This is a genomic window from Bradyrhizobium sp. USDA 3315 (genome assembly GCF_054056795.1).
This window is the reverse complement of the sequence record NZ_JBSRYP010000001.1, coordinates 1,692,188-1,749,858: the sequence shown is the minus strand read 5'-3', so window position 1 is coordinate 1,749,858 and position 57,671 is coordinate 1,692,188. Positions and strand designations below refer to the sequence as shown.

At 61.6% G+C, this 57,671-nt stretch carries 39 protein-coding genes and 2 pseudogenes (1 of these 41 cut by a window edge); 32 read left to right on the top strand and 9 right to left on the bottom strand.

The features are described from left to right. Window positions 1-114: the start of a hypothetical protein gene (locus tag ACVIYL_RS08035; RefSeq protein ID WP_092080911.1), read on the bottom strand. Its footprint begins 192 nt before the window's first position; the window shows 114 of its 306 coding nt (coding positions 1-114); its start codon is at window positions 112-114; its stop codon lies beyond the left edge, outside the window. Window positions 115-268: 154 nt separating this feature from the next. Beyond that, window positions 269-1,381, bottom strand: coding sequence for a helix-turn-helix transcriptional regulator (locus ACVIYL_RS08030; protein WP_456778220.1), 1,113 nt, complete (start codon window positions 1,379-1,381; stop codon window positions 269-271). Window positions 1,382-2,050: 669 nt separating this feature from the next. Here ACVIYL_RS08030 and ACVIYL_RS08025 point away from each other — a divergent pair. The 4 genes from ACVIYL_RS08025 to greA all read left to right on the top strand — a co-directional run bounded on the left by ACVIYL_RS08025 (window position 2,051) and on the right by greA (window position 8,459). Then, entirely contained in the window at window positions 2,051-3,187 is a 1,137-nt protein-coding gene (locus ACVIYL_RS08025; RefSeq protein ID WP_456778219.1) for a hypothetical protein, read from the top strand. 311 nt (window positions 3,188-3,498) lie between these two features. Continuing rightward, complete coding sequence (locus ACVIYL_RS08020; protein WP_456778218.1) at window positions 3,499-4,734, top strand: efflux RND transporter periplasmic adaptor subunit; 1,236 nt, start codon at window positions 3,499-3,501, stop codon at window positions 4,732-4,734. After that, on the top strand, window positions 4,731-7,877 hold the full coding sequence (locus tag ACVIYL_RS08015) for an efflux RND transporter permease subunit (protein ID WP_225162090.1): 3,147 nt from the start codon (window positions 4,731-4,733) through the stop codon (window positions 7,875-7,877). Before ACVIYL_RS08020 ends, ACVIYL_RS08015 begins: the two co-directional genes overlap by 4 nt. Window positions 7,878-7,976: 99 nt before the next feature. Beyond that, window positions 7,977-8,459 carry a transcription elongation factor GreA gene (gene greA, locus ACVIYL_RS08010; RefSeq protein WP_076824576.1) on the top strand — a complete coding sequence of 161 codons (483 nt, stop codon included), beginning with the start codon at window positions 7,977-7,979 and terminating at the stop codon, window positions 8,457-8,459. A gap of 229 nt (window positions 8,460-8,688) precedes the next feature. Here greA and ACVIYL_RS08005 read toward each other — a convergent pair whose 3' ends face one another. After that, entirely contained in the window at window positions 8,689-9,327 is a 639-nt protein-coding gene (locus tag ACVIYL_RS08005; protein WP_168856607.1) for a GntR family transcriptional regulator, read from the bottom strand. 124 nt (window positions 9,328-9,451) lie between these two features. Here ACVIYL_RS08005 and bioB point away from each other — a divergent pair, with 124 nt between their 5' ends. The 4 genes from bioB to ACVIYL_RS07985 all read left to right on the top strand — a co-directional run bounded on the left by bioB (window position 9,452) and on the right by ACVIYL_RS07985 (window position 13,555). After that, on the top strand, window positions 9,452-10,447 hold the full coding sequence (bioB, locus tag ACVIYL_RS08000; RefSeq protein WP_456778217.1) for a biotin synthase BioB: 996 nt from the start codon (window positions 9,452-9,454) through the stop codon (window positions 10,445-10,447). A gap of 65 nt (window positions 10,448-10,512) precedes the next feature. Further along, the gene (locus ACVIYL_RS07995; RefSeq protein WP_456778216.1) at window positions 10,513-11,667 is read left to right on the top strand and encodes an 8-amino-7-oxononanoate synthase; all 1,155 of its coding nucleotides are present in this window, start codon (window positions 10,513-10,515) and stop codon (window positions 11,665-11,667) included. After that, on the top strand, window positions 11,664-12,296 hold the full coding sequence (gene bioD / locus ACVIYL_RS07990; protein ID WP_456778215.1) for a dethiobiotin synthase: 633 nt from the start codon (window positions 11,664-11,666) through the stop codon (window positions 12,294-12,296). Before ACVIYL_RS07995 ends, bioD begins: the two co-directional genes overlap by 4 nt. Next, window positions 12,293-13,555 carry an adenosylmethionine--8-amino-7-oxononanoate transaminase gene (locus ACVIYL_RS07985; protein ID WP_456778214.1) on the top strand — a complete coding sequence of 421 codons (1,263 nt, stop codon included), beginning with the start codon at window positions 12,293-12,295 and terminating at the stop codon, window positions 13,553-13,555. Before bioD ends, ACVIYL_RS07985 begins: the two co-directional genes overlap by 4 nt. 114 nt (window positions 13,556-13,669) lie before the next feature. On the opposite strand, the gene ACVIYL_RS07980 is transcribed toward ACVIYL_RS07985, so the two are convergent. Further along, the gene (locus ACVIYL_RS07980; protein ID WP_456778213.1) at window positions 13,670-14,749 is read right to left on the bottom strand and encodes a hypothetical protein; all 1,080 of its coding nucleotides are present in this window, start codon (window positions 14,747-14,749) and stop codon (window positions 13,670-13,672) included. 298 nt (window positions 14,750-15,047) lie between these two features. On the opposite strand from ACVIYL_RS07980, the gene ACVIYL_RS07975 reads away from it, so the two are divergent. Continuing rightward, window positions 15,048-16,457 (top strand): MFS transporter, encoded by a 1,410-nt coding sequence (locus tag ACVIYL_RS07975; protein WP_456778212.1) that lies wholly within the window; start codon window positions 15,048-15,050, stop codon window positions 16,455-16,457. On the opposite strand, the gene ACVIYL_RS07970 is transcribed toward ACVIYL_RS07975, so the two are convergent. Further along, complete coding sequence (locus ACVIYL_RS07970) at window positions 16,454-17,356, bottom strand: LysR family transcriptional regulator (protein ID WP_456778211.1); 903 nt, start codon at window positions 17,354-17,356, stop codon at window positions 16,454-16,456. The two genes, ACVIYL_RS07975 and ACVIYL_RS07970, sit on opposite strands and share 4 nt — an antisense overlap. A 94-nt stretch (window positions 17,357-17,450) precedes the next feature. Between ACVIYL_RS07970 and ACVIYL_RS07965 the strand changes: the two genes are divergently transcribed. From ACVIYL_RS07965 to ACVIYL_RS07945, 5 genes are all read left to right on the top strand, one after another. After that, window positions 17,451-18,152 carry a haloacid dehalogenase type II gene (locus tag ACVIYL_RS07965; RefSeq protein ID WP_076824592.1) on the top strand — a complete coding sequence of 234 codons (702 nt, stop codon included), beginning with the start codon at window positions 17,451-17,453 and terminating at the stop codon, window positions 18,150-18,152. Next, a complete protein-coding gene (locus tag ACVIYL_RS07960) occupies window positions 18,139-19,377 on the top strand; it encodes a CaiB/BaiF CoA transferase family protein (protein WP_456778210.1) in 1,239 nt (412 codons plus the stop codon). Before ACVIYL_RS07965 ends, ACVIYL_RS07960 begins: the two co-directional genes overlap by 14 nt. A 137-nt stretch (window positions 19,378-19,514) precedes the next feature. Beyond that, window positions 19,515-20,327, top strand: a complete 813-nt coding sequence (locus ACVIYL_RS07955) for a pentapeptide repeat-containing protein (RefSeq protein WP_456778209.1) — start codon at window positions 19,515-19,517, stop codon at window positions 20,325-20,327. Between the two features lie 120 nt (window positions 20,328-20,447). Further along, complete coding sequence (locus ACVIYL_RS07950) at window positions 20,448-20,918, top strand: aminoacyl-tRNA deacylase (RefSeq protein WP_176937234.1); 471 nt, start codon at window positions 20,448-20,450, stop codon at window positions 20,916-20,918. A gap of 251 nt (window positions 20,919-21,169) precedes the next feature. Continuing rightward, window positions 21,170-21,589, top strand: a complete 420-nt coding sequence (locus ACVIYL_RS07945; RefSeq protein ID WP_057015376.1) for a CBS domain-containing protein — start codon at window positions 21,170-21,172, stop codon at window positions 21,587-21,589. Between the two features lie 191 nt (window positions 21,590-21,780). Here the strand turns inward: ACVIYL_RS07945 and ACVIYL_RS07940 are convergent, their stop codons facing one another. Further along, complete coding sequence (locus ACVIYL_RS07940; protein ID WP_456778208.1) at window positions 21,781-23,589, bottom strand: NAD(P)/FAD-dependent oxidoreductase; 1,809 nt, start codon at window positions 23,587-23,589, stop codon at window positions 21,781-21,783. Between the two features lie 284 nt (window positions 23,590-23,873). On the opposite strand from ACVIYL_RS07940, the gene ACVIYL_RS07935 reads away from it, so the two are divergent. From ACVIYL_RS07935 to ACVIYL_RS07920, 4 genes are all read left to right on the top strand, one after another. Then, window positions 23,874-25,817 (top strand): sigma-54-dependent Fis family transcriptional regulator, encoded by a 1,944-nt coding sequence (locus tag ACVIYL_RS07935; protein ID WP_456778207.1) that lies wholly within the window; start codon window positions 23,874-23,876, stop codon window positions 25,815-25,817. 327 nt (window positions 25,818-26,144) lie between these two features. Then, window positions 26,145-30,968 carry an NAD-glutamate dehydrogenase gene (locus tag ACVIYL_RS07930; RefSeq protein WP_456778206.1) on the top strand — a complete coding sequence of 1,608 codons (4,824 nt, stop codon included), beginning with the start codon at window positions 26,145-26,147 and terminating at the stop codon, window positions 30,966-30,968. 71 nt (window positions 30,969-31,039) lie between these two features. Continuing rightward, window positions 31,040-31,360: a hypothetical protein gene (locus ACVIYL_RS07925; protein WP_168856591.1), complete on the top strand. Its 321-nt coding sequence runs from the start codon at window positions 31,040-31,042 to the stop codon at window positions 31,358-31,360. Window positions 31,361-31,641: 281 nt separating this feature from the next. Continuing rightward, window positions 31,642-33,054, top strand: a complete 1,413-nt coding sequence (locus tag ACVIYL_RS07920; RefSeq protein WP_456778205.1) for a tyrosine-type recombinase/integrase — start codon at window positions 31,642-31,644, stop codon at window positions 33,052-33,054. A gap of 689 nt (window positions 33,055-33,743) precedes the next feature. Here ACVIYL_RS07920 and ACVIYL_RS07915 read toward each other — a convergent pair. Further along, window positions 33,744-35,111, bottom strand: coding sequence for an IS1182 family transposase (locus tag ACVIYL_RS07915; RefSeq protein ID WP_456778204.1), 1,368 nt, complete (start codon window positions 35,109-35,111; stop codon window positions 33,744-33,746). A gap of 260 nt (window positions 35,112-35,371) precedes the next feature. Here ACVIYL_RS07915 and ACVIYL_RS07910 point away from each other — a divergent pair, with 260 nt between their 5' ends. From ACVIYL_RS07910 to ACVIYL_RS07900, 3 genes and pseudogenes are all read left to right on the top strand, one after another. Beyond that, window positions 35,372-36,727 (top strand): adenylate/guanylate cyclase domain-containing protein, encoded by a 1,356-nt coding sequence (locus ACVIYL_RS07910; protein WP_456778203.1) that lies wholly within the window; start codon window positions 35,372-35,374, stop codon window positions 36,725-36,727. A 117-nt stretch (window positions 36,728-36,844) separates the two neighbouring features. Continuing rightward, window positions 36,845-36,982 (top strand): annotated as a pseudogene (locus ACVIYL_RS07905) (IS5/IS1182 family transposase); the annotation flags it as partial. A 283-nt stretch (window positions 36,983-37,265) separates the two neighbouring features. Further along, window positions 37,266-37,520, top strand: coding sequence for a hypothetical protein (locus tag ACVIYL_RS07900; RefSeq protein WP_456778202.1), 255 nt, complete (start codon window positions 37,266-37,268; stop codon window positions 37,518-37,520). A gap of 846 nt (window positions 37,521-38,366) precedes the next feature. On the opposite strand, the gene ACVIYL_RS07895 is transcribed toward ACVIYL_RS07900, so the two are convergent. Further along, window positions 38,367-41,717 (bottom strand): AAA family ATPase, encoded by a 3,351-nt coding sequence (locus ACVIYL_RS07895; protein ID WP_456778201.1) that lies wholly within the window; start codon window positions 41,715-41,717, stop codon window positions 38,367-38,369. A 204-nt stretch (window positions 41,718-41,921) separates the two neighbouring features. On the opposite strand from ACVIYL_RS07895, the gene ACVIYL_RS07890 reads away from it, so the two are divergent. From ACVIYL_RS07890 to ACVIYL_RS07875, 4 genes are all read left to right on the top strand, one after another. Further along, window positions 41,922-43,271, top strand: a complete 1,350-nt coding sequence (locus tag ACVIYL_RS07890; protein WP_456778200.1) for an IS701 family transposase — start codon at window positions 41,922-41,924, stop codon at window positions 43,269-43,271. A gap of 101 nt (window positions 43,272-43,372) precedes the next feature. Further along, the gene (locus ACVIYL_RS07885; protein ID WP_456778199.1) at window positions 43,373-44,722 is read left to right on the top strand and encodes an IS701 family transposase; all 1,350 of its coding nucleotides are present in this window, start codon (window positions 43,373-43,375) and stop codon (window positions 44,720-44,722) included. A 428-nt stretch (window positions 44,723-45,150) separates the two neighbouring features. Next, complete coding sequence (locus ACVIYL_RS07880; RefSeq protein ID WP_456778198.1) at window positions 45,151-47,181, top strand: adenylate/guanylate cyclase domain-containing protein; 2,031 nt, start codon at window positions 45,151-45,153, stop codon at window positions 47,179-47,181. A 517-nt stretch (window positions 47,182-47,698) separates the two neighbouring features. Then, the gene (locus ACVIYL_RS07875) at window positions 47,699-48,709 is read left to right on the top strand and encodes a PAS domain S-box protein (RefSeq protein WP_456778197.1); all 1,011 of its coding nucleotides are present in this window, start codon (window positions 47,699-47,701) and stop codon (window positions 48,707-48,709) included. Between the two features lie 89 nt (window positions 48,710-48,798). Here the strand turns inward: ACVIYL_RS07875 and ACVIYL_RS07870 are convergent, their stop codons facing one another. Beyond that, the gene (locus tag ACVIYL_RS07870) at window positions 48,799-50,574 is read right to left on the bottom strand and encodes an adenylate/guanylate cyclase domain-containing protein (RefSeq protein ID WP_456778196.1); all 1,776 of its coding nucleotides are present in this window, start codon (window positions 50,572-50,574) and stop codon (window positions 48,799-48,801) included. 294 nt (window positions 50,575-50,868) lie between these two features. Between ACVIYL_RS07870 and ACVIYL_RS07865 the strand changes: the two are divergent. The 7 genes and pseudogenes from ACVIYL_RS07865 (at window position 50,869) to ACVIYL_RS07835 (ending at window position 57,347) form a co-directional block, all read left to right on the top strand. Then, a pseudogene (locus ACVIYL_RS07865) lies at window positions 50,869-51,424 on the top strand (DUF5939 domain-containing protein). A 58-nt stretch (window positions 51,425-51,482) separates the two neighbouring features. Continuing rightward, window positions 51,483-52,310: an adenylate/guanylate cyclase domain-containing protein gene (locus tag ACVIYL_RS07860; protein WP_456778195.1), complete on the top strand. Its 828-nt coding sequence runs from the start codon at window positions 51,483-51,485 to the stop codon at window positions 52,308-52,310. A gap of 500 nt (window positions 52,311-52,810) precedes the next feature. Continuing rightward, entirely contained in the window at window positions 52,811-53,146 is a 336-nt protein-coding gene (locus ACVIYL_RS07855; protein WP_456778194.1) for a hypothetical protein, read from the top strand. 460 nt (window positions 53,147-53,606) lie between these two features. Next, window positions 53,607-53,885: a DUF2934 domain-containing protein gene (locus ACVIYL_RS07850; protein WP_456778193.1), complete on the top strand. Its 279-nt coding sequence runs from the start codon at window positions 53,607-53,609 to the stop codon at window positions 53,883-53,885. A 52-nt stretch (window positions 53,886-53,937) separates the two neighbouring features. Then, a complete protein-coding gene (locus ACVIYL_RS07845; RefSeq protein ID WP_456778192.1) occupies window positions 53,938-54,168 on the top strand; it encodes a hypothetical protein in 231 nt (76 codons plus the stop codon). A gap of 184 nt (window positions 54,169-54,352) precedes the next feature. Then, complete coding sequence (locus tag ACVIYL_RS07840) at window positions 54,353-55,702, top strand: IS701 family transposase (RefSeq protein ID WP_253605578.1); 1,350 nt, start codon at window positions 54,353-54,355, stop codon at window positions 55,700-55,702. 205 nt (window positions 55,703-55,907) lie between these two features. Next, on the top strand, window positions 55,908-57,347 hold the full coding sequence (locus ACVIYL_RS07835) for an IS1182 family transposase (protein ID WP_253607763.1): 1,440 nt from the start codon (window positions 55,908-55,910) through the stop codon (window positions 57,345-57,347). The last annotated feature ends 324 nt before the right edge of the window (window positions 57,348-57,671 follow it).

Genomic DNA, 57,671 nt, shown 5'->3' with positions numbered 1-57,671 from the left:
CTTGGCCGCGCGCGTGACCCAGACGGCCTGGCGCTTCTTGGCAGCCGCCATCACGGCCTTGGTCTGCGCTTTTGCGGTTTGCCGGATGACGGCGTCGAGGTCGGCTTCGGCCATTCAGATGCACTCATTGACTGGACATGCGCCGGGGCGGGCGCACGGAGGGAGGGGAGCTACCCCTAGCGTAACCGGTGCCGTTTGAACATGCGATCGTTTTGCGAATTCCCGGAGGATCGCATCGACCCCTGCACCGAGGCTTGCGCGGCGTGCGCTAGTCTCCTGACGACCCCGGCGGCACCTTCGCGCCGGCGAGCAGTCTGGCCAGCTCCACCTGCCGGCCCAGTCCGGTCTTGGCCAGCACCGCCTTGAGCTGGTTGCGCACCGTTTCGCGGGAGATGCCGAAAGCGCCCGCGATTGCCTCGACGGTGCGTCCTTCGCCAATGCCGCGCGCCACGCGCGCCTCCGCCGGCGTCAGGTCGAACAGGCCCTGCAGCACTTCCGCGGTCGGCACCTCGGCCGGCACCACCGGCGTCACGATCACGATCGCCGCCGCGCGGTCGAACAGGTCACGCGCCGCGCCGTGGATCGGGACCAGATGCACGATCAGCGGCGGCCGATCCTCCTGCGCCGCGATCGGCACCGAGCGCACCTCCACGCTGATCAGTCCCTGATCAAGCGCGGCCAGCGCCTGGGCGAACAGCGTGTCGGCAGTGGTCGCCGCCAGCGTCAGGCGCTCGCCGCGATCCTGCATCACGTCGGGCACCAGGCGGTCGAACAGCGTGTTGGCCGTCATCAGACGGCCGCCGCGCCGCAGCACTGCCGCGGGCAGGCCGAGCATCGCCAGCGATTCGGTTGCCGCCCTGGCGCGCTCCATCCCGAGCCGCGCCGACAGCAGCGCGGCACGCGCCAGATGCGGCCGCAGCGCGTCGAGCTGCTCGATCGCTTCGCGCTCGATCGGCCCGTGCTGGTATTCGCGCTCGACGCTGTAAATCAGCACATCGCCGCTCGGGACCGGGATCGCAGTACCGGCGCCCCACCCGAGCCCGCGCGGGCGGAAGAATTCGCGGATCTGGAAATCCTGCTGCACCTCCTCGGGCGTATCGAACACGTCGATGTCGCGCAGGAAGCCGGCATGGTTGGCCGCGAGCAGGCGCGGCAATCGCCCGTTGCGCTCGTGCCAGCCGCCCTCGACATAGGCCACCGTGTCGTCGTGCATGTCGGGCGACGCGACCCAGCGGACGTCGTGTGGGGCCGCCGTCAGCAGCACGATACCGCGCGCACGCGCGATCGCACCGACCTGATGCAGGACATTCGGCCACAATTCGGGGATGACCGCGGCCTCATAGGCCAGTTCAATCAGATGCTCGTGCAGGTCGTTCGCCATCGGTCATCCCAAAAACCGTTGTTGCCCAATAGATAAACCCGGCGACCCCGGAAATATTGCGTAAAGCAATTCAGCCCGAGCCACGAGTCCGGGTTATTCCGGTGCGCGTTCACGCGCATCAGGAGGGAATTACGACGTTTTCGCCGCTCTTCTTCGCGATTTTCGCGCGGGCGCCTGGAGCCTCGCTTGCTCGGCTGCGACCCGGCGCGCGGCCGCCGGCGCCCGGACGACGCATTCCAAGGCCGATGCCAGGTCGGCGGGGCAGGCCCAAGACTTGATAGAGACTCGATAGAGACTTGATGAAGACCCGATAATCAGGGCCCGACGATCATCGCCGCGTGTGGCAAAATCGAAGCTGCGTGACAGGTGGAAATATTCGGAAGCATCTCGAAACCCGATTGGCGTGACTGGCGCTGCGCCAGCCCCGCCGGCGTCACACATTTGCAACGCTGCACGCGATCGTTCGAGCATGAACATCCTTTAATTTGTATCCGGGCAATCCGTGGCGCCAGCTAGGGCATGATCCGGAAAAGTGCGAAGCGGTTTTCCGAAAAGGATCATGCCTAAGGGGCGGCCTTAAGCGCGATGACGATTCAAACCGGGTCTCATCGCGCTTGGAGCGGCCACCTCTGACATTCATGCGAGCCATCGTCGGCTCGGAGAGGGCCGATGATCAGCCGCAGAGCGCTTTCCGGATTGTTGATGACGCTGGTCGGCCCCTCGTCGCGGGCCGGCAACGACAGGCTGGCGCTGGGCCATTGCCAGGGATCATGCGCGAATGTCGACTTGCCGACCCTTGGCTACGATCAGTTCTGCCGGTCGTTGTTCGATATCGCGGCAAGCGGCAGGCTGCATGCGGTCGCAACCGGTTCGGAGATTCGCGGAGAGATGCGATCCCTGTTCCGGGCGCGGCGGCTTTATCGGCCGTCGCACGACGAGATCCGGGTTCACTGGCGCGCGCCCGCGCATGGCTTCTCGGTCGTGAAGGTCGAGTTCGATCTGGAATGCGGTGTGCCGGTGCGCGGATGTCTTGGAATTCCCGACGGAGAATTCAAGGGATTGATCCTGCTCGGCCACGGCATGGCGAGCACGCCGGAGCGCTGCTTCGACGATGCCGACAAGGACTACATGAACGCGCTCGGCAAACGGCTATGTGGGGACGGCTACGTCGTCTGGTGTCCTTACATCATCCAGATCGGAAATCAGGAGAGCCAGAACAACATCGCCGCGATGCTGGCATCCCACGGTGTCTCCGCGCACAACGTGTCATGCGCATCGCTTGACGCCGGCGAAATCGTTTGCAGGAAGCTCACCGGCGTGTCGGGTTTGAATGTCGGCGTCTACGGGGTGTCCTGGGGCGCCTTTCTCGCGCTGCATCTGGAAGCCGCGACGGGGCAGATGCGGCCGACTGTCGTGTCCGGATATATGCGCGACGAGAAGAAGTTTCTGACGTCATCCGTGATCACCAGGAATCTCGGCGTCGAACTTGCGGCTTACATTCATTTCAGCAACGGCCGCGCCAAGTACGCCGGCGCGGAGCTGGCGTACTTGCTCTGCCCGTGCCCGCTGTTCGTCGAGATCGGGAGCCGTGACGGTGCAAACGCGCTGGAACTTGGGCGGGATGAAAAGTTTTCTCAAATGCAGTCGATCTACGCATCGTCAGGCCATCCGCATTTGATCGACATGGACATCTTCGACGGTGTGCACGAGGTCAGCGGCAAGCGCGCGCGGCCGTGGCTATCCGAACGTCTGGCGTCGCCAGCCTATCAAGACACCTCTCGCTTGAAGAACGCCATCGCGTTGTGAGCGCAGCCTGACCTCGAGGGTACCGAGAGTGCGCTCGTGTGGGATCACATTGACGGGAGCTTTCGGCGCCGGCGGCATGCACTGAGCCGGTCCGCGCGGCCGCAATGGCTGTGTCATGGTGGCGTCGCAGCGCTTCACAAAGCTGGCTGTCGTCGGGATCGGCGCAACGATCGCGATCAGCTTACAGCATTGTCGGATTGGCCGCGTTATGATCTGCTGCAACGCACTGCCCATCCTGACCTTCGGGTCTGAGGGAACTCGACGTCATATCCGTCTCGTAGCGTCTGTTGGTAGCCGAAGGGTTGGACTGCATGAGTGGTACGGAACGCATGCTCGGTGGCTTGGCAGGGTTTCTCGTATCGGCGGGACTAATGGCGGCGGGAGTATCGGCGGCCCATGCCCAGGCGGGGCCGCCCGGGCCTCCTGCCGTGGGCGTGTTCGAGGCGGTGAAGCGGCCGATCACCGAAACCAATGAATTTCTCGGACGCATCGAAGCCCCCAACCGCGTCAACGTGGTGGCGCGTGTGACCGCGTTCCTGGACAAGCGGAATTTTGTCGAGGGCTCCGAGGTCAAGGCCGGTGATCTCCTGTATCAACTCGAGCGCGGACCGTTCGAAGCCGATCTCGCATCGAAGAAGGCACAGGTCGCTCAGTTGCAGGCGACGCTGGTCAACGCCAAGCTGACCACCGATCGCGCCAAGGCTCTGATGGGCGGCCCGGCCGGCCAGCAATCCAATGTTGATGCGGCGGTCGCCAACCAGCAGAGCCTCGAGGCGCAGGTGCAGGCCGCGCAGGCGCAGGTCGACCTGTCCCAGATCAATCTCGACTACACCATGATCCACTCGCCGATCGACGGCAGGATCGGACGCACCGCGGTCACCGAGGGCAACGTCGTGACGCCGAGCTCGGGAACCCTGACGACAATCGTCAGCCAGGACCCGATGTACGTCACCTTTCCCGTGCCGGTGCGCGAGGCGCTCGATCTGCGCGACCGTTATGCGACGCGCGGCGGCTTCAAGGCCGTCGTCATCCGCCTGCGGTTGCCGGACGGCCGGCTCTTCGACAAGACCGGCGAACTGAACTTCGTCAACAACACGATCGCGCAGAACACCGATACCATCTCCCTGCGCGGCACCATCCCCAATCCGCCGACATATACTTCCGTCGCGGCTGGCGGCTCGCTCCGCGAACTCACCGACAATGAGTTCGTGACCGTTCTCCTCGAAGGCGTGCAGCCGGTCGAGGTGCTGGCGATCCCGCGTTCGGCAGTGCTGTCGGACCAGCAGGGCGAATATGTCTATGTCGTCGGCGCGGACAACAAGGCCGAGCAAAGGCGGATCCAGCTTGGGCAATCGACCGCAACGATTGCGGCGGTAACGAGCGGCATCTCGCTCGGCGACAAGGTCGTCGTCGAGGGGTTGCAGAAGGTCAAGCCGGGCGAGGTGGTGGCGCCGGGGCCCGTCAGCGCGCTGATCCAGTCGAGCATGAAGGTTTCGGCGGATGGCGGCGCGAGCAGCGCGCCGAAATCGACGGGCAATAACCCATGATTTCTGCCGTCTTCGTCGATCGTCCGCGGCTTGCGATCGTCATCGCGTTCGTGATCACGATCGCGGGCGCGCTGGCGCTGATGCAGATTCCGGTCGCGCAGTTTCCGGACATCGTGCCGCCGCAGGTCACGGTCTCCGCCGTATTCCCCGGCGCATCGGCCGAAGTGGTCGAATCGAGCGTCGCCCAGCCGCTGGAAGCGCAGGTCGTGGGTGTCGACAAGATGCTCTACATGAAGTCGACCAGCGGCAATGACGGCAGCTACACGCTGACGGTCTCGTTCGCGCTCGGCACCGATCCCGATATCAACACCGTCAACGTCAACAACCGCGTGCAGAGCGCGCTCGCGCAATTGCCGACCGAGGTGCAGGCGCAGGGCCTGACCGTGCAGAAGAAATCCTCGGCGGTGCTGCAATTCATCGTGCTGTACAGCAAGAGCGGCGATCAGGATCCGCTGTTCATCACCAACTACGCCATCATCAACGTGCTGGACGCGATCTCGCGCACGCCTGGTGTCGGACAGGCCTCGCTGTTCGCGAAGCTGAACTACTCGATGCGGATCTGGTTCGACACCCAGCGCCTGACCAGCCTCAACCTGGCGCCGTCGGACGTGATCGCCGCGATCAGGGCGCAAAGTGTGCAGGCGCCGGTCGGCCGCATCGGCGCGCGTCCGATCAGCAATGACCAGCAGTTCCAGTTCAATGTGCAGACGCAGGGCCGCCTGACGACATCCAAGCAGTTCGGCGACATCGTGCTGCGGGCCAATCCGGATGGCTCGGTGCTGCGGATCAGGGACGTTGCTCGTGTCGAGATCGGCGCGCAGAACATGGATTCGGAGTCGCGGATCGACGGCAATCCCGGCGTGCCGATGGGCATCTATCTCGCGCCTGGCGCCAATGCCGTGACCACGGCCAAGGCGGTGCAGGCCACGCTTGCGCGGCTGTCGGAGCGGTTTCCGCCGGGGCTGACCTATCTCGTACAGTACGACTCCACCACCTTCGTGTCCGATACGATCAAGGAGGTGATGAAGACGCTCGGCGAAGCCTTCGTGCTCGTCGTGATCGTGGTGTTCCTGTTCCTCGGCAATCTGCGCGCCACGGTGATCCCGGCGGTCGCGGTTCCGGTCAGCCTGATCGGCGCGTTCGCGGTGCTGCTGGCGCTCGGCTACTCGGCCAATACAGTCTCGCTGCTGGCGATGGTGCTGGCGATCGGCATCGTGGTCGACGACGCCATCGTCGTGGTCGAGAACGTCGAGCGCGTCATGGAGGAGGAGCCGGAGCTATCGCCGGCCGACGCCACCAAGAAGGCGATGGCGCAGATCACGGCGCCGATCATCGCGATCTCGCTGGTGCTGCTCTCGGTGTTCGTGCCGATCGCGTTCATCCCCGGCATTTCCGGCACGCTGTTCCGCCAGTTCGCGGTGACGATCAGCGCCGCGATGGTGATCTCGGCGCTGAATGCGCTGACCTTGTCGCCGGCACTGTGCGCCGTGTTCCTGCGTCATGGCGGGCCGCGCCGCGGCATCATGGGACGGGTGCTCGGCAGCATCGACTGGGTACGCGACCGCTACGCCGGCGTGGTGCAACGGCTGGTTCGTGTGGCGGTGCTGTCACTGGTTGCGGTGCTGGTGTTTGCCGGCGCGGTGTTCGGCGTGTCGAAGATCACGCCGACCGGCTTCCTGCCCGAGGAGGATCAGGGCGCCTTCTTCATCGCGGTGCAATTGCCCGACGGCGCGTCGGTGGCGCGCACCAGCGAGGTCACCAAGCAGGTCGAGGCACTCTTGAAGAAGAATCCGGCGATCGACCATGTGCTGTCGATCATCGGCTTCTCGCTACTCGACGGTGCCAGCGAGCCGAATTCGGCATTCATGGTGGCGCGCATGAAGGCGTTCGCCGATCGCAAGGCCGTCACCGACTCGGTTCAGGCTGCGATCGGGCAGACCTTCGTTGGGGGATCGCAGATTCGCCAGGCTTCGGTGCTGCCGTTCAACCTGCCGCCGATCATCGGGCTTTCGACCTCCGGCGGTTTCGAATATCAGCTCGAGGCGCTGGAGGGGCAGGATCCGGCTTCGCTCAGCAGCGTGATGGGCGGGCTGATCGGTGCTGCGAACCGCAATCCAAATCTGGCCCGCGTGTTCTCGACCTTCACCGCGACCAACCCGTCGGTCTATCTCGACATCGATCGCGCCAAGGCGCAGGCGCTCGGCCTCAACATGGCCGACGTCTTCACCGCGCTGCAGGCCACGCTCGGCGGCATCTACGTCAACAACTTCAACCTGTTCGGCCGCACCTGGCAGGTCAATGTGCAGGGCGATGCCGCCGATCGCCGCGACATTCCCGACATCTGGCAGATCTATGTGCGCAACAGCGGCGGCGAGATGGTGCCGATCCGTTCGATCGCAAGCCTGCGCATCGTGACCGGACCGCAGGTGATCACGCGCTACAACAATTATCGTTCGGTCACCGTGAACGGCAGCCCGGCGGCGGGCGTGTCCTCGGGCACCGCGATCGCGACGATGGCCGAGCTCTCCAAGTCGACGCTGCCTTCCGGCTATTCCTACGAGTGGACCGGCACGGCCTATCAGGAGCAGGCGGCCTCCGGCCAGACCGGCATCATCCTCGGCCTCGCGGTGCTGTTCGCCTATCTGTTCCTGGTCGCGCTGTATGAGAGCTGGACGATCCCGATTCCCGTGCTGCTATCGGTCACGGTCGGCGTGTTCGGTTCCTATCTTGCGATCAAGCTCGCGGGCCTCAACCTCGATCTCTACGGTCAGATCGGCCTCGTGGTGCTGATCGCGCTCGCCGCCAAGAACGGCATCCTGATCGTCGAGTTCGCCAAGGAGCAGCGCGAGGCCGGCAAGCCGATCGCGGAGGCCGCGACGATGGGCGCGCAAATGCGCTTCCGCGCCGTCATGATGACATCAATTGCCTTCATCCTCGGCCTGGTGCCGCTGGTGGTCGCGACCGGTGCCGCGGAAATCAGCCGCCGTGCGGTCGGCACCGCGGTGTTCGGCGGTATGCTCGCCGCAAGCTCGGTCGGCATCTTCCTGGTGCCGATGCTGTTCGTCACCTTCCAGGGCTGGCGCGAGGGTGTAAAGAACCGCTTCGGCAGACGGAGCAAGGCGGAACAGCCTGCCTCGCATTAGATCCTGCCTAATCCCTTCGCGCATTAGGGGGGCGCGTGGGGCGGGTCTATGCTGCTGGCCTCATCGATGGAGTTCTGGATTGAGCGATGGAGTTCTGGATTGAGCGTTGCCTTCACCAAGGAAGAAAGTGCCGAGACCGCGTCCGAAACGCTGTTGCCGGACCGCCCCATTTCGCCGCATCCCAACCTGGTGACCGAAGCAGGACGCAAGGCGCTGGAGCGTGAGCTCCAGGCGGCACGCGAGGCCCTTGAGGCCGCGCAGCAGCTGGACGACGTCAACGAACGGCGGCGGCAGTCGGCGGTTCCGTTGCGCGACGCGCGCTATCTCACGGAGCGGCTCCGCACCGCGCAGGTCGTGCCTGACCCTGCTTCCACCGAAACCGTTGCCTTCGGCAGCACGGTGACCTTCAGCCGCGCCGACGGGCGGGTGCAGACCTATCGCATTGTCGGCGAGGACGAAGCCGATCCAAAGGCAGGCTCGATTTCCTTTGTCTCGCCGGTGGCGAGGTCGCTGATGGGCAAAGCCCTGGGCGACGTCGCAGGCTCGGGCGATCAGGAGCTGGAGATCGTCGCGATCGCTTAGAGAGTGATGGGATTAGATTGAATGGCGGTCGCAAAGGCGGCGCGTCCCCTCGCCCCGTTCTTACGGGGAGAGGGTTGGGGGTGAGGGGCTGCCTCGGCACACGCGGAGACAGATACTCTCGCGGAGACTCCCCCTCTCACCCGGAACGCATCTGCCGATGCGTTCCGACCTCTCCCCGCACGCGGGGCGAGGTGAACCGGAGTCCGCCGCTCGATTCGGAGCAAAGTGATCACGCTGCCGGCAGGGCAAGCCGCTCGATAGTCTGAATATGCCGCGCCAGCAGGCTGCAGGCCTGTTCGATGTTGCGGGCGCGCAGCGCCTGCAGGATCACGCGATGATCCTGGCTCGGCCGCGGCCGCCAGCCGGCGTTGCGCGCCATCGCGAACACCAGTCGCGAATTCGCAAGCTGCAGGCCGTCGAGGCTGGCAAGCAGCCGCGGCATCGCGCACGGCGCCACCAGCGCATGGTGAAAGGCGCGATTGGCCATCTCGAAATCCTGCACCGTCTCGGCATTGTCGCCTTCGATCATGGCGAGTTCGATTCGTGCCAGATGGGCCGATGTGAGCCTGGGGGCGGCATTGCGCAACGCGACCACCTCGAGCGCGGCGCGCATCTCGGCGATTTCCTTCACCGACCTGGTGTCGAGCGGCGCGACCCGCACCCCGCGTCGCGGCACCGCAACAACGAGATGCTGCGCCTCCAATTGCCTGAACGCCTCGCGCACCGGCACGTGGCTCGAATGGAATTCGCGCGCGACATGATCCTGCCGCAGCGGCGCGTCCGGCAGCAATTCGCCGTTGATGATGCGCTCGCCGATCGCTTCGGCGATGCGTCCCGCGGTGGTCGTGTTCTCGCCTTCGCTCGTCATAGATTATCTATCGTAAAAACGGGTGCGCGCGCGTACTGGCTCGGCTAGCATCGTTCTAAGTCCACAGATCATAGATAATATACCAGATTATCTATGATCCACAGCAAACGAGAAAGCAAGCCATATGGTTGATGTCGTGGAAATCGAACGGACCGACAGCCGCACCAGTGCAGCGCCCCGCAAGACCTGGGACCGTACCGAGGCTGAAGCACTCTACAATTTGCCGTTCGCGGATTTGATGTTTCAGGCGCAAGGCGTGCATCGCGCCAACTTCAATCCGAACCATGTCGAAACCGCGAGCCTGCTCAGCATCAAGACCGGCGGCTGCCCGGAAGACTGCGGCTACTGCTCGCAAAGCGCGCATTACGACACCGGCCTGAAGGCCACTCGCCTGATGCCGCGGGACGAAGTGGTCGCGGTCGCGCAGCGCGCCAAGGACGCCGGCGCAACCCGCTTCTGCATGGCTGCGGCCTGGCGCAGCCCGAAGGACCGAGATCTCGATCAGGTCTGCGACATGGTCAGCGCGGTGAAGGGCCTCGGCATGGAAACCTGCGTCACGCTCGGCATGCTGACGCCAAAGCAGGCCGAGCGTCTCTCTGACGCCGGGCTCGATTTCTACAACCACAACGTCGACACCTCGCCCGAGTTCTACGACAAGATCATCACCACCCGCACCCTGCAGGATCGCATCGATACGCTCGCGCATGTGCGCGACGCCGGCATCAAGGTCTGCTGCGGCGGCATTATCGGCATGGGTGAACAGGTCGATGACCGGCTCGGCATGCTGATGCTGCTTGCCAATCTCCCCAGCCATCCGGAGAGCGTGCCGATCAATCTGTGGAACGAGGTCAAGGGCGTTCCGGTCAACGACACCGCGGAGCGGCCCGATCCGATCGCGCTGGTGCGTCTGGTTGCCACTGCGCGGATCATGATGCCGAAGAGCGTGGTGCGGCTGTCGGCCGGACGGCAATACATGACCGACGAGCTGCAGGCGATGTGCTTCCTTGCCGGCGCGAATTCGATCTTCATCGGCGATGTGCTGCTGACCACCAGGAACCCGCAGCGCGATCGCGACGCCGATTTGCTGGACCGGCTCGGCATCAACTCCGCCCTCGCCTGAGCGCAGCTCCGGCACGCGCGCGGCGGGATTCGCCGCGCGACCAACTACAAATCTGAGAGAGAAGCATGAGCGCAATCCATGCGGCCAAGGTCGCTGATTACGCCGCGGCCTTGCACGCCCTGAGCAAGGACGATCGGCTGCGCGGTCTCAAGCCGCGCGCGGGCATCGATTTCGTCTCGAACGACTATCTGGCGCTCGCGAACGCGCCGCGCATCAAGAATGCGGTCTCGGCCGCGCTCGAGGCCGGCACACCGATCGGCGCCGGTGGGTCGCGGCTGCTGCGCGGCAATTGCGAGGAGCACGAACGGCTAGAGGCCGAAGCCGCCGCGTTCTTTGGAGCCGAGACGGCGCTGTTCTTCGGCGGCGGCTACGTCGCCAATTTCGCCGTACTGACGACGCTGCCGCAGCGCGGCGATCTCCTGGTGCTCGATTCTCTCGTGCACGCCAGCATCCATGAAGGCGCGCGGGCCGGCCGGGCCGAATTCCGGATCAGCGCGCACAATGATCCCCAGTCGGTCGAAGACACCATTCGCGGCTGGCGCGCCGAGGGCGGCGCGGGCCGGGCCTGGATCGTGGTCGAAAGCGTCTACAGCATGGATGGCGACGTCGCACCGCTCGACGACCTCGTCGCCATCGCGGACCGGCACGACGCGTTCCTGATGGTGGACGAGGCGCACGGCACCGGCGTCTATGGCGAGCAGGGGCGTGGGCTGACGGCGTCCTATGAAGGGCGCGAGAACCTCGTGATCGTTCATACCTGCGGCAAGGCGCTGGGCGCCGCCGGCGCGCTGGTCACGGCTTCGACCGTGCTGCGCGACTTCATGGTCAATCGCTGCCGCCCGTTCATCTTCGCCACCGCACCGTCGCCGCTTGTGGCCGTTGCCGTGCGCGAGGCGCTGCTGATCCTGCAGCAGGAGCCCGGGCATCAGCAGCGCCTGGCAAAACTGGTCGCGTTCACGCATCGCGAGCTCGACCTGCGCGGTTGGCGCAGCCCGTCGCGCTCGCAGATCGTGCCCTATATCGTCGGCGACAATGCGCGTGCGATGCAGCTGGCGTCTGCGCTGCAGGCGCGCGGCTTCGATATCAGAGGCATCAGGCCGCCGACCGTGCCGGCAGGCTCTGCCCGGTTGCGGATTGCGCTGACCCTTAATGTCGACGAGGACGACGTGCGCGCGCTGCTCGACGCGCTGGTCGAGGAGACGAAAGGCTGGTCGCGATGACGAGCCGGATCGTCGTCACCGGCACCGATACCGGGATCGGGAAGACGGTGTTCTCCGCGGGCCTCGCCGGTTTCCTCGGCGCGCGCTACTGGAAACCGGTTCAGGCCGGCCTCGAGGAGGAAACCGATGCGCAATTGGTCGCACGACTTGGCGGACTCACGGCCGATCGCATCGTGCCGGAGCGTTACCGGCTTCGAACGCCGGCTTCGCCGCATCAGTCCGCCGCGCTCGACGGCGTGCGCATCGACGCTGCCGCGCTCGGCGTGCCCGATGCCGGGGACCGGCCGCTGGTGATCGAAGGCGCCGGCGGGCTGATGGTGCCGCTCGACGGCAGCACGCTCTATATCGACATCTTCGCGCGATGGCACCTTCCGGTCGTGCTGTGCGCCCGCACCGCGCTCGGCACCATCAATCACTCGCTGTTGTCGGTCGAGGCGCTGCGCAAGCGCGGGATCGACATTCTCGGGATCGCATTCATCGGCGAGAGCAATCCCGAGAGCGAGCGCGCGATCTGCGAGATCGGGCAGGTGCGCCGGCTGGGCCGGTTGCCCTGGCTCGCTCCGCTTGCGGCAGACACGCTGCAGGCAGCGTTCAAGGCGTCGTTCCGGCGGGAAGATTTCAATCCATGACATCCGCTCGGAAGTCGCCGATCTGGCATCCGTTCACCCAGCACGCGCTGCACGGCGAGATGACGAGGATCGTGCGTGGGGAGGGCGCCTATCTCTACACCGCGGATGATCGCCGCATCATCGATGCGATCGCATCCTGGTGGGTCGTGACCCACGGCCATTGCCATCCGCACATCGTGCGCGCGATCCAGGACCAGGCGGAGCAGCTCAACCAGATCATCTTCGCGGGCCATACCCACGATCCGGCCGAGCAGGTCGCCGCGCAGCTGTTGAAGCTGGCGCCCGACGGGCTCGATTACGTGTTCTTCTCCGACTCTGGCTCGACCAGCGTCGAGGTGGCGCTGAAGATGGCGCTCGGCTACTGGCACAATATCGGCGCGACGCGCACGCAGATCATCGTGATGGAAAATTCCTACCATGGCGACACGGTCGGGACGATGTCGGTCGGCGCGCGCGGCGTCTTCAACAGGGCTTACGAGCCGCTGCTGTTCGACGTCGCGTCGATCCCGTTTCCGGCGCCTGGCTATGAACAGACGACGCTCGACGCGCTCGAAGCCGCGTGCAGGAAGGAATCCGCGGCAGCGTTCATTGTCGAACCGCTGATCCTGGGTGCGGGCGGGATGCTGATGTATCCGCCCTGGGTGCTGAAGGAAATGAAACGCATCTGCGCAGCCGCTGGCGTGTTGTTCATCGTCGACGAGGTGATGACCGGCTGGGGCCGCACCGGCACCTTGTTCGCCTGCGAGCAGGCGGACGTCAGGCCCGATATCGCCTGCTATTCGAAGGGCCTCACCGGCGGTTCGCTGCCGCTCGCGGTGACGCTCTGCCGGGCCGAGATCTACGACGCACATTATTCCAGTGATCGTTCGCGCACCTTCTTCCATTCCAGCTCCTACACGGCAAACCCGGTCGCCTGCGCTGCTGCAAAAGCAAACCTCGAGCTCTGGCAACACGGTGCAGGCGCGCGCGTCTCCGCGGTGGCTGCGATGCAGGAGCGCCTGCTCGCCGCGTTCCGTGCCGACGCGCGCTTCGAGAACGTCCGCCGCACCGGGACCATCACCGCACTTGATCTGAAGGCAAGCGATGCAGGCTATCTCGCCGGCATCGGCCCAAAGCTTCAGGCCTTCTTCGAACGCCGCAACCTGCTGCTGCGGCCGCTCGGCAACACGATCTACGTCATGCCGCCCTACTGCGTCACGGAGGCGGATCTCGAGGAGATCTACGACGGGATCAGGTGCGCGGCTGACGCGCTGGTTTGACGACACGCTTCGTGTCCAAAAGTCAGGGATTGATGATTGCATCGCGGGCCGTGGTGCCCGCGATGGGTCTCATACGAAATCGACGTGCCCTTGCAGGCACGCCGATGAGCCCGATCACGAGTGTTGGCGTGGCGCCGGACGCGGCCTCGCAGCAGGATGAGGCCGCGGCGCCGGTCGTGACACATGCGGGGGCGCGGGCCGATGCACAACCGCTTGCGCGACGCGCGGTGCCGGTGGATGCGCGACCGCGCGTGGCTGCGGCGGTGCATGCTGCACGAGCTGCGGTCTTGACGCCGGCGGAGCGACGTGCGGCGCGGGTGCGGGATGTGCGCCGGTGCCGGGGAGAGCATGCGCAGTCGGCAAGGCGTGTCCTGGCGGCGGAGCATTCCCCGTCGGGAGTGCATGTCCCGTTGGCAAGGCGTGTGCGGCCGTGGGTTGCGCATGTCGGGGCGGCGGCGCCGCGATCGGCTTGCCTGGGCGCGCGGCCACCACGCCGGCGCCGCTGAACCGTGCTGCGTGCGCGGTCGCGGCGACCGCCGGATGACCATGGTTGTTGGCGAGCGTCAGCGCCGGATTCTTCATCGCCGCTTCCGCGTGTCGCGTCTGCTCGCCGGTCGCGGCCACGTGGTGCGCGCTCTGGGCCGCGAGCTGCTGTGGCGTCGGCTTCACCGTAGTGCCGCCGGTGCCGCCGTTGTAGCTGACGTTGGTCGTGTTGTTGACGACGGTCTTGTTGTAGACGTTGGTGACCGAGACGTTCGAGATGTTGTTGACGGAACTGTTGTAGAAGAAGCTGCCGCCGCGCCAGTAGCCGCCCTCATAGCCGACGCCGGTGTAGCCGAAGCCATAAGAGATGCCGCCGTAGAAGCCGACCGTCGCGCCCCAATATCCGGCGTGGAAGCCGTAGGCGCCGTCGCTCCAGCCCCAATAGCCGGGAGTCCACAGCAATTCGGGCGCTGGCGGAAGCACCCATGTGCCGGGCACCCAGTAGTAACCGGTGTCGTCGTTCCATGCCCAATAGCCCGGAGTCCAGATGTAGCCGGGCGCGGGGATCGGCGGCTGGACATAGACCGGCAATGGCGGCGGCGCCGCATTGACGGTGATGCCGATGGCAAGCTGCCCGCGTGCTGGCGCGAGCGGTGAGAGACAGCAGAGGCTGAGAGCCAAGGCGAAAGGCAGTCCGGCGATGCGGCGCATGGCACATACTCCAATCTTCTTCCCCCAGCGTTGGAGTCGAATAGTGGCGGCGACATGAACCCGTTGTGAATGTTTGTGCTGACACCGTGATTTCGAGATCGCGCGACGGCGGGATCGTTAACGACGGCGAATGCAAGTCAGCTCGGTGTCAGGATGGAACGCGACGGTGCGGTCGCGTCAGCTTCATCACTGCGCCAAATAGTCGAATTTTCGATTTGAATTGGACGACGACCCCCTGCGCGTCATCAATCGGTGCCTGGAGCATCCGGCTGCCAAAGGCCGGGCAGGGAGGTTTGGCATGGCGCGATCCGCCGACATCGACATCAACGCGGGCGCGCGCCTCGACAGGCTACCGATCTGCGGATTCCACTGGCGCATCCTGGCCCTGATCGGCGCCGGCATGTTCCTCGACGCGTTCGATATCTATCTGGCCGGCGGCGTGCTGGGCGCCGTGCTCAAGGCAGGCTGGTCGACGCTCGAGCTCAACGCCGCATTCGTCTCCGCGACTTTTGTCGGGATGACGATCGGCGCGTGGTTCTCCGGCATCCTCGGCGACCGCTTCGGTCGCCGCTTCTCCTACCAGATGAACCTCGCGATCTTTGGCCTCGCCTCGATCGCCGCGGCCTTCGCGCCGAACATGATCGTCCTGATCGGCCTGCGTTTCATCATCGGCATTGGCCTCGGCGCGGAGATCGTGGTCGGCTATGCGACCTTGACGGAATTCGTGCCGGCTTCGTCGCGTGGGCGCTGGATCGGGCTGCTGGCCGTGATCACCAATTTCTCGCTGTTCGTCTCGTCGATGGTCGGCCTGTGGATGATCCCGACGCTTGGCTGGCGCTACATGTTCGGCCTTGTCGGTTGCCTTGCGATGGTCGTCTGGATTCTGCGCAAGTCGATGCCGGAATCGCCGCGCTGGCTCGCCGCCAACGGACGCGCCGATGAAGCCGAGAAGATCCTGTCGGCGATCGAAGTCGAGGCCGCGCGCAAGGCGACACTGCCTGCCGTCGCTGCCCGCGCGCCGGTGCAGGAGTCTCCCGGCGCGGTCTGGCGTCTGTTCCAGCCGCCGTATCTCGCGCGCACGCTGCTCGGCAGCCTGTTGCACATCGTCGTCGGCTTCAGCCTCTACGGGTTCATCGGCTGGCTGCCGACCTTCATGGTCAAGGGCGGCCACAGCGTGGTTTCCTCGCTGGGCTACACCACGGTGATGGCGCTGGGCGGCCCGGTCGGATCGCTGATCGGGCTCGTGCTGGCGGACCGGCTCGGACGCAGGCTGTCGATCGTCTGTTCGTCGATTGCGGCAGCGGCGCTCGGTATCGCCTATCCATACATGCCGGATGGTGTTGCGCTCGCGGGTGTGGGCTTCCTGCTGATCACGGCGATCTACGTGATGCTGGCGACCGGGTTCGCGATGCACGTCCCCGAACTGTTTCCGACGCGGTATCGGCTTCGCGGCACGGCGATCTGCGCCACATCCGGACGCATCGCGACCGCGCTGGTTCAATACGTCGTGGTTGCGATCTTCGCCTGGCAGGGGCTGACCGGCGTGCTGACGACCTTGGCCGGCATCCTCGTCTTCCAGGCCGTGGTCTTCCTCGTGTTCGGTTTCGAGACCAAGGGACGATCTCTGGAGGACGCGTCGGCGGTCACGGACGCCGAGGCGGGAGGGCGGTCGTCGATGGCGCGGAGGCCGGCGGACCTCGGCGCCTAGTTCAGGTCGGAGCAGGCCGCCCTGATCCGGTCGCGGAGCCAGCCGTTCGCGTTGCTCTGATCGTATCTGCGGTGCCAGTACAACATCCAGTCGAACGGTGCGGACTCGAACGGCAGTTCCTCCATCCTCAGATCGTCGTCCATCAGCACGGTTGCGAGGTGCCTCGGCATCACCGCGAGCAGATCGGTCTTCTTCAAGACATGAGGCACGACCAGCCAATGCGGCACGTTCAGGGCGATGCGTCTTCGATGGCCGCGTTCGGCGAGCACGTCGTCGACGAAGCGAAGATCGGTCGGGCTCATCGAGACCTTCATGTGCTCCTGCGCGATGAAGCGGTCAAAAGTCAGCCGTGCGCGCTTGATCTGGTGTCCGCGTCGCATCAGGCAGACCATGCGGTCGCGCAGCAGCGTCTCGGAACGGATCGATGCGGAATGCTCGAGCCCCATGCTCACCGCGACGTCGATCTCGTCCCGCTCCAGCGCATCGATCGTCAGGGCGGGCGGCAGATGGATCGTGTTGTAGGAGATCCGCCCCTCCGGCGGCCGCGCTGCGGCGAGTCGCGGCAGCAGCAGGCACGCGAGAATGTCCGACATCCTGATCGTGAAGGTGCGTTCGGTCCGGTCTGGATCGAAGCCGGCGTCGCTCGCCATCACGCGCTCGACTTGGCGCAGAACCTGGCGCAGCGGCTCCGCCAGTTCGGTGGCGCGGGGCGTCGGCTTCATCCCGGTCGTGGTCCGCACCAGGAGTTCGTCCTTGAACATCGCGCGCAACCGGTTGAGCGCATTGCTCATCGCCGGTTGACTGAGGCCGACGCGATCCGCCGCCTTGGTGACGTGACGCTCGGTCAGCAGTGCGTCCAGCGCGACGAGCAGATTGAGGTCGATGGATCGAAGGTTCATCCATCATTCATATCGTGAATGACGAAAGATAACAAATCCATTTCATCCATGATGGTGCAGCGCGTATCAATCGATCAGGACCAAGGAGGCATCAATGAGCTTTGAGACGATCAAGCGCGACGTGAAGATCTGCATGTTCGACCAGTACGGCACGGTCGTCGACATGCAGGGCGGCCTGACCAGGATCGCGGCGCCGTTCCTCGAGAAGAAGGGCTGGAAGGGCGATCCGAATTCCTTCGTCACGTGGTGGCGTCGCACGCATTTCGAGAACTCGATGATCGATGCGCTGCTGCATCGCGAGCACACGCCCTATCGCGAGATCGGGCACCGCGCGGTTGCTCACGTCATGGACCGCGCGAAGATCGACTATACGATGGACGATGTGCGCTACCTCGTGGGCGAGATCGAGAAGCTGTTGCCGTTTCCGGAGGTGCCGGACGCACTCGCGCGGCTGCAACGCAAGTACAAGCTGGTGGTGCTCTCGAACGGCGATCCGGACATGCTCGAGACCGCGAAGCAGTACCACAAGGTCCCGTTCGATCGCGTGATCTCGGTGGCCGAAGCCAATTCGTTCAAGCCGCATGTCGCGACCTATACGAAAGCGGCCGAGATCATGGGCGTGAAGCCGGCGCAGGTGCTGTTCGTGGCCAATCATGCCTTCGATTGCATCGGCGCCAAGTCCGCCGGCATGCGGACGGCCTTCATCGACCGGCGCAGCCGGCCATTCGGCATCACCCCGCATCAGCCCGATATCCTGGTGCCGTCGATGAAGGACCTCGCCGATGCGATCGTCTGATCGCGAGCCGCTGTCGGGCATCAGGGTCCTCGACCTCTGCCGGGTGGTGTCCGGTCCGTTTGCCACGATGCAACTCGGCGATCTCGGCGCCGACATCGTCAAGATCGAGGATCCGCGACAGGGCGACGAGAGCCGCCGTTACGGGCCGCCGTTCATCGGCGGCGAGAGTGCGTACTTCCTGTCGGTGAACCGCAACAAGCGAAGTTGCGCCATCGATCTGAAGTCGCCGGCCGGGCGCGACGCGGTGCTCGATCTTGCATCCGTCGCAGACGTCGTCATCGAGAACTTTCGCCCCGGTACCCTGGACAAATGGGGGCTCGGCTTCGAGGCGTTGCGCGGCCGCAAGGCCGACATCATCCTGTGCAGCATCTCGGGATTCGGTCGCACCGGCGCCGACGCCGCGCGCCCCGGCTACGATCTGATCCTACAGGGCGAATCCGGCGTGATGGACATCACCGGCGATCCGGACGGACCGCCGACCAAGGTCGGCACGTCGATCGCGGACCTCGTCACGGGCCTTTATGCGTCGCATTCGGTGTTGGCCGCGCTGATGCGCAAGAGCCGCACCGGCGAGGGCGGCCGGGTCGACGTCTCCATGCTCGACGCCATGGCATCGCTGCTGACGTTCAACGCCGGCATGTACTTCGCCTCGGGACAAAGCCCGAAGCGTCGCGGCAATGTCCATCCGACCATCAGCCCGTATGAACCGTTCGAAACCAGCGATGGCTGGATCAATGTCGGCGTCGCGAACGACAAGTTCTGGGCGGCGTTTTGCGGCGTCGTCGGCCGTCCGAAGCTGCGCGAGGACATCCGCTTCGCAACCGCTCCGAAGCGTGCGGCGAGCCGCGATGAGCTCGTCGCGATCCTTTCGCCGATCTTTGCCCGGCGAAGTCGCGCCGACTGGCTGCAGGCGCTCGGCGCGGCGGGCATTCCGTGCGGCGCGATCAAGTCGGTCGGCGAGGTCTGCGAAACGCCTCAACTCACGCAGCGCGGAATGGTCCAGACCATCAGCCATCCGGCCGCGGGAGATGTGAAGTTCATCGCGAGGCCGACGCGGTTCGGCGACGAACCGCCGGCGCCGTCCACGCCGCCGCCAATGCTCGGCGAACACACGCGCGAGGTGTTTGCGGAATGGCTCGGCTGGAGCGACGATCGGCTGGAGAGATTCGCCGCCGAGGGCGCGTTCGGCGACTTTGGACGGACGCTCGTGCGATCGTCGATGTGAGGTCACTGGCATTGCCAGGATCGATATCCGGTTTCATACTCTGGCATAGGCCGGAGCCGGCCAGCTAACCTGACGGCGCGGCCAACCCGGAGAATACAAGAGACAATACCGGGTTTCTGAGCGGCGGAGAGACGGCGATGTCGTTTCGTCTCGCATTTGCCTTTGTGTCGATAGCGGCGCTGCTGGTTGATTCGACTGACGCCGTGTCGCAGGACATGCTGCGGAGTGTCGACCTCAACAGTCCGGAAATGACGACGTCGGAGATGACGCGCGCCGAGGTCGATGCGCTCCTCAAGTCGATCCCTCAAGGGGACGGACGCACTGCAGATTTGGATGGAAAGCGACTGTCGCACCTCGATCTCTCGGGCCTCGACTTCTCCGGCGGCAACCTTCATCTCGTAAAGCTCAACCAGACCAATCTGAAAGGCGCCCGCTTCGATCGGGCTATCTTGAACCAGGCCTGGCTGATCGACGCAGACTTGACGGGGGCGTCCCTCGTCAAGGCATCGCTGCTCGGCACGCAGATGCAACGCGCCAAGCTTGGCGGCGCCGACTTGAGCGGCGCTCGGATAACCGCCGATCTTTCCGGTGCCAGCCTGATCGGGGCCAGGCTTGCGGGCGCCGATCTGAGCGCTGATATGCGCAACCAATCGATGGGCCTGATGCGTGGCGTGCTCAAATCCGCCGATCTGCGGAACGCGGATTTAAGCGGCGCCAATCTCTCGCGCGCCGATCTCGAATTTGCGCAACTGCAGAATGCCAATTTGGCGAACTGCAGCCTCCATAGAGCTGACCTTGCGGGAGCCGACCTATCCGACGCCAATGTCGCCGGCGCAGATTTCACCGAGGCCGACCTTGCGTCGGCCCTGTTGCCGAGCGCGGCGGCGCTGGCCGAGGCCCGCAATCTGGACAAGGCCCGGAACTTGAACTTGGCGCGGCGCCCCCGTTAGGGATCGAATTGCAGTGTCCTGCGACAAGACCTATGTTCTGTCTTGAGAACCACGCAGCCGCTCATCGTGCGGCGGGCAGGACCACGGTGGATGGTTGCATGTCGCACCGGAGGTGACGCCATGACCATTTCTCCCAAACTGCACAATTATCTCGCTGCAGAAAACATCGAGTACGACGAAATCCCGCACGTACTGACGATGTCGTCAGCCCTTACCGCCCAGGCTTGTCACGTCTCGGGCGATCGCTTGGCCAAGGCCATTGTGCTGCGCCGCAACGACGGGTACCTGCTCGCCGTGCTGCCGGCATCGCATCACCTCAGGCTGGCGGATCTCAGGGCGAGATTCGGTGACGATATCGCCATGGCCGCTGAAGGCGAGATCGATCGGCTGTTCACGGACTGTGCGCACGGGGCGGTTCCCGCCGCCGGTAGCTGCTACGGGCTCGACGTTATCGTTGATGACAGCATCCGGATGCAGCCCGAGATCTATATCGAAGCCGGCGATCATGAGACGTTGCTTCATCTCGGTCGTGCGCAATTCGCACGCCTGACCGCCGGTTCCCTGCATGGCAGCTTCAGTGCGCATGACTGAGGCGGCGTGACAGCGGGACCATCTATCTGTGCGCCCCGACTGGAGCATGATCCGGAGGGGTGCGAAGCGGCTCTTCCCCGAGACAAGGGAGGAACGCGCTTGCGCGGAGATCATGTTCAAGCAAGGGGCTCGAGCGCGATAACGCTTCGACCCGGTTTCATCGTGCCTTAAGGCTCAGCACGCATGCAGTCGCGCCAGCTCTGTTGTATAATTGCGAGCGAGGGGGTGCTGCCTTGGACGGGAGGTCCTCCATGAAAGTCAAGGACGTGATGCACAAGGGCGTCGATTGGGTGAGCCCCGACACGCCAATCACCGAAATCGCGAAATTGATGCAAGGGCACGACATCGGCTGCATTCCGATCGGGCAAGACGATCGTCTGATCGGGATGGTGACGGATCGCGACCTCGTCTGCAAAGGTCTCGCGAGCAAGGACTTCAACTCTGCGCGCACCACAGCGCGGGATGTGATGACCGAAGGCATCCACTGCTGCCGGGAAGACGACGATCTGACGAAAGCTATACATCACATGGAAACGCTGAAGATTCGCAGACTGCCTGTGATCAACAAGAGCAAGCGGATGGTTGGCATGATCAGCCTGGGCGATGTAGGCCACTTTGCCGGTGCCGATCTCTTGTCCCAATGCATGAAGAGCGTGTCGGCTCATCATTGAGGCGAGGCCGGTCTGCGGGAAGCTGGCAGACCGGCCAGTATCGTGGTCAACCGGGAAGGCAACCGGTGCCGGCTGTCTCGCAGGCATCGGCCCGAAGCTGGACGGCGATCGGCACAGTTCGATCTCCATCCGATCTGTCGAGGGGCGGATCGCACGACGATCCGCCCGACATCTCGTTATCGCCCGGTCGATCAACCGAGGTGATGAACCTTCTGCAAGCCGTAGACCGGGGTTGGGATGCCTTCCATCCGCGCCTTCAGTTGCAGCGCCAGATACTGGGAGTAATGCCGCGACTGGTGCAGATTGCCGCCGTGGAACCAAAGTGCCTCCTGCTGGGTCGGCTTCCACATGTTGCGCTGCTCGCCCTCCCACGGGCCGGGATCCTTGGTGGTATCGGATCCAAGACCCCAGACCTTGCCGACCTTGTCGGCGACGTTCTTCGAGATCAGGTCGGCGGCCCAACCGTTCATCGAGCCATAGCCGGTGGCATAGACGACGAGATCGGCGGGGAGTTCGCTGCCGTCCACGAACCTGACGCCGGTTTCGGTCAGTTCCCGCACCGCAGCGCCCTTGCCGCTCTTGAGCTTGATCGAACCGTCGATCACGAGATCGCAGGCGCCGACGTCGATGTAATAACCCGAGCCGCGGCGCAGGTACTTCATGAACAGGCCGGAGCCGTCGTCACCCCAGTCATGCATGAAGCCGACTTTGTCCAGCGCGGCGTAGAAATCCTTGTCGCGCTCGCGCATCTGCTCGTAGAGCGGGATCTGGAATTCATGCATGATCTTGTAGGGTAGCGAGGCGAAGATCAGGTCGGCCTTGCGTGTGGTCACTCCGCTCGCCACCGCCTGCTCCGAATAGAGCGCGCCGAGTCCGATATCCATCAGCGTGTCGGACTTCACGATATGCGTGGATGAGCGCTGCACCATGGTGACGTCGGCACCACCTTCCCACAGCGCCGCGCAAATGTCGTGGGCGGAGTTGTTGGAGCCGATCACCACCACCTTCTTGCCGCGATACTTCTCCGGCCCTGGGTGGGTCGAGGAATGCTGCTGCTCACCCTTGAAGATGTCCTGCCCCCTGTAGGTGGGCCAATTCGCCTTGCCCGACATGCCGGTCGCCAGCACGAGCTGCGTCGGCTTGAGCGTGATCTCCTTGCCGTCGCGCTCGACCACGACGGTCCATTCCCCGGCCTTCTCGTCATACTTGGCCGACTTCGCCGTGGTCGAGCTCCAGTAGTTGAGCTCCATCACCTTCGTGTACATCTCCAGCCAGTCGCCGATCTTGTCCTTCGGCGCGAACACCGGCCAGTTTTTCGGGAAGTCGATATAGGGCAGATGGTCGTACCAGACCGGATCGTGCAGGCAGAGCGACTTGTATCGCTTGCGCCAGGAATCGCCGGCGCGTTCGTTCTTCTCGATAATGATGGTCGGCACGTTCAGTTGCCGCAGCCGCGCGCCAAGCGCGATGCCGCCCTGCCCACCGCCGATGATCAGCGCATAGGGTTGTTTTGCGTGACCCAGCTCGGTGATTTCCTGGTCGCGTTCCTCGCGCCAGCTCTTACGGTCGTTGCCATGACCGTGCTTGGCGCCGAGCGGACGGGTGAAGCCGGACTTCTCCTCATGTCCCTTGAGCTCGGCCATGGTGGTGAGCAAGGTCCAGATGCGTCCATCCTTCGTGCGCAGGTGACCATAGCCGCGCGCGACATCGGTCTCGAATTCGATCCAGCTCTCGATGATGCCGCCGGCCTCGCTCGCGGCTTCGCCATCGGCAATGCGCCATCCCGACGGTTTGCTGTCCGCAAGCCGCGCTTGAAGCATGTCGCGGATCTGATCCCTGCCTTCCATGGTTTTGATGTTCCAGGTGAAGGTGACCAGATCGCGCCAGTAGCAATCGGTCTGGAACAGCGCGATCGCGCGTTCGATGTCACCCGACGACAATGCGACGTTGAACTCGTCGAGCAGCGCGGTGATCTTTCCGTCCGGGGCCTTCGTGAGCATGGTTTCATTCTCCCATATGCCGGCGTCGATCGCCTTTGCGTCGTGGGTCCGGCGCGTTTGTTAGCGAGGTCGAATCTTGCCTCGACCACCATGTCAGCAAGCCTCATGCCATTGCGGCGCATCTCGAAAAACGCTCGGCATTTCCTCGCGTTAGCTGTCGGCGCCAGGCCGCTTCACTTGTTGCGTCATGCAACAGGTGTTGCACGCAACAAACTTGATCGGCGGCACAATCCGAGTGACACTCGACGCAACAACGTGCGGGGAAACATCCAGGAGCATCAGCCGTGACGACGGAGCGGGCTGCGCACATCGACGAGTTGGTTCGCGTTGCGGACGGCCAGACCAGCGCGCGTGACGCAATCATCCATCAGTCGTGGGTACGATGCGTCTCCGAACACAAGCTCGATCCGTTGGTGCTGCGCGACGCTCATATCGTAACGTCCGGGCGGCTGCGCGAGCATCGCGACGCCATGGACGAGTTCCTGCACACGGCGCGCTTCGGCGTCGAGATGCTGTATCGTCAGATCGCCGGACTCGGCTATGTGCTGCTGCTCACCGATGCCAGGGGCATCACGGTGGATTTCATCGGCGACCCGACATTCAACAACACGCTTCGCAGGGCCGGCCTCTATCTCGGCGCCGACTGGAACGAGCCGCATGCCGGCACTTGCGCAGTCGGCACCTGCATCGCGACCGAAGAAGCCCTGACGGTGCATCAATCCGACCATTTCGACGCCACCCATATTCCGCTGACCTGCACGGCCGCGCCGGTCTTCGATCCCAGCGGCAAGCTCGCTGCGGTCTTGGATATCTCCGCGCTGCGCTCGCCGGAACCGAAGGCCAGCCAGTTCCTGGCGCTGCAACTGGTCAAGTCGTTCGCCCACAAGATCGAGAATGCGAACCTGTTGAACCGTTTCCGGCAGGAATGGATCATCAAGCTGTCCGGCTCCGCGGAATTCGCCGATGTCGATCCGGACTATGTGATGGCCGTCGATAGCAGCGGCCACATCATCGGTTTCAACAATCGGGCAAGGCAGCTGCTCGCCCGCGAACTGGCCAAGCGTCCGGACCTTCGCCTGCGGGCCGACGGCTTCGGCGTGTCCGACATCTTCGAATGCACCATCGACGATCTGCCGCGCTTCGCCCACTCGCGGCCCACCGGCCAACGCACGCTGCGGCTTGCCAACAGCGGCGCGACGCTGTTCGCGCAGACCTTGCCGCCCCCGAACAAGCTGGCGGCACCGGCCTCCTCCCGCAGCGAGTCGGCGCTTCCGGCGCCGTTACGCAACCTGTTCCGCGGCGATCCCGCCATGCATCACGTGGTGACGCGCGCCGCCAAGCTCATCAACACCCAGATGGGCTTGCTCATCACCGGCGAAACCGGCACCGGCAAGGAGCACCTGACGAAGGCGCTGCATTCGGTCAGTGCGCGGGCAGGCAGGCCGTTCGTCGCGGTCAACTGCGCCGCGCTGCCGGAAAGCCTGATCGAGAGCGAGCTGTTCGGCCACGAGGCGGGCGCCTTCACCGGAGCGGCGGCCAAGGGCAAGAAGGGTCTCGTGCTCGAAGCCGACGGCGGCACCCTGTTCCTTGACGAGATCGGCGACATGCCGATCTCGTCGCAGACGCGCCTGTTGCGCGTGCTCGCCGAGCGCGAGGTGACACCGGTCGGCCGCACCCGGCCGGTCCCGCTCAATGTCCGCGTCATCGCTGCCACCCATCGCGACCTCGTCGCGCTGGTGAAGGCGGGGCAGTTCCGCGAGGATCTCTATTTCCGCCTCAACGGCGCGGTGCTTGCGCTGCCTCCGCTGCGTCAGCGGACCGATATCGAGTGGCTGATCGATCAATCCCTGCATCGGCTTTCGACGGAGCACAAGGCCAACTATGCACTGACGGCACGCGCGCGCAGCGCGCTGCTCAAGTACCAATGGCCTGGCAATATCCGCGAGCTGATCAACGCGCTCGATCATGGCTGCGCGCTGGCGAACGACGGCACGATCGATCTTGCCGATCTGCCGGACCGGATCGCTCAGCCGTTGCGTGAGGACAGCTCCGGAAAGCCGGTACGAGGCGGAACGGCAACGTCATGGCAAGCCGATGAGCTATTGACGGCGTTGCGCAACACTCGCTGGAACGTCTCGCGGGTGGCACGCGAACGCGGCGTCGATCGCTCGACCATCCATCGCCAGATTCTCCGCTTCGGCATCACGATGCCGAAAGACCTGACCTGAGCGCAGGCGTTGCCCGCCGTCGCTGACCGCCACCGTCAGATACGACATCCCTGCCGAACAGCGGCGCGAACCCATACATAATTGAAATTGCATGTGATTTTTCCTGCCGCAGGCGTTCGGCCGCCGTCGGCCGACTTCGGCCCACCCGCTTTCGCAAGCGAAATTCAGCACGCCTCACGACAGCGTGCGCCGTTCGCTGCGGGATCGTAGTATTGTCGTCGGCAGCCGTCGAAGCTAGGATTTCGCGTAGCATTCGATCGCGACGCACGAAGAGATGCACTCCAGAATCAAGCGGATGGTCGCGGCTGCGATCGGACGGCACGGCAAATGGAGGACATTATGGCGTGGCGTGACGACAAGGCCCGGGCAGCCCTGATCCGCGATGCAGCGGGCAGCGTGCCAGCGGGCAAGAGCCCCCGGGCCTTTGCCGAGCCGTTGTTCGGCTACACCAATATCGAGGATCTCGCCAATTACGATGCCGCCTCGCTTGCCCTGCTGGCGGAGCAGGCCTGGGAGCACGTGCAGCGGCGCACGGCCGGCAGCGCCGATATCCGCGTCGTCAATCCGACGTTGCCGAACGGACGCGAGATTTCCGTGCTCGAAATTCTCAACGACAACATGCCTTTCCTGTTCGATTCCACCATGGCGGAGCTCGCCGAGCAGGGCCTCGAGGTCACCCTGGTCGCTCACCCGATCATCGCGGTGGAGCGCGACGATGGAGGCAAGCTGCTGCGATTCTACGGGGAAGCATTGCCGGACGGAGCAAAGGGCGCGCGCGAAAGCCTGATTCATCTCCACATCACCCGCCTGGACGCGGATTCCGATCGCCAGAAGCTGATCGACGGCCTGACCAGGACGTTGAACAATGTCCGCGCCTGCGTTGCCGACTGGCGCGTCATGCGTGACAGTGTCGAGGAAGCGATCAAGACGTTCTCTTCCAATCCGCCGCCGCTGCCGATCGACGAACTCGCCGAAGCCAATCAGTTCCTGCAATGGCTCTGCGCGGACAATTTCACCTTCCTCGGCGTGCGCAAATATCGCTTCTCGCCCGACAGCGACGCGTCGGACGACATTACAACCGGCGAAGGCCTCGGCATCCTGCGCGATCCGGACGTGAAGGTCCTGCGCCGCGGCAGCGAAATGGTGGTGATGACGCCGGAAATCCGCGAGTTCATGCACGAGCCGACCCTGCTGATCGTCATCAAGGCCAATGTCTCCAGCCGCGTCCATCGCCGCACCCGGATGGATTATGTGGGCATCAAACTCTACTCGCCCGACGGCCGGCTCGAAGGCGAGTTGCGCGTCGTCGGCCTTTTCACCTCGGGCGCCTATACTCGCTCGGTACGGCAGATCCCTTATGTCCGCCACAAGGTTTCGCGGGTGCTGCAGCGCGCGGGCTTCGACCCGAACGGTCATTCCGGCAAGGCGCTGATGCATATTCTCGAAGATTATCCGCGCGACGAGCTGTTCCAGATCGATGTCGACACGCTCTACAACTTCGTCATCGAGATCCTGATCCTCTACGAGCGTCCGCGCGTCCGGGCGCTGCCGCGGGTCGACAAGTTCGATCGCTTTGTCTCCATCCTCACCTTCATTCCGCGCGACAAATACGACACCGACGTCCGCACGCGCGTCGGAGCCTTTTTGGCGCAGGCCTACAAAGGGAAGCTGTCCGCCTCCTACGTGTCATTCCCGGAAGGGGCGCTTGCGCGCGTCCACTTCATCATCGGGCGCTATGAAGGCAAAACGCCCGTCGTCGACCGCGCCTTGCTCGAAGCCGGGATCAGCGCCATTGCCGCGACCTGGGCCGACAAGCTGAAGGCCGCGCTCACCGCGTCGACCGATGGCATGCGGGCGCGTATGCTCACCAACCGATATGCCCAGGCCTTCAGCGGCGGCTATACCGAGGTGTTCGGCGCGGAACAGGCGATCGCCGATATCACGACCGTCGAAAAGCTGACGCCGGCCCGTCCGGTAACGATTTCGGTTTACCGCATCGAAGGCGACGATCCGAGGCGCTTCGGCCTTAAGGTGTTTTCGGACGCCGTACCGCTGTCGTTGTCCTACCGCGTGCCGGTGATCGAAAATCACGGCCTGCGCGTGGTCAACGAACGCACCTATCAGGTCGTGCCCGGTACCAGGCCTGCGCCGGTATGGCTGCACGACATGACGATCGAGACCAGTGACGGCCAGCCCATCGAGATCAACCCGGAATTCAGCCATCGCCTGGAAGCCTCGATCATGGCCGTGGTGACCGATCGCGCCGAATCCGACGGATATAACGGCCTGATCCTGCGCACCGCCCTAAGTTGGCGGGAAGTCTCGACCATTCGGGCGCTGTCGCGTTATTTGCACCAGATCCGCGCTCCGTTCACTCAGGATTACATGTGGGAGACCTTGCGCAAGAACGCCGCGATTACGGCCAGCCTGGTCGCGATGTTCCAGACCCGCCTCGATCCGCGCCTCGCCTTGACGGACGCCGAGCGCGCGGCGCGCGAGGCGGCTTTGCTTGCCGAGGTCGAGGAACAGCTCAAATCCGTCGCCTCGCTCGATGAAGACCGCATCCTGCGCCGCTTCACCAATCTGGTGCAGGCTACCGTTCGCACCAATCTGTGGCAGATCGGCGAGGATGGACACCCGCGTCCGGTGATCTCCTTCAAGTTCGAGGCGCGCCGGATCGACGACTTGCCCGCTCCACGACCGCTCTACGAGATCTTCGTCTATTCCCCTCGTGTCGAAGGTATCCACCTGCGCTTCGGCAAGGTTGCGCGCGGTGGCTTGCGCTGGTCCGACCGGCCGCAGGATTTCCGCACCGAGATCCTCGGCCTGGTGAAAGCGCAGCAGGTCAAGAACGCCGTGATCGTGCCGGTCGGAGCCAAGGGCGGCTTCGTGCCCAAGCGCCTGCCGCCGCCTTCCAAGCGCGACGCCTGGCTCGCGGAGGGCACCGAAAGCTATCGCATCTTCGTTCGCTCGCTGCTCGAACTCACCGACAATCTCGACGGCGACATCGTCGTGCCGCCTGAATCCACCGTGCGCCACGACGGCGACGACCCCTACCTCGTCGTCGCCGCCGACAAGGGCACCGCCACCTTCTCCGACGTCGCCAACGCGATCTCGGCCGAGAAGAACCATTGGCTCGGCGATGCCTTCGCATCCGGCGGCAGCCAGGGTTACGATCACAAGAAGATGGGGATCACGGCGCGCGGCGCCTGGACGGCGGTCAAGCGCCACTTCCGCGAGCTCGGCACCGACATCCAGACCATGCCGTTCACCGCGGTCGGCGTCGGCGACATGTCGGGCGACGTTTTCGGCAATGGCATGCTGCTCTCGCCGGCGACAAGGCTTGTGGCGGCTTTCGATCATCGCGACATCTTCATCGATCCTTCGCCCGATCCATCGACCAGCTTCGCCGAGCGCAAGCGCCTGTTCGATCTGCCGCGATCGAGCTGGCAGGACTACAACAAGTCGCTGATCTCGCAGGGCGGCGGCGTGTTCTCGCGCTCGCTCAAGGCGATCCCGCTTGCGCCGGAGGTGCGCACGCTGCTCGATCTCGACAAGCCGCAAGCCACGCCTTTCGAGGTGATGACGGCGATCCTGAGGGCTCGCGCGGACCTGCTGTGGTTTGGCGGCATCGGCACCTATGTCCGCTCCTCCGGGGAAAGCGACGATCAGGTCGGGGACCGCGCCAACGATCCGATCCGCATCGCGGGTGGCGACGTGCGCGCCCGGGTGATCGGCGAAGGGGCCAACCTCGGCGTTACCCAGCGCGGCCGCATCGAAGCGGCGCAGAAGGGCGTCAAGCTCAACACCGACGCCATCGACAATTCGGCCGGCGTGAACACGTCCGACGTCGAGGTCAACATCAAGATCGCGCTGGCGCGTCCCGAACGCGAGGGACGCCTCAGTCCCACTGACCGCAACAGCCTGCTTGCCGCGATGACCGACGAGGTCGGCGTGCTGGTGCTGCGCAACAACTACCTGCAGACGCTGGCGCTCTCGCTGGCCGAGCGCAAGGGTGTGGCAGAGACCGGTTTCCTCACCCGCCTGATGCAGTCGCTCGAACAGCGCGGCTTGCTCAGCCGCGCTGTGGAGTTCTTGCCCGACGACGCCGCGCTCACCGAGCGCACACGGCGCGGCCAGTCCCTCGCGCGGCCCGAGCTTGCCGTGTTGCTCGCCTACGCCAAGCTGACCCTCTACGATGACCTGCTCGTCACCAGCGTGCCCGATGACCCCTATCTTGCCCGCGAACTATCCCAGTATTTTCCGCGCGAGGTTCAGGACAAATTCCCGACCGCGGCCGGATTGCATCGCCTGCGGCGGGAGATAATCGCGACCAGTCTCGCCAATGCGGTGATCAATCGCGGCGGCCCGGCCTGCGTCGTGCGCCTGATCGACGAGACCGACGCCGATATCCCGACCATCGTCATGGCCTATGTGGCGGTCGATGAATGCTTCGGCCTGAAGTGGCTCAATGACGCGATCGACGCGCTCGACGCCTGCATCGACGGGCAGCTGCAGCTGTCCCTCTACGCTTCGGTGCAGGACCTCCTGCTCTCCCGCATGGTCTGGTACGTGCGCAATGTCGATTTCAAGGACGGGCTGGAGGCCGTCGTCGCGCGCTTCGGCCCGGCGATCCGCCAGATCGTCGCCGGGCTCGACACTGCCTTGCCGCCGGACTTGCAAGCCGCGCGCGTCAAGCGGCGGCAGGAACTCGCCGACGCCGGTGTCCCGGCCGGCCTCGCCGGAGAGCTCGCCGATCTTGATGCTTTGGTCTCGGCTCCCGACATCGTGACGGTTGCCGAGCGCACCACGCGTCCCATCGGCGATGCCGCCGCGACCTTCTACGCCGCCGAGGCGAATTTCCGTCTCGACCGCATCATCGCCGCCGCACGCAGTGTGCCGGCCAACGATTATTTCGAACGCATGGCCATAGATCGCGCCGTCGAGCAGATCGCCGGCGCCGAAAGGAGACTGGCCGCCGATATGCTGGCAACCGGCCAGTCTGGCCAGCAGGCCGTCGAGACCTGGCTCGCGGCTCACCCCGAGGCGACGCGTATCCGCCGCTCGGTCGAGGAGATCGCTGCCAGCGGCCTGACCCTCGCCAAGCTGACGGTGGCGGCGAACCTGCTGGGGGACTTAGTCAAGGCCTGAGGGTGTGCGAGGCAGCGATGTGAGAAGCGCGATGCTGGCGCAGGTAGTTAGCCGGCAAACGGAGGAATCCAATGATCCACGCCACCTGCCATACCGCCGACAATGTTCGCTGCATCGAGTTCGATGCCACGCCGTGGTTCAGCGAGGCTGACGCTCCGAGCATTATCGATTTGGCCCAACGAGGATGGACCAGCACTGCGATTGCAGATTCCCTCGAGCACAGACGAGGATACGAACGCCTCCACGACCTCATTGAGTATGCGGCGAAGCGACTGCAATTGGAATCTCTGGAGGACCCAACCTGGGAAACCTTCGAGTGTGTCGTCGATGGACCCGAGGCCGTCGCCTGGCTCGAGAAAAACCGGCCCAACGTTGTGGAAAGAATCCCCTAAGCTGGGGGAATCGCAGCAAAGGCTACAATTGAACGGCGGCGAACGAAGCGGAAATGGCGCACCCGACACGATTCGAACGTGTGACCTTTGCCTTCGGAGCAATTTAAGTGTGCCCTACGCAAAATCGCGATGGGGCGCTCAATGCTTCGCTATCCTACTAATATCATTATAGAAACCTGGAATCGGCGGCCGCAGCGCCTATCCTGCTGCGCGCCCCGATTTCCCTCCAACTGCTTACGTGGTGCTTACGCGGGAGACGGGCTTCAAGTCGGAGAAATTCGATGACAAAGCTCAGTAAGCGGATCGTCGATGCGGCGGAAGCTCGGGACAAGGATTACGTTATCTGGGATGACGAATTGCCTGGCTTCGGTCTCCGTGTGTTCACATCGGGCAAGCGCAGCTATCTAATTCAGTATCGGTCAGCCGGCCGTTCACGCCGATATACGATCGGGCTGCACGGGGTCTGGACGCCGGAGCTCGCAAGGAAAGAGGCCAAGATCCAGCTGGGGCGGATCGCACAAGGTGACAATCCGGCCGAAGAGCGTCAGCTCGATCACAAAGCGATCACCGTCAAAGAGCTATGCGACCTCTATTTCGCCGACTTAAAGGCGGGGCTGATATTTGGAAAAGGTGGGCGCCCGAAAAAGGCGTCAACGATCGTGACCGACACCGGCCGCATCAACCGCCATATCGTGCCACTCATTGGCACCAGGCGCGTAAAAGATCTCGTCAAGGCGGACGTTAACAAGGTCTTGAAAGACATCATGGCGGGAAAAACCCGCGTTAGTGTGAAGACCAAGAAACTCCGCGGCAAAGCGATCGTACGGGGAGGAGTTGGTACCGCCACGCGAACTGTCGGTCTTCTCGGCGGAATCCTCACCTACGCCATAGAAGCCGGAATTATCGAAACGAACCCCGCGCACGGAATTCGTAAGCCGAAGGATCGGGTCCGCAACCGGCGTCTGACCGAAGCGGAGTATCGTGTCCTCGGTGGAATTTTGCGCAAGGCGGCCGAGGATGAGAAATACCAAATCACGACCGATATCATCCGCCAAATTGCTCTTACAGGATGTCGCCGTTCTGAAATGATAAACCTACGGTGGATCGAGGCTGACATGGATGCAAGCTGTCTGCGTCTCGCAGATAGTAAGGAGGGGGCGTCCACGCGAGCTATCGGGTTGCCTGTGATGGAGTTTCTGGAAACGCAATGGACGGCTAGAACGGGGACTTACGTCTTTCCAGGCCAGGGCGATGACAACCCGTTTGGTAGCTTCCCCAATCATTGGGAAAAAATCATTCGGAATTCGCCTCTCGCCGACATCACGCCGCATGTACTAAGGCACAGCTTCGCAAGCATTGCGAACGACCTCGGATTCACCGAGGTCACGATCGCGGCTCTCGTCGGACACTCAAAAGGGTCGGTGACGAGCAAGTATATTCATACGCTCGATACGGCGCTCATCATGGCTGCGGACACCATCTCCGGCTACATCCAGGGACTGCTCGACGGTGTCGAATTCAAGCAGACCGCCTACGCCCTTGACCGCGACTCTCGGAAGGCGGCGCTTGCCCGCTTCCTCTGCAAGGCCGTCGGCGAGCCCTTAGCAGACAAGACCTGCGCTTCGCGGCCTGAAGCCGCCGCGCAGGTTCAGCCGAAAAGGACTATTTTACCGTCACGGTTCGCGCACGCTTAGGCGTCTTGGCGTCTGGCCGGCATTGGATATGGTAAGTAAACGATTGATTAAACTGGATTTTAATAAAGGGGGCCGCGTTCTCTACCACGCGAATACCAACTTGTGATGCATAGTTCGGTCTTCAGTCTTTAGCGTTCGCCCAATTCGAACCCGGTTCCGCTGCGGCAAGTCGGAGTTTGTCCCGTACTGTGGGTTTGAATCCCACTCCCTCCGCCACCTTGTCCCCAAACTTCGTACTTCGACATTGAAGCAGGGCCGAAAACGTGGCTGTTCTCGTGTGTTTTTCAGTTTGGAGAATGCCGACCGTACATAAAATGGGCCGTGAATGGGCCTTGGAGAATGCATTTTTCTCCGAATCCTAGAACGTACGGAGTCGGCACGGTACGGCATTTTACGGGAAACTCAGCCCTTTTTCGGGCCTCGGTTTGAATCTCTCTCGCTCACCCAACCAATCTATAAATCAACAAACTGTGCGGGCCTCACGAGGGCATCGGGATTGTGCCTTAAAGTCGTAGAAATTTGCTCGATTTCAAACCTGGTCCGGAATGTGAGGCATCGAGACGACCTTGGCCGATGTCTGCTCTTGACCGATTTTGTTGCAAAAGTCGGCTGCTCGCGATGGATTGTTCGGCCATCTCGCCAAGGACGACCGGCTTTGGTTTGCCGGCCCTGACGCTCTCTACGCAACTCTACGCGGTGTACACCGTGTGTGCCGGTGGCGGCCGCGCGACCAGGCTCGCGAGCCGCCGTAGGTTCTGAGCGATGGCGGCCAGAACAAACTCATCCTGGGCGCCTCGTGGGCCACGCAGTCGCAGTCGGCCGAGCCTCAGGATGCGCTTCAGGTGTGCGAACCGCATCTCAATCTTCTTTCGCTCACGTCGCGACTGTTCAAAGGCCTCGGTGCCAGCGAAGGAGCGTGCAACGTCTCGGGCGCGCTCATGGACGTCGCGCGGGATCTTGCGTGAGGGCTCCTTTGGGCAGCACTGCGGTTTGAGCGGGCAAACATCGCAGTCGAGCTTGCTTGCGCGGTACAAGAGCGTCTTGCCCTCGTGTGCTGTGCCGCTTGTCCCGAGCCGCTTTCCGCCTGGGCAGTGGTAGACGTCGCCGGCCGGATCATATCGAAAGTCGTTGCGCGAGAAGGTGCCATCCTCGCGCTTTGACTTGTCGATGACCGGAATGTGTGGCGCGATGTCCTTCTCTACCAGCCAGTTCAGCATCGGCGCCGATCCATAAGCGGTATCGGCCGCGAGCCGCTCCGGCTTGAGGCCAAAACGTTCCTCTGTTCGTTCGATCATTGTCTTTGCGGTACCGACTTCGGCTTGCCGAATGGCACGAGACGCCTCGACGTCCAAGATGACGCCGAACTTCATGTCGATGAGATAGTTGTCAGAGTAGGCGAAGAATGCCGCCCCTTTGTGTGCGCCGGTCCACTGCGCCGCGGGATCGGATGGCGAGACGAACTTCGGCACAACCTCCGTAGCGGCACCCCATGCCGTGTCTTCGAGAATCGCCAGATACTCCTTCACGGCGCGGCTGGACCTCGCCGGATCGCGATCCCTGCGCCAATCCTGACCCGCGATCGAGCGCCGCTTGTTGGCGTCGGCCGCAATCAGGCTCGCATCAACTGCAAAGCCTTCACCACCAACCAGACCGGCCGCAATACACGCCTCGACGACCCGCTCAAACACATGGCGAAAAACATCTCCCTCGCGGAAACGCTCGTTGCGGGCACGCGAGAACGCTGAATGGTCGGGAATAGCATCTTCGATGCCAAGCCTGCAGAACCAGCGATAGGCGAGGTTCACCTGTACTTCGCGGCAGATCAATCGCTCCGAGCGGATCGCAAAGACATACCCCACCACCAACATCCGGATCATCAGTTCAGGGTCGATCGACGGACGACCCATGGACGCATAATGGGACGCAAGCTCGCCGCGAAGCCACGACAGATCGAGAGCAGCATCGATCGTCCGCACCAAATGATCTTCGGGGACCGCATCGCCAAGACGAAACTCGTAGAACAGTTGACCTTGGTCACTCTTCAGACGGCCCATCATGGATCGACCTCGCCGAGAATCGCGTCAACACAACGGAATCATCGTTCGAGGCCTCACTCAACCGACTTTTGCAACAAAATCGACCCGGAGCCAACATCGGCCTGGCCATTTGGCAAGGGGTAATTCTGGCTATACCCGCCCTTCCAGAATTGTGGCCTGACCCTATAAGATGCGCCTCCTGACCCCCGGGGTAAGATATGGCGCGGCCGTCAAAAACGAGAGGCAAGAGGAGCGCGGCGAAAACCCGCAAGGCGAACTCTATGGGCGACCACAAAAAGCCCATTAAAAATAAGCGCCGCATTTCTCCGGTCTCCGATGTGACCAAAGAGTTGCAGGAGGCCCGCGAGCAGCAAGCGGCTACGGCCGAGATATTGAAGGTCATCGCCAGTTCGCCTGGCGAGCTTGGGCCGGTGTTCGAGGCCATGCTGAAAAATGCCGTGCGCATCTGCAGCGCCAGTTTTGGGACGCTGCTCCTATACGAAGACGACAGGTTGCGGCGGGTAGCGCGAATGGCCGCGCAAAACGTGCCGCAATCGTATGCGCCCGACCAGGAAACGCCGCCACACTTCATCGCGCCGTTTGATGGGGCGCCTTCGCTGGGGCGCCTCGTCGAGACCAAGGCGCTGGTTCACATTGCCGATATTGCCACCGAGCATCCCGACGATCTGATCTACAAGGTCGCCGCAGCCCGCACCGTTCTGATTGTGCCGATGCTCAAAGAGAGCAAGCTTGTCGGCGCCTTTGCCGTCTACCGCAAGGAGGTGCAAGAATTCAGCGACAAGCAGGTCGAGTTGCTGGAAAATTTTGCGGCACAAGCCGTGATCGCCATCGAGAACACGCGGCTGCTCAAGGAACTGCGGGAGCGCACAGATCAAGTAGCCGAGCTTAATCGAGGCCTCGAAGCGCGGGTCGCCGAGCAAGTCGAGGAATTGGGCCGCATCGGACGTCTGAAGCGCTTCCTCGCTCCACAACTGGCCGAACTGATCGTCTCGCAGGGAAACGAGAAGATCCTCGAAAGCCACCGCCGCGAGATCGTGGTCGTGTTCTGCGATTTGCGCGGCTATACCGCCTTCACCGAGACCGCCGAGCCAGAGGAGGTGTTGAATTTCCTGCGCGAGTATCACGGCGCGCTCGGGCCGCTCGTCGGCCAGTTCGAGGGGACGCTCGACCAGTTCTCCGGCGACGGGATCATGGTGTTCTTCAACGACCCCGTACCGATCCCCGACCCGGCTCTGCGCGCGGTCGATATGGCCGTCGCGATGCGCGAGGCTGCGTCGTCGCTGACCGCGGCCTGGCGCGAGCGAGGCCGTGAGTTGGGATTTGGCGCCGGCATCGCCCAGGGTTACGCGACGTTGGGCCAGATCGGATTTTCCGAGCGCTTCGGATATACTGCGATTGGCACCGTGTGCAATGTGGCGGCACGGCTGTGCGGCGAGGCTAAGGACGGCCAAATTCTGCTCAGCCAGCGCGTCAACGTGGCTCTCAAAGGAAGCGTAGCGACTGAACATCTTGGCGCACTTTCGTTGAAGGGTCTCACCCAGCCGATCGTGACCTACAACGTGCCGCTCACGGCTAGCCAACCGGCGCTCCGTGTTATCGATGGGGGTAATCATTGAACGGCCAGTCAGCGGGGGAGTCCGGCCTTGGCCGATTTTGTTGCAAAAGTCGGTTGAGTGAGGCCTCGAACGATGATTCCGTTGTGTTGACGCGATTCTCGGCGAGGTCGATCCATGATGGGCCGTCTGAAGAGTGACCAAGGTCAACTGTTCTACGAGTTTCGTCTTGGCGATGCGGTCCCCGAAGATCATTTGGTGCGGACGATCGATGCTGCTCTCGATCTGTCGTGGCTTCGCGGCGAGCTTGCGTCCCATTAACCTGTTAGGGAGTCCGAAAAGTGCTGCTGTGTCGGATACTTAGGGCACTCGACGCAGGGCAAGCCGAAACATGGGCACCGACAACAAGCGATTTTCGGGTGTTTATCTTTCGCAGGTCAATCGCTCTCCTAACGGCGCGCTGAAAAAATGTCGCGAAATTCAGTAGGGAGGAGGTACGACGAAGCTAGAACAAAGTCGAAATAGCTACTTGCGGTGGATTGGGCCTAAGTTGCTTCGCGGGTCTTTTTTGAGGTTCAGCTTTTTCTAGGAAGGGTATTGGATGAGCCGTTTCTGTGGTGACAGGCAAGTCGCTGAGCTCCTGGCCGCTGGCGAACATTGGCGGGATGCTGCGCTGCTTGGCCAGCGTTCGCTCTTTTCCGAAGAGGACGTCTGGAACACTGCCAACGTTGAAATGCTTGATGATGCGTTCAAGCAACCTTCGAATGAGACGGACGGTCGCTTTGTCGACAAACTGCGCGGTGTGCTGAGCTCGTGCCCGGCTTCCGTTAAAATGCTGGCGGCTGAAATGATGTGACTGCTATTGCTATGTCCCAGCAACGTATCGATCGATAGAAAGCGCGAAACCATAAAAACAATTTTGGGATTGGTCAGAGAGCCAATTTCCGGAGCAAAGTAGGTGGCTATCCGACACGGTACTGCAAGGGATTGGAAGCGCCGGACCAGGCTTTAGCAATCACCGTCCCCGAGAACTGGCGTTTTGCCTCGCTTTTTTGTTGGCCTTTCGAAAGCTTCCTCAGGATGAGCGGACCAAGCTGCTGTCGAATTCCTGGTTCTTCGCAGAGTGGCTCCAGCAAGTTCCGGATGCCCAAGCGCGTCAGTTTCGACACATGTTACTTTATTTGCTGTTTCCGGACGATTTCGAGCGAGTGTTTTCGGCCGGTGATCGGAAAGCAATAAGGTCGCTCAAATCGACAGGATGGCAACTTTGGCAATGAGCCGTGGATGCTTTCGCGATTCCTTAGTCGGCTATTTTAGCGGGCCAAGACGCGCTGCGCGTAGGAGCTTTTCGACCTGGCTATTAGAACGCGTCTTCGCCGATCGCGGCGTGAGACAACAGAGGGTGATTTGTTGCGACGTTTGCCAGGAGCGATTGATCGGGCGTCAGGGACAGCTCGCCTTTGTCAGGAAAGTGCTGAGTGAGTAGCAGGTGCGGTCATGGTCATGTGGGTCTTATATGCGTTGGTACGGGAAGGGCACGCAGAACTAGCGAGCATACCAGCTGACATTGTCAGCCATTGACCGACTTCTTCCATAACATCTCATTTGCGAAATCCGATCATGGACGTGAAGCAGACATTTGTCAGCTTACGAGGGGGCAACGGGCCAGTACCGGAACTCACCGGTCCTTTCGATTGCCTCATTACGCAGGCTCGTCAAGCAGCGCCTTAGCTTCCTTCAGGTCGTATGTGTCGAAGCCTTCGGTGAACCAGCCGTAGAGCGGGGCGAGAAGATCGCGGGCGTCCTGAATCCGACTCCGACTTTTCCAGAGCCGAGCAAGACTGACGGCAGCTCGGAGTTCAAAGAATTTTGCCTTTTGCTCTCGCGCCAAGTGCATTGCTCGCAAGAAACGTTCCTCGCACGTATTCACCGGCTCACCTAGTGACAGGCCGATTTCTCCCTCCGTTCTGTACAGCTCCGCTTCCCAGAAATGTTCTTCGGTCGCTGTCACGTGGTCCTTTGAGTCGCGCAAATCCCGCAAGCTAGCCTCGCTATTGCCGATCCATGCATGCATGACCGCCAGCAAGCAAAAATAGTGCGAGAGATGATATTCAGTGCCGATCTTCCGCAGCTTCGCTATCCCCTCGCCACACAGCATGAGTCCCTGTTCAAGTTGGCCACGCTGAGCCAAAGCCCAGCCCGCCAAGACGGTTGCATGCGCATTCCAGGTCGGTAGCTGATATCGCTGCGAGAGCTCGGTAGTCTTTCCGACGAAATTGTTGAGGCTATCAATGTCACCAATCAGCTCGCTCAGTTGAGCACCCGCAAAGAAATAAGCAAATGCACTGCTGTTCGCGTGATTCAGTCTTGGCGCTAAGCAGAATACTTTGTCGCGAGCTGCCAATGCTTGCTCTGGGTATCCTAAAATCCAAAGCGATAGTGCAAAGAATGCGCCGCCTGAAACACCCGGATCGACGATGTACTGGGAGGCTAAGGCGCGATCCCGCTCTGGATCGTGGAGCAGAAGAATGGGCTCAAGATGCGCTTTCGCGTCCGCAAATCGTCCGAGCTGGAGGAGTGCACTGCCCATTGCGCGGTGCGCCACCAATAGCGCAATCCGATCTCCGCTGTTTTTGGCCAGCGACCAACAGCGATTGGCCATTCCCAGTCCATCCAAGGTCTTCCCGTTGTTGATGCAATAGATGGCCTGCCCAAACAGCACCGGCAGAAGGTGCGCTGGGTCGCCTAATTTCTCGCACAACTCAACCGCCCTCGCACGGGCAGTCGCCACCTCCGGGCTGGCCCAGCCGTGTACGGCTACCAAAGGCGTTCCTAAAGCGACCTGGAATTCGAGCTCGCTCTGATCCCGCCCAATCGTGTCGGGCAGTTTCAGCAGCAAAGCCAAACCACGGTTGAGGTGTCGCAATGCCTCAGCGTTTGCAGAGCGTTCCGCGGCACGTTGGCCAGCTTTCAACCAGTACGAAATGCCGGGCTCTACTTGTCCGGCTTCCGTGAAGTGATGAGCTACAAGCTCCGGCTCTGCTTCCGCGCGTTCAGGAAATTGATGCTCCAACACGTGAGCAACTTGGCCGTGCAACATTGAGCGCTTGCTGCGTAGCAAGCTACCGTACGCTGCTTCTTGAACCAGAGCATGCTTAAACAGGAAAGTAGGTCGTAAAGTTGTTCCACGACGGAGTATCAGCCCAGAATGGAGAAGCCGTTCCATGGCCACGTGACGTTTCTCGTCTCCGTCTCCTGAAACAGCAGCCAGAAGCTCATATGAGAACTCCCGCCCGATAACCGCTCCGATCTGGGCAACCTCCTTGGCGGCACCGAGGCGATCAAGCCGCGCCATCAGGGACGCATGCAAGCTTGCGGGCACCGCGAGGGCCGGCAACGGAGCTGCGACGACCGTCCGCTGCTCTACGTCCTCGCCTCCGGCCTCCAGCACCGCCTTAGTCATCTCCTCCACGAACAGGGGAACGCCGTCGGTGCGCTCGATGATGTCCTGCCGAATGCTTTCCGGCAGTGTGCTGGCGGCGATGTGGTCGATCATGGCGCTGGCTTCACACTCTGCGAGTCGATTAATGACAAGAGCCGTTACGTGCGGCTGAGCGAACCATGACGGCTCGAATTCCGGCCGGAACGTCACAAGCAGCAGAACACGATGGGTACGAATTCGGTCTATCACCCGACTGAGCACTTCCAAGCTCGTCGGGTCGGCCCAGTGAGCATCCTCGAAGATCATCAGTACCGGATTTTGACGTGTCAGCGCCTCCAGCTGTGAAATCAGAGCCTCCAGAGTTCTCTCACGACGCTGCAGCGGGGCCAGCTCGAGCGCGGGATAACGGCCATCATTTGGTAGCGACAGCATCGCGGCAAAGAGCGCGGCATGCTCGATCGACGTTGAGGCCTGCGCGAGTACCGCATCGAGCTTGTCGAGCCGGCTTGCGGGTTTGTCATCGCGCGCCAATCCGGCGGCATGCTCCATCTGTCCGATGATCGGATAAAACGCGCTGTCGGTATGCTGCGCAGAGCAGAAGTAGCGCAAATGCGTGTGCGGCTCGCGAGCAAGGCGTTCCAGCAGCGCCGCGGTGAGTCGCGATTTGCCGATCCCGGCCTCGCCGGACAGCAACACCACCTGGCCTTCCCCGGCTTGCGCTCTACTCCAGCGTCGCAAGAGCAGCTCAAGCTCTTCTTCTCGTCCGACCAGTGCAGTCAAGCCGCCGGGATGCATCGCTTCGAAGCGGCTCGCGACAGAACTTGCCTGCAGCGCCGCAAAAGCTCTCACCGGCCTTGCAATTCCCTTAAGGTCCTTTGGACCGAGGTCCCGTAGCTCAAAGAGATCGCCGAGGAGTCTGCGCGTGTCCTCAGCAATGACCACCGTGTTTGGCTCGGCAACGGCCTGCAAGCGTGCTGCGAGATTTGGGGTCTCTCCGACAATACCGCGCTGCTGCGCTTCGCCGGACCCGATCAAATCGCCGACGACAACCAGTCCTGTGGCAACCCCAACCCGCACCTGCAGCGGCTCAGGCGCCGAAAGCGTATCGACCGCATCGATCAGCGCGACGCCGGCCCGAACTGCACGCTCGGCGTCATCCTCGTGGGCTGCCGGATAGCCGAAATAGATGAGAACGCCATCGCCCATATATCTGGCGACGTAGCCCCCGAAGCGGCACACAGTGTTGGCCACGCACGTCTGATAGGTCGTAATGACCTCGCGCAAGTCCTCAGGGTCCATACGTGCTGAGAGCGCGGTCGAACCGACAAGATCGGCGAACATCACGGTCACCTGGCGGCGCTCAGCGGTGTCGGTCGGGACTTGATCGATTCTCAGAGGAGCGTTGGATAGGGACGTTGGCGCGTACGCTTCAGCGCGCAAGCCATTGATGGCGTCGAGCAGCTTCCGGCGGTCCCCGACAGATGCGACACCAAGGTCCTTCATATCCTCCGCCGTCAAGCTCGGCAGGACCGTGTCGTCGATCTTATTCTCTCGGAATGCCGCCTCATACTGTTCGAGGCCAAGCCTCCGCAGCCAACCTCCGACGTCCATGATGGCGCCCCAGTTCGCTTGGCGCCGAATGATCCTTCATGGGAGGCAGTCTGTCTAGGATATCGTCTGCTTGAATGACGGCTTTGGGTCACCAAAAGCGGAGCTCCTAAAAGTGCCGGCTTGTGGAGTGAAGCGGAGTTTAGCACTACTTTGGCAGATTGTTGATTTTGCCGCGTTTTATAGGATTCCCGAATCAATTTTTCAATGATTCATGGGTGGTCGGCTCTTGGAGGGCTGACCATGCCGAGATGGGAAGACGAACTCGAACGCTGGCTAATGCCGTTCTTGGACCGGCTGGGTCATAAGACCCGGCAGCGGATGTGTCCTCTGTATGTTGCGGGATTGATCGGTCCGGGCGATCGCAAGAGCGTTCAGCCGATGGCGGAACGCCTTGCCACGAGCAACTACGACCAGTTGCACCATTTCATTGCGGACGGTGTCTGGGATGCGACGCCGCTGGAGACGGAGCTGCTCAACCAGGCGGACCGACTTGTCGGCGGCAGGGATGCGATGCTGGTTATCGATGACACCTCACTTCCCAAGAAGGGTGAGCGATCGGTCGGTGTTGCGGCTCAATACGCGTCGGCTCTCGGTAAAACCGCAAATTGCCAAACGCTGGTGTCTTTAACGCTTGCACGCGGCGAAGTGCCAGTGATGGTCGCGTTACGTCTCTTTCTGCCTGACAGCTGGACAAGCGACATGTCTCGTTTGAAGCGCGCTCGCGTGCCAGTCGAACACCGAACGCCACGGTCCAAGCCGGAGATCGCTTTGGCCGAGATTGACCGCGCGATGGCAGCCAACATGCGCTTTGGATGTGTGCTGGCGGATGCAGGATACGGCCTCAGCACACCGTTTCGACAAGGGCTAACAGAGCGCGGGCTGACCTGGGCTGTCGGTATCCCTCGGCACCAGAAAGTGTATCCGGTCGATGTGAAGCTCATTTGGCCGATCACCAAAGTCCGTGGCAAACCACGAAAGCACCACGTGCCCGATATCTTATCGATTGCGGCCGAACAAATGCTGGCCAGCGCCAAATGGAAAACCCTGAGTTGGCGTAGCGGGACGAAAGGTCGGCTCAAAGCTCGATTTGCTGCTCTCCGTGTCCGCACCGCCGACGGCCCTCCGCAGCGGATATGGGATAAAGGTCAGCAGCATCTGCCAGGCGACGAAGCCTGGCTCATTGGCGAGCAACGTGCGTCCGGGGAGAAGAAATACTATCTGGCCAACCTTCCGGCGGCGACGGATCTGCGCACGCTGGCCGCCACCATCAAGGCACGGTGGATTTGTGAGCAGGCGCATCAGCAGTTGAAGGAGGAACTTGGACTTGATCACTTCGAAGGGCGATCATGGCAAGGTCTTCATCGCCACGCCTTGATGACAATGATTGCCTACGCCTTCCTGCAACATCGTCGCCTCGCATACGCGGGGCGGAAAAAAAAGAATCAACGGGCCTCCGCCTCAGCCAACCATGCCAGCCGTACGTCACGCCATCGTCGATCTCATCCTTCGGCCGCCGTCTCAGCAGTGCCCATATTGCCGAAAGCAGATCCGTGAAAAACAGCGGCGAAAACACAATCTGCCAAAGTAGTGTTAGCACTACTTTGGCAGATTGTTGATTTTGCCGCGTTTTATAGGATTCCCGAATCAATTTTTCAATGATTCATGGGTGGTCGGCTCTTGGAGGGCTGACCATGCCGAGATGGGAAGACGAACTCGAACGCTGGCTAATGCCGTTCTTGGACCGGCTGGGTCATAAGACCCGGCAGCGGATGTGTCCTCTGTATGTTGCGGGATTGATCGGTCCGGGCGATCGCAAGAGCGTTCAGCCGATGGCGGAACGCCTTGCCACGAGCAACTACGACCAGTTGCACCATTTCATTGCGGACGGTGTCTGGGATGCGACGCCGCTGGAGACGGAGCTGCTCAACCAGGCGGACCGACTTGTCGGCGGCAGGGATGCGATGCTGGTTATCGATGACACCTCACTTCCCAAGAAGGGTGAGCGATCGGTCGGTGTTGCGGCTCAATACGCGTCGGCTCTCGGTAAAACCGCAAATTGCCAAACGCTGGTGTCTTTAACGCTTGCACGCGGCGAAGTGCCAGTGATGGTCGCGTTACGTCTCTTTCTGCCTGACAGCTGGACAAGCGACATGTCTCGTTTGAAGCGCGCTCGCGTGCCAGTCGAACACCGAACGCCACGGTCCAAGCCGGAGATCGCTTTGGCCGAGATTGACCGCGCGATGGCAGCCAACATGCGCTTTGGATGTGTGCTGGCGGATGCAGGATACGGCCTCAGCGCACCGTTTCGACAAGGGCTAACAGAGCGCGGGCTGACCTGGGCTGTCGGTATCCCTCGGCACCAGAAAGTGTATCCGGTCGATGTGAAGCTCATTTGGCCGATCACCAAAGTCCGTGGCAAACCACGAAAGCACCACGTGCCCGATATCTTATCGATTGCGGCCGAACAAATGCTGGCCAGCGCCAAATGGAAAACCCTGAGTTGGCGTAGCGGGACGAAAGGTCGGCTCAAAGCTCGATTTGCTGCTCTCCGTGTCCGCACCGCCAACGGCCCTCCGCAGCGAATATGGGATAAAGGTCAGCAGCATCTGCCAGGCGACGAAGCCTGGCTCATTGGTGAGCAACGTGCCTCCGGGGAGAAGAAATACTATCTCGCCAATCTTCCGGCGGCGACGGATCTGCGCACGCTGGCCGCCACCATCAAGGCACGGTGGATTTGTGAGCAGGCGCATCAACAGCTGAAGGAGGAGCTTGGACTTGATCACTTCGAAGGGCGGTCATGGCAAGGTCTTCATCGCCACGCCTTGATGACAATGATTGCCTACGCCTTCCTGCAACATCGTCGCCTCGCATACGCGGGGCGGAAAAAAAAGAATCAACGGGCCTCCGCCTCAGCCAACCATGCCAGCCGTACGTCACGCCATCGTCGATCTCATCCTTCGGCCGCCGCCTCAGCAGTGCCCATATTGCCGAAAGGAAATCCCTGAAAAACAGCGGCGAAAACACAATCTGCCAAAGTAGTGTTAGGGCGCGTACTCATAAATTTCGTCAATGTCCGCTTCGATCCGATACCGACCGCCTCTGTGCAACCGCAGCAAAGGTCGCGATGGGCCATGAACGGACGTTGGACGGGCAACCGACCAGGTACGCGAACTCCAGGGTCGCATCCGATCCCCCAGTCCTTGGGACTTCGCCACGGGCGGTAATATGCGAGCGGACCGTAGGATGTGGCGGTCGGTGTACAATTGACACCCCATCTCCAGGCACTGAACCGACGAGTGGGCCCTCGGGAAATTCAACTTTCCCCAACCTGCCATGGCGCAAAGGTGCTAAGTTAGCGGCGGTGACTATACCCCTCGCGGTGCGAGCGATGTCGGCCCTACCGCGCGGAGAGCAGAGGTCGGCCGTGCCCCAAATGCACCAACAACGTCGGCTTGCTGCCATCCTGGTAGGGGATGTCGTTGGCTACAGCCGGCTGATGGGCGAGGACGAGCGGGGAACACTTCGCCGAATCAAAGCCATTCGCCGTGAAGTCGTCGATCCCAACATCGGCGAGTATCACGGCCGCGTCGTTAAGACGACTGGAGACGGCATTCTCATAGAGTATCCCAGCGCTGTAGAAGCTGTGGGCTGTGCGGTAGCTATCCAGCGGACGATGGCCGAGCGCAACGCTGAGACGCCGGTGGACCGACGACTAGAGTTTCGGATTGGTATCCACGAGGGGGACATAGTTGTTGATGACCAAGACATTTTCGGTGATGGGGTCAACGTGGCAGCACGGCTTGAGGCCCTCAGCGAGCCGGGGGGACTCTGTATCTCGGGCCGTGTTTACGAAGACCTAGCCGGCAGGCTCGAGCTTCCGTTGGAGGACCGCGGCGAGAAACAGCTCAAAAACATTGCTCGACCTATTCGTACCTATGGCCTGGGCCCAGAGGCTATTGCGGGGCTCGCCCCCACACCGCGCTTGGAGGACGAGCCACATCCAACGGGCTTCTTCCGATGGCTTGGAAGGGCTCCCCCAGTATTGCTGCAAATGAATTCGGCGCGCTGGGCCGTCGTTTTACTCGCGGCGGTTTCGGTTACAGGCGTGGTCGCCTGGCAAAGCGCCGGTCGACACGGCGCCCCCGGCCAAGTAAGCGCCAGCCTCACAGGCGTACCTTCAATCCAGCCGAGGGGGCCCGCGCTTGCTGTTCTTCCGTTTGACAATCTGTCCGGCGATCCCAATCAGGAGTATTTCTCGGACGGCATCAGTGATGAACTCATTACCGTTCTAAGCCGCTTCGATCAACTGCGGGTGCTGGCTCGCAATACCACCTTCGCCTACAGGAAGAAGGCCGTTGAGATGCAAGAGCTGGGACGGCAGCTACAGGCCCAGTATGTAATCGAGGGCAGCTTCAGGCGCGTCCCCGACCAGATCAGCGTCACGGCGCAGCTCATAGATGCGCGCACGGGGACCCACGTTTGGGCACAGACCTTCGAGCGGCCGACGACATCGACGAGCCTTCTCAACATACAGGATGACATCGCCCACCACATTGGCGCTGCAATCGGCGACATCCGCACTGGTGCAGTCGCAACAGCAGAACTGGAGCGGGCGCGTGCAAAATCGGCTACCGAGCTTTCGTCCTATGAGTGCGTGCTTCAAGGCTATCAGGCAAGTGCAGCTCAGAGTGCTGTAGAGCCGATGCGACGGGCCCGTGCGTGTCTGGAGGCCACCGTAAAGCGCGATCCCAACTATGCCGAGGCATGGGCGATCCTCACGCGCATTCTGCAGATACAGTACAGTTGGGGTACCGCGCTCGACGCGAATGAGAGGGGTCTTGATCTTGTTCCCCGCATCCAGGAAGCCGGCAATCGTGCCGTAGACCTTGCACCCGAAAAAGAAACGGCACATTTCGCACTCTTCTTTGCCTACTCCGTTACGTGCCAGGCGGAGAGAATGCGGGTTGAAACTGACCGGGTGCTGGCCCTCAACCCGAACGATGCCAACGCCCTCGGTCTGATGGGTAGCCTTCTGGCTTATGCTGGGGACTGGGATTACGGGCGAAAGCTTGCAGAAAAGGGGCTTACCCTTGCAGGGCCGGCGGCACCGTCCTGGTGGTGGTGGGTAGTCGCAAAGGACTACTATCGGAAGGGGGAGTACGCTAAGGCGCTTGAAGTTTTCCAACGGTCCTACTCTGAGCAGAACTGGTTGGACCGCCTGCACCTCGTCTACACGCTCCCACATCTCGGAAGGATTGAGGAAGCCAAGGCTCAAATACCGGCGTTGCTGAGACTCAAGCCCGACATCAGTGTGCGTGAAGCTGATCGCCTCTATACCCTGTGGTGCTTCGATGCTGACTTTAGGGAGAGGATGGTCAAGGCGCTCAGGCTCGCGGGGTTACGCGAGGAAGCTGATGAGAGCGGTGTGCGACAAGGCGATACGGCGCGCCAGTCGCAACGCTGAAATAGCTTATGAGCTGGTTAGGCACTGCGCTTCTAGTGACTGCGCGATCGCCGCGAGCGACCAGAAGGCTGCCGTGCCACAACAAATATCGCGAAGTCCCGTTGCGTCACTGAACCTTCCTCAAGCCAAACGGAGTAATCGTTTCGAGTATGTCGCCTTGGGGTCATTTCGACGGATTCGCCGGTGGTCGTCGGTTGGTTGATGTCTGCTTCTGTCCACAAGCGCCGAACCGGGGCCAGGTCAGCAGCGTTGCGTTCGGCCGGACCCCCTTGGCATCCAACCGTCATCCTGCTCGGTCGCTGACCGAGTTCTTCCATAACAACGGATAGGCGAACACCGAACTTGTGATCCATCGTGAACGCCGACACGCTTGCTCTGCTTTTTGACCCAAAGCGGATATTCGAGCGGCGTTGACGATATCGGCTTTTGACCCACCGGAGACATCGCGGCCTTTGCGTTTGGTGCTATGATGAGGCTAATTAACGGCAGTGCAGCATTTGAGTTTCGGAGGTTCTCAGTGCCGCGTAAAAACGAGTCGGAACTTCAACGCAAGCCTGTGGTCGGCGAGCCAGCACAAGAACGTGCCGAGCGCTTGGCCAATTTGCTGGCCTCCATAGTTGAGAATAGCGACGACGTGATCGTTAGCAAGAATCTGGACGGCATTATTACAAGCTGGAACAAGGCGGCCGAGCACATCTTCGGCTATTCGGCCGCCGAGGCAATCGGCCAGCCCATTACGATTGTGATCCCGGAGGACCGACAAAACGAAGAGCGCGAGATTTTAACCCGCATCCGACGCGGTGAGCGCATCGACCATTTTGAGACTGTTCGGCGACGTAGGGATGGTAGCTCAATCGTCGTTTCGCTGACCGTTTCTCCGGTCAAAGATGCCCACGGCAACATCATTGGCGCATCAAAGATTGCGAGAGATATTACCGAGTACAAGCGAATTCAGGAGCAGATTAACGTTCTGGCTCGCGAGGCGGAGCACCGAAGCAGGAACATCCTCGCGAACGTACAGGCAATCATCAATCTTTCTCAGCCCGACACCTCCGAACGCCTAAAGGAAGTGATCAGCGGGCGCATCCAAGCGATGGCAAATGTTCACTCGCTGTTTGTTGAAACACGGTGGATAGGAGCAGAAGTCTCGGCGATCGCCAAGCAGGAACTCGCCCCTTATCTCCAAGAAGGCCACGACAAGCGGATTAGGATGGAGGGTCCGCAAACCGTGTTAGAACCCACCGCTGCGCAGGCGATTGCTGTGGTTTTGCATGAACTAGCAACCAACGCTTCCAAGTATGGAGCGTTATCTAACGCGAAAGGCCGGATTGGACTGGCGTGGTCGCAAAGCGAAGATGGACAGCTGATGCTCCGCTGGACCGAATTGGGCGGTCCGAGGGTAAATGCGCCCGAACGCAGGGGCTTTGGTAGTCACCTCATCGAAGGAACGATTACTCCAATTGGCGGCAAGGTGCACTTTGACTGGCGCGCGGAAGGGCTTGTTTGCGAAATCGCCGTTCCGACGTGAAATGAACTGCGCTTCGTCTGCTCGCACCGTGGCAACTTCTGCTTCTGGCGCACCGCGACCATTGCATCGCGATTGACCCAAGTCGGACATCATTCCTCAGGCACGCCGCCGAGGCGCATTCCCTCACAGATCCGCGCATGCCCCGCAAGATACGTCGGATTATCGCTTGACGCGTTGAGGCGAAAACGGCGGAGAGTGAAGCCCGGGTTGAGCACAAGTCCCGCTTTCGCAGCGGTCCGGGCCTCTTCTATTGCACCCCGTAACCCCAACGCCGCGGTCAATACAAAATGGCTGTTAGCGAAATTGCGATTTGCCTCGATACTTCGTCGGAGCCAATCGACGGCTTCGCCTTCCGCGCCGCATTGTACCTTGGCCAAGCCCACACAGAACATCCACCAGTAAGTACCGAGATCACGAGGGGAAAGACGGAGCGCTTCAAGCACATGGCCTTCGGTCTCGGCTGCGCGACCCATGCAATACTTGGCGTAACCAATAAGGCCATGAGCATTGGCCGAATTACGATTGATTGCGAGTGCCTGCTCGCATTCAGCAATGCCTTGCGCTGCGCGGTTTCGAAAAATGTAGACCATACCCAGAACCAAATGGGCCCCCGCATGGTCCTGGTTCAATGAAAGCGCCTTGATCGCATTTGTTTCGGCTGTCGAGAGAAGCGCAGCCCGGTCGTCAGTTAGCAGAGCGGCCCCCATGACCAAATCGACGTTGGCGATACCGACCGTCGCCTCGACATTCGCGGGATCGAGCCCCAACGCCCGTTCACAAAAGCCGCGGGCTTTAGCCATGTGCTCAAGTGTTGGCCCTTTGTTCCATGAAGCCTTACCTTGGAAAACAAGGTCCATCGAGTTGGGATGCGGCGAGTGCTCAGCGCGTCGCGCCTCAGCCTCGGTAAGCTGGGCATTCAGCGCGTTAGCGAGCCGCGACACGATTTCGTCCTGCATATCGAACAGATCGGCGACGGGTTTATCAAAGCGCTCGGCCCACAGGTGATTGCCGCTTTCGGCATCGATAAGCTGCACGTTGACCCGAAGCCGGTTGCCGTTACGTTGTACAGATCCTTCCAGTACATAGCGGATGTTCAATTCGCGGCCGACCTTCTTGAGGTCGAGCGCCTTACCTTTGTAGGTGAATGCGGTGTGTCTTCCGATCACGAATGAGCCGCTGATGCGCGACAAGTCTGTTGTCAAACTTTCGGTTACGCCATCAACAAAGTAGTCTTGTTCTGGATCACCGCTTAGGTTGCCGAATGGCAGCACAACGATGGAAAGACGAGGGGGCGAGCGGTCTGGTGACGTCACCGCGCCGGACGATTCCTCTCTAGCAATCGCATAGACCCGGACCGGGCGCGCGATGTTCTTGAGAGAGTGCTCGCCCAAGTCAACGAATGCAACGCGGACCTTACCTTGGACTTGATCGTAAACCGCAGACGAGATGAAGATGCCGCCCGGCTCCGCAATGCTCTCTAGCCTTGCCGCAATGTTAACGCCGTCCCCGAAGATGTCATGGGGCTCGACGATTACATCACCGATATTGATACCCACACGGAAAGCAATACGCCTGTCTTCCACCTCGCTGACCGCAGCTTCCTTGATGCAGGTCTGGAATTGCACAGCGGCTCGAACCGCTCGGACGGCGCTAGGAAATTCCGCCAAAAACCCATCGCCAGTGTTCTTCACGATACGTCCGCCGTGTCCGGCGATTGCTGGCACAACAGCGTCCGCCAACAGCGCTGTCAATTTGGCGTGCGTAGGCTCTTCGGCATCGTGCATGAGCCGTGAATAGCCAGCCACATCGGCGGCCAATATCGCTGACAACCTGCGCTCGACTCGGACTGGCCGATCCCGCACCATGGCTCTCAACCCAACCGGACGAGACATTGTACGACGGATCGGGCGACCGGGCTACACCGCTAACCGTTGCCTATTGGCCGGTAGCCGACCTTGGCTCAGAAGACTGCAATGTCCGCCTTCGGGGAGACAAGCCGACCAAGGTCAACGGGTCGCCGTGGGTCGGGCTTGTGACCATAACCGACCGGGTTGGTGCAGGGCAACGTGCTGCCGGTGTGTTATGCTTGGATTGCCAGCGGATGGCCCGCGCTGCGAAATTGATATTCTTTGCTAGATTGGTACCGCCAGGAGCTGTCGATGACATCCATTGATGAACGGCTTCTCGAAAGCAAGATGACCCAGATCGAGCAGGCCAGAGCCTGGAGCCCGCGAGTCATTTCCAAGTTTGAAACCCTGATCCGTAGCGGCGACGAGGTCAGCATCTTCCGCGCTAACCCTTTGGCGTTCGCTCGAGATCGCGGTGTGGCTGAGCCGGAAGCGATCGACGTGTTCCTCCACGCCGCGCGCGCTGCATTGGGACATTCTGTGCCCCCATTCAGGCCTGGTACTGGAAAGCTTCGGCAAATTGCGAGCACTCCGGAGCCATTTTGTTTGCGGGCTATGCGATATCGACGGTCAGACGGACCTCGACGACTTTATCCAAGCTTCTTTCTCCGTCTCGCCGCAAGTGCGGCGCCTCGCGTTGCACGACGTTGACAATCTCTCAATCGAAGACCTGCATTGGAAGCTGAAGTTTGCGGACAGCGGACGGCTGCCCGGCGGACAAATCCGATTTGTTGATGTTCTGCGCGCCCTCGTACGCGGCATGACATATCTGCCACCGGGCGTGACCGACCCTGCAGACCGAGATTAAGTCCGGCGCGCTCTCAGGTGTTAACGTCCAGACGCAGGCTGGCTTCACGCTCCCCGTGGTGGACTCCTCAGCACCCCCACCCAGCACTCCGACAATTATTCGCATCACCTACGATGGGCAGCGCTTCACATCCGCTGTTTCGGCCGTCCCGTCGGGGCGCGCCGTCTTCGAGATCAGAAATACCGGCGCGAAGCGCGGTTCGGTGCTCTTGATCAACTGGCCACCTGAGATCGTAGCCATGCGAGAGAAGCCGACGCTCGAGTTTGAGCCCTACGTATCTGGCGCCATGCTGTTAACGCGGCAGACTTTTCGCAAGCTCTTCCGCTCCGAGCGTGTGGACGAGGAGGAAGGCCTTGGCGTCCGGCAGGTGACCCTCCTATTTACCGACTTGAAGGGCTCGACCGCTCTCTACGAACATCTCGGAGATCTTAATGCCTATGCGCTGGTCAGGGAACATTTCGCTCTGCTCGACGCAGTCGCTCAACGGCATGCCGGTGCTATCGTGAAGACCATCGGGGATGCCGTGATGGCTGCGTTCTCCCGGCCGGTCGACGCGGTCGCAGCGGCGCTCGAAATGCTACACGGAATCGGCCAGTTCAACTTTGAGCGAGACCGGCCCGCCATCATCCTCAAAATGGGCGCACACTGCGGGCCCTCGATTGCGGTGACCCTCAACGAGAATCTCGACTACTTCGGCCAAACCGTGAATATAGCCGCACGGGTGCAGTCATTCGCGGATGCGGGAGAAATCTGTCTGACTGAAGCGCTCTACACGACTCTCGGCGTTCGCGAGCTGTTGACAGGCCACCATGTTGAGGAATTCGACGCGCCATTGCGTGGCGTGCAGGGCAACGCACGAGTCTATCGCATCACTGGTCGATCGTAGCCAATCCGCTCGAACCAAGTTGTCTGGGCGAATTATGCCCGTCGCGACAAACGACGCGAGACGCCTAGACGTCGGTTCTAAGGGCTAAACCGGACACCACTTTGCCCGGCCGAACCGAGGCGATCGCTAGCGAATGCCGTGCTTTCTTCTGACCGATGCGACAGGATAGCTGGCTTGTAACTAGTGTCCAAACGCGCATAGTCACCAAGTGTTTGAACAGCAACCAACGTTCCTGGCACGGAAAAATCCCGGAAGTGGGTGGGGTGTTGATGTTCTCTGGCCTGATGGGGAAACGGAAGTAATTAAGGGCTTTGTCACCGAGCACGACGCGGCGCAGTGGATTGCTGAGCATTCCGCGGTCTCGCCCAGAAATAATAATGATAATGATAGGCCGCCTCAAAGTTAGCTGGCTTGCATCGCCAAATGGCGGCGTTTGAAGCGGGTTCACATTCAGGGGTGTAAGAGTGTTTCGCCACGGCGCTAGGTGCCGGGAGGCCGCAATGTTATTGCTGAATGGTCGAGAAAGCCTCGCAACTGCTGCCACGATGATGATTCAGATTCTCGTCGTGGGGACGCTTGTCTTTGCTGGCGGTAACTACCTTCAATGGTCGTCGGAGACGAATCTGGCCGAATTCATGGGCGCCCCCCAGATGACCGGGTCTCCTTCGACGCCGGCTATGACTTTCAATCGGCAAGTGCATTGTGATCTGAAGCGAAGTGATGACGGATCCGCGGGATCCGCGGTGGCGCTCGGATGGCGACCGCACGCTGCCAGTCCCGATCAGGCAAGCTCATTTGCATCATCTGCGAACGTCCTAGAAGACCTCTCGCACTGAGTCGTTTAATCCCGTCTCACTCTTTTGATATTGCCCTTCGGTCTAGCGCGAGGAGCAGACGATGCCCTCCTACACGCGACTTCGTCGCTAGCCGCCGACTCGCGCGCCAGCCGCTCCGCCTTCAATCGTTCACGGTTCGCATGGAACGCGATTTGAGCGCGTTCGTATTCTGACATCGCTGCCTTGGCGTCGGCATCCCGAAATGCCTTTTGGGCCTCGCGCTGAGCCGCAGTGGGTTGCCTCGTCTGATGGGTGTAAGCCATTTGCCTTCCTCCTTGCCAGCAACTGGCGATCCATCGAGACGTCGCAGTCGCATCGCGTACCTGGAATCCACTCTCAGTTGACCCCTTAGTTCCTCCCGCGCCGCAGCAAGATCCTCGCGGACCAGCCTCATGGAGCCGTCTTCCTGGCTCAGAATGAACGATTTGGCTGCAGCCGCCTTATTTTGACGGAGGTGGCTATGACCGCGCGCAGTGATCGTCAAGCCTTGGAGCGCCAATTGGAACGAGCCAACCGGCTTGCGTCCGGAATAAGCGACCAAACGACCTATCAGCGGCTCAAGGCATTTGTCGACGAGCTGACCGAGGGCCTGCGACGGCTTATAGCCGCCCGGCGGTCCAAGCAGGAAGTGCGAGCCCGCGCCCACGAACTTTGGGTACAGCACGGCCGGCCCAGTGGCCGTGATCTTGAGTTCTGGCTGCAGGCAGAGCGAGAACTCAGCGAGAGTGAAAACGAGTGAGTTGACGGGCGTCAGATGCGCACGCGCTTGCGGCAGAAGGAGGAGCAGCTACATGTCCGAGAGAAGAGAACTGTATCGCAGTCCGAACGGAGATGCATGGTTCCTTGGGCGCGAGCCGACCAACGGGAATGCCTTTATCATCCATCAGCCGAATGCGCCGTCCGGCGGCCGACTTTCGCACGTCGAGTTGGGTGAGTTCTTGCGCAAGGGAATGCAAGGACCCGAGCATCAAGCTCTGTTGCGTTTAATCGGTACGCTGGTTGACGTGCCGCCGTATGCCTAAGAGGACCGGCTGCGCTTGTTCCGTAATTTCCAAGCGAAAGCCAACTCGTGATCCATCGAGAGCACCGACAACCCTCGTCCGCTGTTGAACCAAGAGCGGATCGCGCGGCGATGGCTGACTTAGCACTACTTTGGCAGATTGTTGATTTTGCCGCGTTTTATAGGATTCCCGAATCAATTTTTCAATGATTCATGGGTGGTCGGCTCTGGGAGGGCTGACCATGCCCGGATGGGAAGACGAACTCGAACGCTGGCTGATGCCGTTCTTGGACCGGCTGGGTCATAAGACCCGGCAGCGGATGTGTCCTCTGTATGTTGCGGGATTGATCGGTCCGGGCGATCGCAAGAGCGTTCAGCCGATGGCGGAACGCCTTGCCACGAGCAACTACGACCAGTTGCACCATTTCATTGCGGACGGTGTCTGGGACGCGACGCCGCTGGAGACAGAGCTGCTCAACCAGGCGGACCGACTTGTCGGCGGCAGGGATGCGGTGCTGGTTATTGATGACACCTCACTTCCCAAGAAGGGTGAGCGCTCGGTCGGTGTTGCGGCTCAATACGCGTCGGCTCTCGGTAAAACGGCAAATTGCCAAACGCTGGTGTCTTTGACGCTTGCTCGCGGCGAAGTGCCCGTGATGGTCGCGTTACGTCTCTTTCTGCCTGACAGTTGGACAAGCGACATATCTCGTTTGAAGCGCGCTCGCGTGCCAGTCGAACATCGAACGGCACGGTCCAAGCCCGAGATTGCTCTAGCCGAGATTGACCGCGCGATGGCAGCCAACGTGCGCTTTGGATGTGTGCTGGCGGATGCAGGATACGGCCTCAGCGCACCGTTTCGACAAGGGCTAACAGAGCGCGGGCTGACCTGGGCTGTCGGCATCCCTCGGCACCAGAAAGTGTATCCGGTCGATGTGAAGCTCATTTGGCCGATTACCAAAGTCCGCGGAAAACCACGAAAGCACCACGTGCCCGATATCTTATCGATTGCCGCAGAACAAATGCTCGCCAGCGCCAAATGGAAAACCGTGAGTTGGCGTAGCGGGACGAAAGGTCGGCTGAAAGCCCAATTTGCTGCTCTCCGTGTCCGGACCGCCGACGGCCCTCCGCAGCGGATATGGGATAAAGGTCAGCAGCATCTGCCAGGCGACGAAGCCTGGCTCATTGGCGAGCAACGTGCGTCCGGGGAGAAGAAATACTATCTGGCCAACCTTCCGGCGGCGACGGATCTGCGCACGCTGGCCGCCACCATCAAGGCACGGTGGATTTGTGAGCAGGCGCATCAGCAGTTGAAGGAGGAACTTGGACTTGATCACTTCGAAGGGCGATCATGGCAAGGTCTTCATCGCCACGCCTTGATGACAATGATTGCCTACGCCTTCCTGCAACATCGTCGCCTCGCATACGCGGGGCGGAAAAAAAAGAATCAACGGGCCTCCGCCTCAGCCAACCATGCCAGCCGTACGTCACGCCATCGTCGATCTCATCCTTCGGCCGCCGTCTCAGCAGTGCCCATATTGCCGAAAGCAGATCCGTGAAAAACAGCGGCGAAAACACAATCTGCCAAAGTAGTGTTAGGGTGTGTACGCACAAATCCGGTACAAGCGTGCGGGAATAGCGAGGTCCGGATTGCCTTCAAAAGCAGACATCGAAGATGCCTAAGCGAATGTCCGCCAACGTCCCTGGCTGTGTGAAAACGCTGGGCTGCTGTTATGATTCTCCTGTGATTCTTTGGGGGAATCGATGAGGCGCTTCGTTGAAGAGGCGGATCGTGGACAGCGGTCGCTGTTGCCCGAATGCCTCGATGACTTCATTGACGAGAGCAACCCTGTTCGCGTGATCGACGTATTTGTCGATGCGCTCGGTTTGGCTGAGATGGGCTTTGAGGGTGTGGAGCCGGCGGCCACCGGTCGGCCGTCGTACCATCCCTCGGTGCTCCTGAAGCTTTACATTTACGGTTATCTGAACCGGGTACAGTCGAGCCGGCGGCTGGAACGAGAGGCCGGGCGCAACGTCGAGGTGATGTGGCTGCTGGGTCGGCTCGCTCCCGATCACAAGACGATTGCGGACTTCCGCAAGGACAACGGCCTGGCGCTGCGCAGGGTATGTGCGCGCTTCGTCGAACTCTGCCGAGAGATGGGTCTGCTGGCGACGGCGAGCGTCGCCATCGATGGCAGCAAGTTCAAGGCCGTGAACAACCGGGACAGGAACTTCACGCGCGCGAAGATGGAGCGACGGCGTGCTCAGTTGGAGGAGAGCGTCGCGCGCTATCTGAGCCAACTTGACACGGCCGACCGCCAGGAGCCGACCGAGGCCCTGGCCACGAAGGTGACGAGGCTTACCGAGAAGCTGACGAAACTGAAGGAGGAAATGGGCAAGCTTGCCGTCTACGAGAAGCAGATGCTTGCGTCACCCGACCAGCAAATCTCCCTGACCGACCCCGACAGCCGCTCGATGGCGACGAGCGGGCGCGGCTCTGGTGTTGTCGGCTACAACGTACAGGTCGCCGTAGACACCGAACACCATCTGATTGTGACGCACGAGGTGACGAACAGCGGCTCGGATCGGGCACAACTTGCCAATATGGCCAAGCGGGCGAAGGCTGTTCTGAAGACTGAGACGCTCGAAGCTGTAGCCGATCGCGGCTACTTCAACAGCCCAGAGATCCTTGCGTGCCACGAAGCGGGCATCACGGTAACTCTGCCCAAACCGCTAACGTCCGGCGCTAAGGCAGACGGACGCTTCGGTAAACAGGACTTTGCCTATTTGCCAGAGGAGGACGTCTATCGCTGCCCGGCCGGGGAGCGGCTATCATATCGCTATACGAATGAAGAAGACAGCAAGGTGCTGCGGCGCTACTGGACCACGGCCTGTCAAAGCTGTTCGCTCAAGACCCAATGCACGCCTGGGTCAGAACGGCGGATTACGCGATGGGAGCATGAGCATCTGCTCGAGGCTGTGCAGCAGCGCCTTGATGCAAGCCCGCACGCCATGCGTCAGCGCCGCGAAACTGTCGAGCATCCGTTCGGCACCATGAAGGCCCGCATGGGAGCGACACACTTCCTCACCAAAACGCTTCCGAAAGTGGCGGCCGAAATGGCGCTCTCCGTCCTGGCCTACAATCTGACACGGGTCATGAACATCGTCGGGATCAAGCCGCTGATGGCTGCGATCGCGGCATGACACCAATCCAGTCCCGACTGCCTCGGGACTGGCGTTTTTACACGACCAAGTCCGGAAGCGGCCATTCCTCAGGAGCCGGACGTGCTCCCCGTTCGACCTAGACTAGGGAATTTGGTTCGTCGGCGAGAGCGGATTCTGTAGTTCGACTGTGAAGCTTGCTACCGCAAAAGCGTCTCCAAACCCTCGCTAAACCAGCCATAGATCGGCATCAGAACGTCGTGCGCCTGCTGCGCGCAGCTTGGAGTCTGGCGCGCGGCGCTCGCGCGAAGTTTGGGCAGGTGCGGTACCCAACGCTGCATATTCGGCTGCGGTACGCTCGCCCCC

Coding starts and splice junctions, on each gene's coding strand:
- ACVIYL_RS08030 (WP_456778220.1), bottom strand. CDS start 1,381: ATGGCGAACGACCTGCACGAGCATCTGATTGAACTGGCCTATGAGGCC.
- ACVIYL_RS08025 (WP_456778219.1), top strand. CDS start 2,051: ATGATCAGCCGCAGAGCGCTTTCCGGATTGTTGATGACGCTGGTCGGC.
- ACVIYL_RS08020 (WP_456778218.1), top strand. CDS start 3,499: ATGAGTGGTACGGAACGCATGCTCGGTGGCTTGGCAGGGTTTCTCGTA.
- ACVIYL_RS08015 (WP_225162090.1), top strand. CDS start 4,731: ATGATTTCTGCCGTCTTCGTCGATCGTCCGCGGCTTGCGATCGTCATC.
- ACVIYL_RS08005 (WP_168856607.1), bottom strand. CDS start 9,327: ATGACGAGCGAAGGCGAGAACACGACCACCGCGGGACGCATCGCCGAA.
- bioB (WP_456778217.1), top strand. CDS start 9,452: ATGGTTGATGTCGTGGAAATCGAACGGACCGACAGCCGCACCAGTGCA.
- ACVIYL_RS07995 (WP_456778216.1), top strand. CDS start 10,513: ATGAGCGCAATCCATGCGGCCAAGGTCGCTGATTACGCCGCGGCCTTG.
- bioD (WP_456778215.1), top strand. CDS start 11,664: ATGACGAGCCGGATCGTCGTCACCGGCACCGATACCGGGATCGGGAAG.
- ACVIYL_RS07985 (WP_456778214.1), top strand. CDS start 12,293: ATGACATCCGCTCGGAAGTCGCCGATCTGGCATCCGTTCACCCAGCAC.
- ACVIYL_RS07980 (WP_456778213.1), bottom strand. CDS start 14,749: ATGCGCCGCATCGCCGGACTGCCTTTCGCCTTGGCTCTCAGCCTCTGC.
- ACVIYL_RS07975 (WP_456778212.1), top strand. CDS start 15,048: ATGGCGCGATCCGCCGACATCGACATCAACGCGGGCGCGCGCCTCGAC.
- ACVIYL_RS07970 (WP_456778211.1), bottom strand. CDS start 17,356: ATGAACCTTCGATCCATCGACCTCAATCTGCTCGTCGCGCTGGACGCA.
- ACVIYL_RS07965 (WP_076824592.1), top strand. CDS start 17,451: ATGAGCTTTGAGACGATCAAGCGCGACGTGAAGATCTGCATGTTCGAC.
- ACVIYL_RS07960 (WP_456778210.1), top strand. CDS start 18,139: ATGCGATCGTCTGATCGCGAGCCGCTGTCGGGCATCAGGGTCCTCGAC.
- ACVIYL_RS07955 (WP_456778209.1), top strand. CDS start 19,515: ATGTCGTTTCGTCTCGCATTTGCCTTTGTGTCGATAGCGGCGCTGCTG.
- ACVIYL_RS07950 (WP_176937234.1), top strand. CDS start 20,448: ATGACCATTTCTCCCAAACTGCACAATTATCTCGCTGCAGAAAACATC.
- ACVIYL_RS07945 (WP_057015376.1), top strand. CDS start 21,170: ATGAAAGTCAAGGACGTGATGCACAAGGGCGTCGATTGGGTGAGCCCC.
- ACVIYL_RS07940 (WP_456778208.1), bottom strand. CDS start 23,589: ATGCTCACGAAGGCCCCGGACGGAAAGATCACCGCGCTGCTCGACGAG.
- ACVIYL_RS07930 (WP_456778206.1), top strand. CDS start 26,145: ATGGAGGACATTATGGCGTGGCGTGACGACAAGGCCCGGGCAGCCCTG.
- ACVIYL_RS07925 (WP_168856591.1), top strand. CDS start 31,040: ATGATCCACGCCACCTGCCATACCGCCGACAATGTTCGCTGCATCGAG.
- ACVIYL_RS07920 (WP_456778205.1), top strand. CDS start 31,642: ATGACAAAGCTCAGTAAGCGGATCGTCGATGCGGCGGAAGCTCGGGAC.
- ACVIYL_RS07915 (WP_456778204.1), bottom strand. CDS start 35,111: ATGATGGGCCGTCTGAAGAGTGACCAAGGTCAACTGTTCTACGAGTTT.
- ACVIYL_RS07910 (WP_456778203.1), top strand. CDS start 35,372: ATGGGCGACCACAAAAAGCCCATTAAAAATAAGCGCCGCATTTCTCCG.
- ACVIYL_RS07900 (WP_456778202.1), top strand. CDS start 37,266: ATGAGCCGTTTCTGTGGTGACAGGCAAGTCGCTGAGCTCCTGGCCGCT.
- ACVIYL_RS07895 (WP_456778201.1), bottom strand. CDS start 41,717: ATGGACGTCGGAGGTTGGCTGCGGAGGCTTGGCCTCGAACAGTATGAG.
- ACVIYL_RS07890 (WP_456778200.1), top strand. CDS start 41,922: ATGATTCATGGGTGGTCGGCTCTTGGAGGGCTGACCATGCCGAGATGG.
- ACVIYL_RS07885 (WP_456778199.1), top strand. CDS start 43,373: ATGATTCATGGGTGGTCGGCTCTTGGAGGGCTGACCATGCCGAGATGG.
- ACVIYL_RS07880 (WP_456778198.1), top strand. CDS start 45,151: ATGCACCAACAACGTCGGCTTGCTGCCATCCTGGTAGGGGATGTCGTT.
- ACVIYL_RS07870 (WP_456778196.1), bottom strand. CDS start 50,574: ATGGTGCGGGATCGGCCAGTCCGAGTCGAGCGCAGGTTGTCAGCGATA.
- ACVIYL_RS07855 (WP_456778194.1), top strand. CDS start 52,811: ATGTTATTGCTGAATGGTCGAGAAAGCCTCGCAACTGCTGCCACGATG.
- ACVIYL_RS07850 (WP_456778193.1), top strand. CDS start 53,607: ATGACCGCGCGCAGTGATCGTCAAGCCTTGGAGCGCCAATTGGAACGA.
- ACVIYL_RS07845 (WP_456778192.1), top strand. CDS start 53,938: ATGTCCGAGAGAAGAGAACTGTATCGCAGTCCGAACGGAGATGCATGG.
- ACVIYL_RS07840 (WP_253605578.1), top strand. CDS start 54,353: ATGATTCATGGGTGGTCGGCTCTGGGAGGGCTGACCATGCCCGGATGG.
- ACVIYL_RS07835 (WP_253607763.1), top strand. CDS start 55,908: ATGAGGCGCTTCGTTGAAGAGGCGGATCGTGGACAGCGGTCGCTGTTG.